The sequence below is a fragment of the Nocardioides sp. P4_G4 genome (assembly GCF_056401085.1).
Genome location: NZ_JBFUKA010000014.1, coordinates 1 through 57,015 on the forward strand (window position 1 = coordinate 1; position 57,015 = coordinate 57,015).

Here is a 57,015-nt window from a genome sequence, read left to right on the forward strand (position 1 = left end):
GTCGCGCACCACGACCGCGTGCAGGGTGCCGTCGACGTCCACGAGCTGCACCAGCAGCCGGTCGCCGAGGCGTGCGACCAGGTCGGCGTCCGTGACCGAGGTGGCCTGCCCGCCGGCACCCGGCGTGGCCGCCCAGGCCAGCCGGACGGTCCGCTCGTGCCGCGTCCGCTCCCGCAGCAGGGCCTGCACCTCGACCGGGTCGTCCTCCTCGTTGATGCGGTGGGAGAGACCGCGGATCGTGGCCAGCAGGGTGTCGATGGTCGGGTCCTGGGGCGCGGGGACCGGCTCGCTGAGCGAGGCGGCGCGGGCCCGGTCGCTCCACCGCACGAGGGCCCGGGGGCCCTGCGGCAGGGCGTGCCGAACCGCCATGGTCGCGAGGTCGGCGCTGTGGATCGCGGTGAGGGCCCGCAGCTCGGGGCTGCCGAGGCTCGCCCGGTGCTCGGCCAGGGCGTCGAGCCCGCGTCCGACCGCGTCGAGCACCCGCGGCCGACCCTGCACCTCGAGGTCGAGGGCCCGTGCGTGCCAGGCGACGCTCCGGCTCAAGGGGCTGCCCCGGTGCCGTCCCGAGGCCGCTCGTGAGAGGTACGACGACGCGGCCGCCGGGTCGGTCCGGGCGAGCTCGCGGCCGGCCAGCAGGTGGGCAAGGACGGCGTCCTCGGTGCCGTCGTCGGACAGCGAGTCGGCGAGGGCGACGGCCGCCCGGCGCGACCCGCGGCCGAGCTCGATGCGGGCCTGCAGGGCCACCAGGTCGGCCCGGACCGTCCACCACTCCCGGTCCTGGTGGGCGAACATCCGGCGGGCGGCGCGGGCGTCGGCGACGGCCAGGTCGGGCCGGCCCTGGCCGAGCCGCGCAGCGGCCCGCATCACCAGCAGCTCGGCCCGGGCGCGGGGGCGGCTCTGGGCCCAGCTGGGCGCGGACTCGATGACGTCGACCGCCTCATCGGCCAACCCGGCCACGAGCAGCACCCTGGCCCGGTCGAGGGTGAGCTCGAGGTGCGGGTCGCCCAGCTCGGCGTACGCGGAGGCGAGCTCCGTCATGGCGGCCATCGCCGCCGGGACATCACCCCGGAAGAAGCGGATGAGGGCCAGGTTGTGGCGGACGTCGAGCACCTCGAACTGCTGGTCGCCGGGCAGGAACAGGGCCTCTGCATCCCGCAGGTCGCGCGTGGCGTCGGCGAAGTCCCCACGCAGGATCTTCACGAACGCCCTCAGGTTGAGCGCCCGCGCCTCCCACAGCTGGTCCCCCGAGCGGCGGAAGCCGCGCACCGCGTCCTGGAGGTCCACCAACGCCCGGTCGTGGTGCCCGGCCATGGTCAGCACGTTGGCCCGGCGCATCTGGGCCTTGGGTCGGACGGCTCCGCGGGCCCGCGCCCCGGCGACCGCCGCGTCCAGCTCGCGCAGTCCTGCTGCGGTCCGTCCCCGCACCGCGAGCGTGCCACCCAGGGTCGCCCGCACGTCCGCGAGCCGGTCCCCGTCGCCGGTCCGCTCCGCAAGACCCCGCGCGATGCGGAGGTGGGTGAGGGCGAGGTCGACGTCGCCGCGCTCGCGCAGCACGATGCCGAGCGCCTGGTGGGCGTAGGAGAGTGCCGTGGCGTCGGTGTCGTCCGTGATGGCCGCGGTCGCGATCGACCAGGCCTCGTCGGGCTCGGCGATCGCCCGGGCCAGGAGGTCGTCACCGGACTGGGCCAGCACTCGTCCACCCTCCCGACCAGCTCGTCGAATCGCTACTCTCGGACGAGGTCTCGCCGGTCCCGGCGCGCCCGTCATCGGCCATCCAATCCCATGTGGGGGGACACACCGTGGATAGTTCGACAACCGCAGCGAGCGGCGCCGGCTCTGGCGAGGCCGAGGGCAAGCCCGAGCCCCAGGACATCGAGGAGCAGGAGCGCCTGCAGGAGGCCGTCCTGCGCGAGCAGGTCGCCTACCTCATCAAGGCCATGGGCGGCCCCGAGTACGCGGCCGCGGTCTGGTCCGAGGACGGCCGCCAGGTCGAGTACCTGTACCGCCCGGGATTCATCCTGGCTCGCGACGAGCACTGGCGCGACGTGGCTGAGCTCGTCGGTGCCGAGCGCCTCGACGACGAGCGGTCCCAGCGCCAACGGGGACTCACCGTCCTGCGGGTCACCACCGACGACAACACGTCGGTCCCGGACATCCTGACGCGGGTGGATGGCGAGCTCGGCGTCGGCAAGGCCACACCCGACCACATCATGTTCGTCACCGGCCCGGGCCGGTTGTGCCCGGCGGTCGAGCCGGAGGAGCCGGGCGCGGCCGCCGCGCCGTACCCCGGCATCACCAGCGACCTGGGCGCCGGGACCGAGGTGTTCGTCTCCGTGGTGGACACCGGGTGGTGGCCCCCCGCCGCCACGGACCCGGCGACGCCGTGGCTGGCGGGCGTGGACGGGGACCCCGAGACCATCGACGTGGACCACATCCACCCGTACGCCGGGCACGGGACCTTCATCGCCGGCGTCGTCCGCACCCAGGCCCCGGCCGCGCAGATCCGGGTGGAGGGCTTCCTGCCGACGGGGGGCGCCGCGTACGAGTCCGAGATGGTCGTGCAGCTCGGCGAGGCGCTCGAGCTGTCCCCGGACATCATCTCGCTCTCCGCCGGCTGTCCGACCCGCGGCGAGGTGCCGCTGCTGAGCTTCGAGGTGTTCTGGGAGCAGCGGCTGCGCCACCAGAAGGGCACCGTCCTCGTGGCCGCGGCGGGCAACGACGGGCACCGCCGGCCGTTCTGGCCGGCGGCCTTCCCCTGGACGGTGTCCGTCGGCGCCCTCGACGAGGGCGGGCGCCGGGCGCAATACTCCAACTTCGGCAGCTGGGTCGACGTCTATGCCCTCGGCTCCGGGCTGGTGAACGCCTACCCCACGGGGACGTTCTACTGCCACGAGCCCCCGAACGCCGGCGACAAGCGCGAGTTCGCCGGGATCGTCCGGTGGAGCGGCACGTCCTTCTCGACGCCGCTGGTGTCCGGGCTGATCGCGGCCCGGATGAGCCAGCACGGGATCAGTGCGAGGAAGGCCGCCGACCAGCTGCTCGCCGAGGCAGCGGTGGCCGGTCGCCGGGGTGTCGGCCCGATCCTCGAGCCGCTGCGCTGAGCGCCCTCAGGAGGTGACCCAGGGCGTCGTGCCGGAGAGGTCGCCCTCGACGCTGAAGCGGACCGGCCCGGGCAGTGACCCGGGCAGCTCGAACATGCCGTCCTCGTCGGTGTCGGCGCGCAGGCTCTCGCCCGCGGCGTTGGACATCACGACGGTGACGGCGGCCGCCGGCACGACGTGCCCGCGGACGACCCCGTCGTCGAGCTCCACCTCCAGGCTGCCGGAGGTCGTGGTGAAGGACAGTGCGCGTGGCTCGGCGCCGACCACGCCCCGTACGGCGACCGGGGCGTCGAGGGAGTCGTAGGTCAGCGCCATGAGCTCGGCGTCCACCGTGCGCCAGGTGAAGGCGGATCGGGCCGCGTCCCGGTGCCTCGGGTCGACGTCGCGCTGCGACGACATCGCCTCGGCGAGGTCGTCGAGGAGCTGCTGGTCGTCGGCATCGAGGACCGCGGGGTCCTCGGGGGGAAGGTCGTTCATCGGGTGCTCCCGTCCGTGGGGCTGGTCAGGCGCCGGATGGCGCGGGTGCGGCGCAGCTGTTGCAGGGCGCGGGCCCGGGTGGGCCCGATGCTCCCGACGGGGATGCCGGAGCGGCGGCTGATCTCGGCGTACGACAGGGGTGGGTCCTCGGTGAGCAGGAGCAGCAGGTCGCGGCGCTGGGCGGGGAGCTCCAGCAGGGCGTCCACCAGGGCGGTGTGCCGCTCGTCGTCGACCAGCTCCGCGAGCATGTCCGGGGAGTGGTCGGGCCGCTCGAAGGTCGCCGAGGTCTGGGGGTCTGTCGGGACCGTCCGGCCCCGGACGTGCTGGAGGCGGAAGCACTCGTGCCGGGTGACGGTGGCCAGCCACCCGGGCAGGGCCTGCGGCTCGTCGATCCGGTCGAGGTGCTCCACCAGGCGCAACCAGACGGTCTGGTTGACGTCGTCGGCGTCGGCCCCGGTCACGCGGTACCTCCGCATGAGGGACGTCACCAGGGGGAGGAAGCGCTCCACGAGCGAGTCCCACGCGGTCTGGCTTCCCCTGCGGGCCTCCTCGACCAGCGTGGCGATGTCCGCGTCCGTCCCCCCGGGCGGCCACGAGTCATCGCTGCGGACGCGCCGTTCGCTCTCCATGATGACGTCCCTCACGCTTGGTAGGAGTGGTTCCCCCAGTCCCTGATACACCCATCGTGGAGGTACGTCGATCTCTGCGCCATGCGGGGTCCAGTCCCTGAGGTAGGTGCGACCGGGGATCTGAGGTACCCGGCGTCCCCGGGATAGGCCGCGCGCCCGATGTCTCGCCCTACCTCAGCGACGGAGTCTCTTCTCGATGGTCCGGAAACCCGGACCACGGAGAGAGGGAGATCCACATGTTCATCACGGACAGCTTCGTCAACGCCGAGGTCAGCTACCGCGAGGAGAGGGCTCGCAAGGAGTGGGGCACGTTCGGGCGCCGCGCCGCGCGCCGTGCCGCCCGCGCCGAGCGATGAGCGGCGGCACGACAGTGTCGGTGGAGCACGCCACAATGAGCGACGTGCCCACCGCCCGCAGCGCCGACCTCGTCGGCCGTGATGCCGAGCTGGAGGATCTCACCTCCCGGCTCGGCATCCGTGCGCCCGGGGCCACCACGTCGTACGCCGTGCTGCTCTCCGGCGATGCGGGCGTCGGCAAGACCCGGTTGCTGACCGAGCTGCGCGACGTCGCGCTCGGCGAGGGCTGGCTGGTCCTTGCCGGGCACTGCCTCGACCTGGCCGACGGGTCCCTGCCCTACGTCGCCTTCTCCGAGATCCTCGGGCGCATCCTCGCGGAGCGGCCGGAGGTGGCTGCGAGTGTGACCGAGCGTCACCCCACCCTCGCCCGCCTCCAGCCGGGCCGACGGCTGCGCGCCACCGACGATCGTGACGAGGACCAGTCGCTCGATCGCGGCAACATCTTCGCCGCGTTCCACGACCTGCTCGAGAGCCTCGCCGAGGAGGGGCCGCTGCTGGTCGTCGTGGAGGACGCGCACTGGGCCGACCAGTCGACGCGCGACATGTTGAGCTTCCTGTTCTCCCGCCCGTTCGCGGGACCGGTGCGACTCGTCGTGTCCTACCGCTCCGACGACCTGCACCGTCGCCACCCCCTGCGACCGCAGGTGGCGGAGTGGGCCCGCCTGCGGGGGGTCGAGCGGCTGCAGGTCGAGCCACTCACCGACGCCGACGTGCGTCTCCTCGTCTACCTCATCCACAAGGACACGACGATCAGCGAGGCGAGCATCGCCGAGATCGTCGACCGGGCCGAGGGCAACGCGTTCTTCGTCGAGGAGCTCATCGGCGCCACGTGGGCCACCGGGGGACACGTGCCGGCCGAGCTCGCCGACGTGCTGCTGGTGCGCCTCGACCGGCTCGACGACCGCACCCGCGAGGTGGTGCGGGTGGCCAGCGTCGCCGGGCGTCACGTCTCCCACGAGCTGCTCGCGACGGTCACCGGGCTCGGGGCCACCGACCTCGAGGGGGCGTTGCGGAGCGCCGTCGAGTCCAACGTCCTCACCCAGGCCGGGGCCTCGTCCTACGCCTTCCGCCACGCGCTGCTGGGGGAGGCGGTCTACGACGACCTGCTGCCCGGCGAGCGCACCCGCCTGCACACCGCCTTCAGCGAGGCGCTCTCCTCGGGAGAGGCGGCCGGCACCGCGGCCGAGCTGGCCCTGCACGCGCGTCGGGCCGGTGACCGGCTCACCGCGGTGCGCGCCGGCATCGAGGCCGGCAACCAGGCCTTCGCGGTCGGCGGTCCCCACGAGGCGGCGATGCAGTTCCTCGAGGCGCTCGACCTGGTGGAGGGCCTCCCGGAGGTCCCCGACGACGTCGACGTGCACGCCCTCGTGAGCCGGTGCGCCGAGGCCTTCGTCGCCTCGGGACGGGTGGGCAGGGCCATCAAGGTCCTGCGGGCCCATCTCGCGGGGCTCCCGCCGGACGCCCCGGCCGTCGACCGCGGCCAGGTGCTCACCTCCATCGCTGCCGCCCTGCTCCTCACCGACACCACCGAGGATCCCGAGGCCATCGCCGCCGAGGCGGTCGACCTGCTGGTCGACGCCTCGCCGAGGCTGCGCGCCCGGGCACTGAGCGTCCACGCGCAGACGCTCGGCCGGTGGAACGAGGAGCGTGCCCGGTCCGTGGCCATGCAGGGACTGGACCTCGCCCAGCGGCACAACCTCACCGGCATCTCCGTGGAGATCGCCACCACCCTGACCAGCCTGGACGAGACCCTCGACCTCGACCGGCTCCGCACGACCTGGCTCGACACCGCCGATCGTGCCCGGGCCGCCGGGCACGTGGACGCCGAGCTCCGGGCGCTCTACTTCCTGGGGCGGCTCCACCACGACCTCGGCGACTTCGACGGAGCCCGGGAGGCCTACGGCCGAGTCGTCTCCCGCGGGGAGGAGGAGGGCCTGGCCTGGGCACCCTTCCCGGCGGAGTCACGCCAGATGGTCGCCAGCGTGCTGGTCGCCCAGGGTCGGCTCAAGGAGGCCTACGACCGGCTCGACGTCTCGGGTCTCAACCCGCCCGTCGTCTACGAGTGGCTCTACTACGCCCTCCAGATGCAGGTGCAGGTGCTGCGTGGCCACACCAAGCAGGACGCGTTCACGGCTCTGCGCGCCTATTGGCCGACCGACGGGCTCACCGCGATCACCGCAGCGACGGCCGAGCTGACCCGCGCCGAGCAGGAGGGCGACGCCGCGCACGGGGTCGAGGTCTACGACCTCGTCGTCGAGACCGTGCGTCCGATCTGGCACGAGTGGTTCCAGGCGCGGCTGCGTCTCTCGACGGTCGTCGTCGGGATGCTCGCCACCAGCGCCGCCCACCAGTCGGCGGCCGAGCGCGAGGCCGCCGCCCACGTCGTACGCCGGATGCTCGACGACGGCGAGCGGGTCATCGACTTCTACGCCGAGTTCGAGATCAGCCGCGGCCCGGAGTACCACGCGTGGGTCGCGCGCCGCACCGCCGAGGGGCTCCGCTGGCGGTGGCTGAGCCAGCTCGACCCACCCGACGCCGCCGACCTGGCAGCCGCCTGGCGGACTGCCGAGGAGGCTTTCGTCGCCTTCGGCCACGTCCCCGAGCTGGCCCGCACCCGGGCCCGGCTGGCCGAGGTGCTGCGCGCCACCGGCGACCCGGCCGGCGCGCGCGAGTCCGCCGACCTGGCGCGCGAGACGGCCCACCGGCTCGGGCTGCGGCCGCTCCTCGACGAGCTGACCGGCCTCGGCTCGAGCCCGGCGCCCCGCACGGCCACCACCACGACGCTCACCCCGCGGGAGACCGAGATCCTCGCCCTGGTCGCCGAGGGCCGCACCAACGGCGAGATCGGCAAGCAGCTCTTCATCGCCACCAAGACGGTGTCGGTCCACGTCTCCAACATCCTGGCCAAGCTCGACGCGGCCTCCCGCACCGAGGCGGCGGCGATCGCGCGGCGCAGCGGGCTGCTCTGACGGGACCGTCGGCCGGGCGTGGGTGCGGTCGCGACCGGGGGTGCACGGCAGACTGACTCCTGTGAACGACTTCCGCTGCTCCGTCTCCAGCCGGGACGACGGGGAGCCGATCGGCGGCACTGCCCCGACGGACGCCGAGTTCCTGCTCGTCGAGCACGCCGGGTCGTGGGGCCGCAAGGCCGTCGCCGAGAGCCGGCTGCCCGAGCGGGTGCGCACCCACCTCGCAGGCCTCGACGGCGTGCGCGTGCAGCTGGTCCGACGTCACGGCGGCGTCTCCGGGACCGGTGTGCGCGTCTTCCACGCTCGCGCCGCCGACGAGGGATTCGTCGTGCGCACTGCCCTGCTGCCCGACGCCGAGGCGCTGCTCGAGGCGGACCTCGAGCGCGACCTCACGACGTACGACGGTCCGCTCTGGCTGGTCTGCACCAACGGGCGGCGCGACCGCTGCTGCGCCGAGAACGGCCGGCCGGTCGCGGCAGCCCTGGCCGCGCGGTGGCCCGAGGCGACCTGGGAGACCACCCACCTGGGCGGCCACCGGTTCTCCGGCACCCTGCTCGCGCTGCCGTCCGGCCACACCCTCGGGCGCCTCGACCCCATGACTGCGGTGGAGGCGTGCGCTGCCCTCGAGCGGGGAGAGGTGCCGGTGCTGCTCTCCCGCGGCCGGGCCGGCCTCACGCCGCCCGAGCAGGTCCGCGAGCTCCACGTGCTGGCCGGTGGCGACCCGCACGTCGACGTGCTCGAGGTGCCTGGTCCACCGCGTCGCGCGAGCTGCGCCGACCTCGTCGAGAAGCCCACCACGCGCTGGGAGGTCCGGTCGGGCTGACCGGCCTACGATCGAGGGCATGACCCTCGTGAGGGACCTGCCGCAGGAGCTGCCGCACGACCCCGCCACGGCGGCGCTCACCCGCAAGCGCCTGAGCCGGATGCGACTGTCCGGGCGCCCCGGCCCGGAGATCGACCCCGACGTCCTGCCGCCGGGGCCGCGGTGGCCGTCCCTGCTCCAGAGCGTCGCGCTGCTGCGGTTCCGCCACCAGTTCGTGCCGTGGGCCCACCGGACCTACGGCGACGTCTTCACCGTCCGGCTGCTGCCGGGCGGCCGTCCGCTGGTGCTGTTCACCCGCCCCGAGCACGTGCGGGAGATCTTCGCCGCCGACCCGGCCACCTTCCAGGCCGGGAAGGCCAACGCCATCCTCGGGCCGATGATGGGCGAGCACTCGCTGCTCCTCCAGGACGGGGACGCGCACCGACGGGCCCGGACGCTGCTGATGCCGGCCTTCAACGGCCACGCGCTCCGCGAGTACGGCGCGCTGGTCACCGAGGTCGCCCGGGCCGACGTCGCCACCTGGCGCGACGGTGAGGAGCTGCGTGCCCTCGACCGGATGAACCGGCTCACCCTCGAGGTCATCCTGCGCGTGGTGTTCGGGGTTGCCGACGAGGGACGGCTCGCCCTCCTGCGGCCGCGCGTCAAGCGGGTCGTCGACATCAGCCCCGCCGTCCTGTTGGGCTCCTCGGTATCGAGGTTGCGACGGGTCGGGCCGTGGCGGGCCGCCCAGCAGAACGCCGAGGAGCTCGACCAGCTGATCCACGCCGAGATCCGCGAGCGGCGGGCCGCGCCCGGCCTCGCGACCCGCACCGACGTGCTCTCGCGGCTGATCCGGTCCGGCGCCGACGAGGGCGACACGCTCTCCGACGAGGAGCTGCGCGACCAGCTGGTGACCCTGCTCCTGGCCGGGCACGAGACCACCGCGACGGCGCTGGCCTGGGCGCTGCACGAGCTCGGACGCGACGAGGCGCTTCTCGCGCGCACGCTCACGGCGGTCGACGACGGTGACGACGGGTGGCTCGAGGCCGTGCTCAAGGAGTCCATGCGACGGCACCCGGTGATCCCGATGGTGGCGCGCACCCTCATCGCGCCGGCCACCATCGGCGGGCGCGACCTGCCGGCGGGGGTCACCGTGGGCCCGTCGATCCTGCTCGCGCACGCGAGCCCGGACCACTACGAGGCCCCCGACGACTTCCGCCCGGAGCGGTTCGTCGGGAGCAGTCCCGCACCGAACACGTGGATCCCCTTCGGCGGTGGGGTGCGCCGGTGCATCGGCGCCGGCTTCTCCCTCATGGAGGGCGTGGTGGTGCTGCGGGAGGTGCTCACGGCCTACACGGTCGAGGCGCTCACCGAGGACCGCCCCAAGGTCCGCAACATCACCAGCGTGCCCCGCGAGGGCGCCCGGATCCGGGTGACCGCCCGCTGAGTCGGCACGGGGGAATCCGGGTGCGCCGTGCCGTCGCGGCATGGGACGATCGCCCCTTGTGAGCTCCACCCCGTCCCTGCGCGAACGCCTCCGCCGTCTGCGGATGGACGTCACCCCGTTGCGCGAGTCGCGCGACTTCCGGCTGTTGTTCACCGCGGGGACGGTGTTCTACCTCGGCGGCATGGTCTCCTACGTCGCGATCCCGTTCCAGGTCTACGACCTGACGGGCAGCAACTTCCTGGTCGGTGCGGTCGGCCTCGTCGAGCTCCTTCCCCTCATCGTCTTCGGCCTGTACGGCGGCGCGCTCGCCGACCACGTCGACCGGCGCAAGCTGCTCATCGGCAGCGGTCTGGCCCAGCTGGTGCTGATGGCCGTGCTGGCGGCCAACTCCTTCCTCGCCGAGCCGAGCCTGCCGCTGATCTTCGGGGTCGCGGCGCTGCTGGCGGCCACGTCGTCGCTCCAGCGCCCGTCCCGCGAGGCGCTCGAGCCGCGTACCGTGCGGCACGACCAGATCACCGCCGCCAACGCGCTGTCGAGCTTCGGGATGCAGGTCGGCGTGCTGGTGGGCCCCGCGATCGGCGGCGTGCTCATCGCGTGGGTGGGGATCGGCTGGTGCTTCGTGGTCGACGTCGTCGCCCTGGCCGTGGCGTGCGCCCTGTACGCCGCCATGCGGCCCTATCCGCACCGAGGCGAGACGACGCCGCCCAGCCTGCGCGGGATCGCGGAGGGGTGGCGCTACGCGATCGGGCGGCGCGACCTRCTCGGCACCTACCTCGTGGACATCGCCGCCATGCTGCTCGCGATGCCGATCGTGCTCTTCCCGGCCCTGGCCGCCGAGGTGTTCGAGAAGCCCGAGATGCTCGGTCTGCTCTACTCCGCGGAGACCGTCGGCGCCCTCCTCGCGACGGCGTCGAGCGGCTGGACCTCGCACGTCCACCACCACGGCCGGGCCATCGTCATCGCGGCCACGGCGTACGGCGCGTGCATCGCCCTCGCGGGCCTCGCCCCGTCGTTCGGGGTGGCGCTGGTGTGCTTCGCGATGGCGGGTGCCGCCGACATGATCTCGGCGGTCTTCCGCGGGACGGTGTGGAACCAGACGATCCCGGAGCACATGCGCGGGCGGCTGGCCGGGATCGAGATGCTGTCGTACTCGGTCGGGCCGCTGGGCGGCCAGGTGCGCGCGGGCTTCGTGGCCGACGCCTGGTCGGTGCGCGGCTCGATCGTGTCGGGAGGTGTGGCGTGCGTGGGCGGGGTGCTGCTCACGGCGGCCCTGTTGCGGGACTTCTGGTCCTACGACAACCGCACCGACGAGCACGCCGTGGCCGAGCGCGAGCGCCGCGCCGCCGCTGCGACCTGAGTCACCGGGCGACTCAGGTCGGAGCGGGGCGGCTTGGTCCCGCGGGGGCGCGTCGCCCACAATGGCGGGCAGTCGYGCCCGCGACCGTCGTACCAGCGAGAGGAGCACCGTGTCCCGCAGCGAAGACCGTCCGGTCCTCACCGGACTGGTGGCCCTGGTCGCCGTGGCCGCCGTGGTCGGCCTCCTGTTCGGCATGGCCGCCCTGTTGGGCACGAAGGTGCTGGGTCTGGACGGCGGCAGCGTCGACACGTCGACCGACCCCTCGGCCGGCAGCGCGACCACGATGTACCTCCCCGAGCCGGAGCCGACCGAGACCACCGAGCCCTCGACCGGCGTCGAGACCCAGCCCGGCGAGGCGCCCTCCAGCAGCGAGTCCGCCCCGGCCAGGAAGATCTCCCTGTCGGCCGGCCAGCTGAGCGTCAGCCCGATGCAGCAGATCGACCTCACCGGCACCTACCCGCAGGGCGAGGGCGCGATCCTCCAGGTGCAGCGCTTCGAGGGCGGGTCGTGGTCCGACTTCCCGGTGACGGTCTCGGTCAGCAACCAGACCTTCGCCACCTACGTCCAGACCAGCCAGGCGGGCGTCAACAAGTTCCGGGTCAAGGACACCGACTCCGACATGACGTCCAACGAGGTCGAGGTCACGGTCGGCTGACGCCGGCGGCCTGCCGGTCCACCTGGCGGGTCCAGTAGCCCACCCACACGGTGCCGACGGCGGCGAGGGCGCCCATCACCACGCACGCCAACGCCAGCGGCGCGACCGCGACCAGCACGCTGACCAGGACCGGGGCGCCGGAGCCGCCGATGTCGCCGCACAGACGCCAGCCGCCGAGGTACTGCGCGCGGCCCTCGACCGGGGCGGTGTCGGCGCCGAGGGTCATCACGATCCCCGACCCGAGGCCGTTGCCGGCAGCGATGAGCACCATCACCGCGGCCACGCCCGCGGTCGTGGTGGCCAGCGGCAGCAGTAGGCAGGCGACCGCCGTCGACGCCACGACCGGTACGGCGACCACGAAGCGACCACGCTTGTCCATCAGCCAGCCGCCGGGCAGGAAGAAGGCGATGTCGATGCCCGCCGCGACCGCGAAGATGAGCGAGGTGGTGCTGGCGGAGAGGCCGACGTGGTCGGACCACAGCGGCAGCAGCACGACCCGCAGGGACCGGCTGGCGGCGATGATCACGACGGCCACGCCCAGGGTGAGCAGCACCCGCCGGTGGGCGTGCAGCACGGACAGGACGCTCGGGTGCTCGGTGACCTGCTGGCGGGTCTCGGAGCCGAGGTCGGGCATGGCCCGGGCGAGCAGCGCCGAGGTGAGCGACATCAGCGCGGCCAGCCAGAAGACCCACGTGAGACCCCCGAGCGCGATGAGTCCCGCTCCCAGCAGCGGGCCGACCAGCACGCCGATCCGCATGCTGCCGCCGAGCATCGACATGCCCCGCGCCCGGTAGGCGATCGGCACGGCGTCGATCATGAAGCCCTGCCGTGCCATCAGGAACGCCGTCCACGTCATCCCGCTGAACGTGACCGCCAGGCCCAGCGCCAGGACCGAGTCGGTCAGTGCGGCGGCCACCATCGCGACGGCGTCCAGGCAGCCCACCACGGTCAGCACCCGACGCTCGCCGAGCCGGGCGACCAGCGCGCCCGCTGGCAGGGAGGCGATGAGGCTGCCGACGCCCAGCAGCGCGACGACGACGGCGGCGGTGCTCACGTCGGCGCCGAGCTCGCGGGCCCGCAGCGCCAGGACCGGCATCACGGCCCCGTGCCCGACGGCGTTGACGACCGAGGGACCGTACGCCGCCAGGGCGATGTCGCGGAAGCGGAAGTCCCCCGTGGTCGTCACCGCTCCATCGTCGCAGCGACCAGCTCCCGCTCGGTCCGGGGTGCCTGCGGCGGACGGGGTGCCTGCGGCGGACGGGGTGCGACGTGCCTGCGGACGGTCCGCTGGCCCAGCACCACGCCGCCGAGCACCAGGGCCATGCCCAGGGCCTGGACCGGGCCGAAGGCCTCGGCGGCGAACGCCACGCCCAGCGCCGTCCCGACGACGGGGTTGACGAGCCCGATCAGGGAGACGGCCCCGGCCGACATGGCGCGCAGCCCGGTGAACCAGCAGACGTAGGCGATCCCGGAGCCCACCACGGCGATCCACGTGTAGCCGAGGGCGGCCCGGAGGTCGATCGCAGGCGGCGCGCCCTCGACGAGCAGCGCGACCGGCAGCAGCGCGAGGCCGCCGACGACCAGCTGCCAGGACACGAGCGTGATCATGTCGACGGGCGGGGTCCACCGCTTGACCAGGACGAAGCCGAGGGCGCTCACGGCCACCGACCCGAGGGCGCCGGCGAGGCCGAGGGCGGTCACGCCGTCGGGGTTGCGGAGCACCAGCAGGGTGACGCCCACGAGGCCGACGAGGGCTGCTGCGACCCGGATCCCGGCGGGGCGCTCGCCGATCATCGGCCAGGCCAGGGCCATCACGGCCAGCGGCAACGTCGCCTGGATCGTGGCCGCGAGCCCGCCCGGCAGGTGGTAGGCCGCCAGGAAGATCAGCGGGAAGAAGGCCCCGATGTTGAGCAGGCCGAGGACCACGGCCTTCCACCACCAGTCGCCGCGGGGAAGCTGCCGGCGCCAGGCCAGCAGCACCAGACCGACCGGGAGGGCCCGCACCAGCGCCGCGAAGAGCGGACGGTCGGGCGGAAGGAACTTCTCGGTGATGATGTACGTCGAGCCCCACGCGGCCGGGGCGACGGACGTCAGCAGGACCATGCCGAACCGGTGCCCGAGAATCTTGTCCACGAGAATATTTTCCACGGAAGAGACCTTATCTTCCGTGGAAGGTAACATCCACCGCGTGACTGATGACCTCGATCACGTCGGACGGCTGCAGGCCCAGTGGACTCGCGAGCGGCCGGACCTCGACACGTCCGCGATGGGCATCGTCGGTCGCCTCCACCGCCTCGCCGACGTGCTCCACGAGGAGCTGCGACCCGTGTTCGCGGCGGCGGGTCTCTCCGACGGCGACTTCGACGTGCTGGCCGCCCTGCGCCGGGCCGGCGAGCCCTTCGAGCTCACCCCGGGTGAGCTGTCGGCGACCACGATGGTCACCTCTGGGGCCGTCACCAAGCGGGTGGACCGGCTCGTCGCGGCCGGGTGGGTCACCCGCTCGGTGGGCGAGCACGACGCCCGCGTACGCCGCATCGCCCTCACCCCCTCCGGGCGGGCGCTCGTGGACCGGGTGGCGGAGCAGCACTTCGCCAACGAGGAGCGGCTGCTCGCGACTTTCTCCGACCTCGAGCGGACCCGGCTCACACACCTGCTCACGCAGTGGGCGAGGGCGCTCGGCGCCTGATCGGCGTACCCCGGCCGGGCGCACCACTCCGGGACCGGTGAGCCAGCCACCTTCTCGCCGCTCAGGAGGTGGCTGGCTGACCGCCACCTCGGCGCGTCATCCCCGACACGCGCGAGAGCGGTGGCTCAGCCACCTTCCAACGTCGAGGAATGTGGCTGGCTCACCGCTCCCGGGGCGCGAGAAAGCGACAGGCGCAGGCGTCAGCCGGGGATGTAGTCGAACGTGTCCGGGTTCGGGCCCATCCGCCCGGCCTCGCCCTGGTCGAGCTCGTCGAGCGCGCCGACCTGCTCGGCGGTCAGCTCGAAGTCGAAGATCGCGAAGTTCTCGCGCATCCGCTCGGCCTTCATCGACTTGGGGAAGATGATGTCGCCGCGCTGCACGTGCCAGCGCAGGGCGACCTGGGCCGGCGTACGGCCGACGAGCGAGGCGATCTCGCCGATGGTGTCGTCGTCGTTGACCTTGCCCTGCGCGATCGGCGACCACGCCTCGGTCAGCACGCCGTGGCGTGCGTTGGCCGCGCGCACGTCCTCGTTGGCGAAGAACGGGTGCACCTCGACCTGGTTGACGACCGGGACGACGCCGGTCTCGGCGACGATGCGGTCGAGGTGGGCGGGCTGGAAGTTGGAGACGCCGATGGAGCGCGTCTTCCCCGCCTCCTGGGCCTCGATCAGCGCCTTCCACGTCGAGACGAAGTCGCCGTCGTACTGCGTGGGCAGCGGCCAGTGGATGAGGAACAGGTCGGTCTGCTCGAGGCCGAGGCGCTCGAGGGACTCATCGATCGCCCGGCGGGCGTCGTCGGGACGGTGGAAGCCGTTGTTGAGCTTGGTGGTGATGTACAGGTCGTCGCGGGCGAGGTCGGACTCCTTGATCGCGGTGCCGACACCTGCCTCGTTCTCGTACATCTGCGCGGTGTCGATGTGGCGGTAGCCGGCCTCGAAGGCCTGGGTCACCGTGGCCGCGGTCTCCTCCGGCGGGACCTGGAAGACGCCGAAGCCGAGCTGGGGGATGGACGTGCCGTCGTGGAGCTTGATCTGGGGAACAGTCATACGAGGTCCTACACGGATCGGCCGATCGATATTCCGATCGACCACCCCGGCAGGGGGCCCGTCCCTCGTAGACACGCGGACAAAGGGCGCGTGACGCACCACTGCCCCGGCGTGGGCCGGGGCAGTGGCGGGAGTGGTGTCCGCGTGTCTACGACACGTCCGCCGTCAGCTGACGGAGACCGCCGTGTCGTCGAGGACGAAGCTCGTCTGCAGCGACGAGTCCTCGTTCATGAGGAACTTCACGGTCACCGACTTGCCCTTGTAGGCGAGCAGGCTGTGCGAGAACTGCGTGTACGTCGCGCTGGTGCCGACGTTGCTGAAGGTGCGCAGCGTCGTGGTCACGCCTCCGACGACGACCTGGACCTTGAACGTGTCGTACGCGGTGGTGCCGGTCTCGGCCGTGTCCGTGCGGATCCAGTAGGACAGGTCGGCCGCGGTGGCGGTCGCGGGGACCGTCACCGCCTGGGTGAGGGTCTCTGTCGACGTGGTGGCATTGCCGCCGAACCACGCCTTGTAGGAGCCGGTGCGGGCCGGGCGGCCCGTGTTGGTGGTGATGATGCCGGTGTTGCCGGCCCACGAGGCGGCACCGGACTCGAAGCCCGGGTTGGCCAGCAGGTTGCCGCCGGTGGGCGGGGGCGTGGTGGTGCCGCAGGTCGGGTCGGCGGTCTGGGCGGGCACGTTGACCGCGTCCCAGGCCGCCTTGACGGCGTTGAACTGGGCGCAGGTGCTGTCGAGGTTCTTGGCCGCGGTCAGCGTCCAGGTGCGGTACTTGAGGTAGGACGACGAGGTCGTCTTCATCAGCATCGCGTTGTACATGATCTTGCCGGCGTTCTGGATGCCGACGCCGGTGACCGACGTGCCGTCGCACTTGGAGACCCCGCCCTGCGAGAGCAGGTAGAAGAAGTGGTTGCCGGGGCCGGCAGCCGCGTGGACCTCCGTGCTCGGGGTCGAGCTGGTGTAGCAGACCGGGTCGCCCACGGCGGCCGGGTCGGCCATGTTGCGGATCGGGCCCTGGCCGACGAGGTTGATCTCCTCGCCCACGGTCCAGTCGGGGCCGTCGTACGACGCGGACTGGTTGTCGTAGTACTCGGTGAGCACGCCGAAGACGTCACCCACGAACTCCTGGGTGCCGGCCTGGGAGATGCCGCCGGGGGTCTTGTCGTCGACGCCGTGCCCGAACTCGTGGGCGATCACGTCGAGCGAGCCGATCCACTGGTTGCTCTGGTTGTGGCCGACCTGGACCTGGGTGCCGTCGTAGTAGGCGTTGATGTCGTTGAGCCCCACCCGGATGGGGACCCAGCCGCCGGAGCCGTTCATGCCGTTGCGGCCGAGCCACGACGACATCATCCCCTTCATCTGCTGGGCGCCGTAGAAGGCGTCGACGCAGCCGGTCTCCCGGTTGGTGGCGTTGCCGTTGCCCCACGCGTCGTCGGTGCCGCTGAACGTCACGTTGGTCGCAGCGTCCTGGCACTTGAGCGTGGTCGCGGTGGGGTCGGTCATGGTGAAGCTGCTGCCCGAGCCGCTGGTCGCGATCGAGAGCGGGTTGGGGCCGGAGTACGCCGCGGTCCCCGCGCCGTGGGCGATCTGCTCGCGGCTCTCGAGGACCGAGCCGTCCTTGGCGTCGACGTAGACGTACTGCCACGAGGGCTCGCCGGCGTCGGTGGTCCCGCGCACCTGGGTCTCCCAGGCGAGGGCGGTGCTGTCGCGCTGCCAGACCACGAGGCGGGGCTCGCTGATGTCCGCGACCTGGGCGACGYGGCCGCTGGCGACCTCGACGGCGCGGTCCTTGCCGACCGTGGGGGTGGTGCCGGCCAGGTCGACCGGCCGGTCCTGGGCGACCGACGTCGAGAGCACGGCGCCCGAGGCGTCCGTGAGCACGACGAAGTCGCCGCCGACGACCGGCAGGCCCTCGTGGGTGCGCTCGTAGGCGACCGCGAGGGTGTCGTTGCCGCCGGCCAGCGTGCCGGTGCGGACGAACGCGTCGCCGCGCGCCTCCTTGACCTTGCCCGGGTGCTTGTCGATCCACGACCGCGAGGCGTCCTGGGCGAGCTGGGTGCTGTCGCTCCGGGGGGCCGCGGCCTTCTGGGGGGCCGCTGAGCTGGCGGTCGTGATGGGTGCGGACGTCAGGACGGCGGCGATGGCCATCGTCCCGAGACCCGCGACAAGAGTTCGCTTCACGCGTTCGAACCTTTCGGAGGGCGGCCATGTCCGGCCGCTGGAGGCCCGCGGGGGTGGCGGGTACRTGCACAGAGTTGCGATCCGCGACCCCCGCGGCAATGAGTTGCGTGCTGCAGGTCTGTGCAATGCGTGAAGATGTAGCAATGGTGAGCGCGAACGACCTCCTCGAGGCCTATGACGAGCAGCTGCGACGCGAGGGCGAGGTGGGTCGCGCCGACGACGTCGTCGAGCTGGGACCGCTGATGCTGGCGACCTTCGAGCACGGCGGGTTCGTGACCTACCGGACCCTGGTGGGCCACGACGTCGACACCCTCGTCTCGGGGGCGATCGTGCACTTCCGCGACCGCACCGACGTGGAGTCCTTCGAGTGGAAGACCCGCGGCCACGACTGGCCGGCGGACCTGGGGGACCGGCTGGTCGCCCACGGGCTGGTCGCCGAGCCGGCCGAGACGGTGATGATCGGCGAGGCGTCGGCGCTCGCCGTACCGGTCGACGTGCCCGGCGTGACGGTGCGCCGCGTCGGCGACACCGGCGACGTGCGCCGCGACGTCCAGGCGATGCTCGCCCTGCAGGGGGCGGTCTTCGGCACCGGGCGCGGGCCGTCGCTGGAGTCCTCGCTGGCCGCGCTGGAGGCGGGGGACTCGGAGATGTGGCTGGCCGAGGTCGACGGCGCCGTCGTCTGCGCGGGGCGGCTCCAGGTCGTCCCGGGCACCGAGTTCGCCGGCATCTGGGGCGGTGCGACCGCTCCCGAGCACCGCGGCCGGGGGATCTACCGGGCGCTCGTCGCGGCCCGCGCCGGGTCGGCGATCGAGCGCGGCGTGCGGTACATCCACTCCGACTGTACCGAGATGTCGCGGCCGATCCTGCAGCGCTCCGGGTTGCTGCCGGTGACCACGACCACGCCGTACGTCTGGACCCGCTGAGGACGCGTCAGCGCACGAGCCCGAGCGCGGCCAGCCGGGCGGCGACCGCGTCGCCGAACTGCACGTGGCCCTCGGGCGTCAGGTGCAGCCGGTCCGACAGGTAGGGCAGCCGCAGGTCGCTCGTCGCGATGTACGGCACCCCGCTGGCCGCCGCGAGCCGGGCCAGCAGCCGGTCGACCCGGGGGACGGCGGCGGCGCGCGAGGGGGCCGCGGCGGGCCCCACGACGACGACCCTGCGTCCCTCGAGGGTCTGCATGAGCCGTACGAAGCCGAGGGTGATCGCGGTGCTTGAGCGGTCGTAGTCGTTGAGGCCGCCCTCCACGACGACCAGGCCGTGCGGCGCGACATCGGCGGCGCGGGTGCCGAACGACTCGTCGCCGCACGGGCTGGCGGTGCGGCTGAAGCCCGAGCCGGAGAAGCCCTGGACGGTGACCCGGCCGGGCAGGCGGGAGGGCCACGACCCGGCGAGGTGGTCGAGTCCCAGGCCCACCGACCACGAGTCGCCGACCACGGTGACGCGTGCGCCGGAGCCGCTCACGAGCGCGGCCCGCTGGGCGGACTGGACGGTGTGCCGCGCGCAGTACGACGTGCCGGCCCCGGCGCGCTCGACGAGCTGGACGGTGACCACCGTGGCCGCCAGGAGGAGCAGCAGCAGCGCCGGCACCGTGGAGCGCAGGTGGCGGCGGCGCAGGTCGAGCCGGGTGGTCACGGGTCCATGGTCCGGTCTGGACCATCTCCCGCGCAGGAGATTGCACCGAATTGACGCCAACTGGTGACGAGAGCGTGATCGGGGAACAAGGGCGGATGGGCGTGCGTTGTCACCCATGAACGAACTTGAGTTGATCCGACTCAACTTGTTTGTCAGACTCTCGGCAGGTCGGCATCATGACCTCACCGAGACACATCAAGCTCACCCCACAGCTCATTCAACAGCTCACCCAACAGAGCTCACACAGCGGAGGTAACACCCCATGGCACGTGCCGTCGGCATCGACCTTGGTACGACCAACAGCGTGGTCGCCGTACTCGAAGGTGGCGAGCCCACCGTCATCGCCAACGCAGAGGGCGCCCGCACCACCCCGTCGGTGGTCGCGTTCGCCAAGTCCGGTGAGGTCCTGGTCGGCGAGGTCGCCAAGCGCCAGGCCGTCACCAACGTCGATCGCACCATCCGGTCCGTCAAGCGCCACATGGGCGAGGACTGGAAGGTCGACATCGACGACAAGGCCTTCACTCCCCAGCAGATCAGCGCGTTCGTGCTGCAGAAGCTCAAGCGCGACGCCGAGGCCTACCTCGGCGAGCCGGTGACCGACGCCGTCATCACCGTGCCGGCGTACTTCTCCGACGCGCAGCGCCAGGCCACCAAGGAGGCCGGCGAGATCGCGGGCCTCAACGTGAGCCGCATCGTCAACGAGCCGACCGCCGCCGCGCTGGCCTACGGCCTCGACAAGGGCGACGACCAGACGATCCTCGTCTTCGACCTCGGTGGCGGCACGTTCGACGTGTCCCTGCTCGAGATCGGTGAGGGCGTCGTCGAGGTCAAGGCGACCTCCGGTGACAACCACCTCGGTGGTGACGACTGGGACAACGCCATCGTCGGCTGGATGGTCACCAAGTTCAAGAACGCGAACGGCGTCGACCTCGCGGCCGACAAGATCGCCAAGCAGCGCCTCCAGGAGGCGGCCGAGAAGGCGAAGATCGAGCTGTCGTCCAGCTCCGAGACCACGATCCACCTGCCGTACATCACCCACGGCGAGGGCGGCCCCCTCCACTTCGAGGAGAAGCTCACCCGCTCCGAGTTCCAGAAGATGACGGCCGACCTGCTGGCCCGCACCAAGGCGCCGTTCCAGAGCGTGCTCAAGGACGGCGGCGTCGAGGTCGCCAAGATCGACCACGTCGTCCTGGTCGGTGGCTCCACCCGGATGCCCGCCGTCAGCGACCTGGTCACCGAGCTCCTCGGCGGCAAGCAGCCCAACAAGGGCGTCAACCCCGACGAGGTCGTCGCCATCGGCGCAGCCCTGCAGGCCGGTGTCCTCAAGGGCGAGGTCAAGGACGTGCTCCTCCTCGACGTCACCCCGCTGTCGCTGGGCATCGAGACCAAGGGCGGCGTGATGACCTCCCTGATCGAGCGCAACACCACGATCCCGACCAAGCGCAGCGAGATCTTCACGACGGCCGACGACAACCAGCCGTCCGTCGAGATCAAGGTCGCCCAGGGCGAGCGCCCGATGTGGGGCGAGAACCAGCCCCTCGGCAACTTCGAGCTCACCGGCCTGCCGCCGGCTCCTCGTGGCATCCCGAAGATCGAGGTCACCTTCGACATCGACGCCAACGGCATCGTGCACGTCTCCGCCAAGGACCAGGCGTCCGGTCGCGAGCAGTCGATGACGATCTCCGGCGGCTCCGCGCTGTCCAAGGACGAGGTCGCCCGGATGGTCAAGGAGGCCGAGCAGTACGCCGAGGAGGACGCCAAGCGTCGCGAGGCCATCGAGGTCCGCAACCAGGCCGACTCGCTCGTCTACACGACCGAGAAGTTCCTCGCCGACAACGACGACAAGCTCCCCGAGGACGTCAAGACCGAGGTCAAGGCCGACGTCGACGCCCTCAAGGAGACCCTGGCCAAGGAGGACGCCACCCCCGAGGAGCTGACCGCCGGGGTCTCCAAGCTCGGTGAGTCCAGCCAGAAGATGGGTGCCGCGATGTACGCCGCCGCCGACGCCGACCAGGCGGCTGCGGGGGGCACCTCCGAGGCGACCGGCGAGTCCGACGACGACGTCGTCGACGCCGAGATCGTCGACGAGCCCACCGAGGGCACCGACGGCACCGACGGTGAGACCAAGTGACCTCTTCCCACGACTCCTTCGGGGACGCGGCGGGCGAGATGGCCAACGAGACCGAGGTCGAGGTGACGCCCCAGGGCGACACCTCGGCCTCGGCCGGCGCCTCCGGCCCGGCCCCGTCGGGGCCGGACACCAGCGGCGTCGACAACTGGGTCGAGGAGGGTGGCCCCCTCGAGCCCTCGGACATCGACGACGCCGCTGACGACGCCACCGGCGCGCCGGCCGCCGAGGCCGATCCGCTCACCCTGGCCGAGATGGCGCTCGCCGAGCGGACCCTGGACCTCCAGCGGCTGCAGGCCGAGTTCCTCAACTACAAGCGCCGCGTCGACAGGGACCGTGACCTGATCGCGGAGAACGCGACGTACAAGGTGCTGAGCCCGATCATCGAGGTGCTCGACACCATCGACCGGGCGCGCGAGCACGGCGAGCTGGACGGCGGCTTCAAGTCGGTGGCCGACCAGCTCGAGCGGATCGTGTCGGGGCTGGGGCTGACCAAGTTCGGGCAGCCGGGCGACGCCTTCGACCCCACGGTCCACGAGGCGCTGAGCCACATCGGCGAGGATCCGGACGTCGAGGTGACCACCGCCAAGGTGGTGGCCACGTCGGGCTACAAGATCGGTGACCGGGTCGTCCGGGCCGCGCAGGTCCTCGTGGTCGACCCGGCCGCACCGACCGCGTGACCCACGCCCGACGGCACCACCCGACGCACCACCCGAGCCACGAGAGGAGGGGACGGCATGGCTGACAACGACGGCTTCCGCAACGACTGGGCGACGAAGGACTTCTACGCCGTGCTGGGCGTGTCCAAGGACGCGTCCGCCGACGACGTGAAGAAGGCCTATCGCAAGCTGGCCCGGGCCAACCACCCCGACTCCAACCCCGGCGACACCGTCAAGCACGACCGCTTCAAGGCGGTCGCCGAGGCGTACGACGTGGTCGGCGACGCCGACAAGCGCACCAAGTACGACGAGTTCCGCCGGCTCCAGTCCAGCGGCGGGTTCGGCGGCTTCGGGGGTGGCGCCGGCGGCCAGCCCGGTGGTGGCTTCGGCGGCGGGTTCGACATCAACGACCTGCTGCGGGACCGCGCCGGCGGGGCCGCCGGGTCCGGGGGCCTCGGCGACATGTTCGGCGACATCTTCGGGGGCGGGTCCACCCGGGCCCGTCAGCCGCGGCCCCGCCGCGGCACCGACGTCGAGACCTCCGCCACGATCGGCTTCGTCGACGCCCTCGAGGGCGTCACGATCTCGCTGCGCCTCACCTCCGACGCGGCCTGCGCGACCTGCCAGGGCACCGGCGGCAAGCCCGGCACCCGGCCGCACATCTGTCCCGAGTGCGAGGGTGCCGGTTTCGTGGTGGCCAGTGCGGGCGGCGGGTTCTCGATGAACGAGACCTGCCCGGCCTGCGGCGGTCGCCAGCTCGTGTACGACGAGGCCTGCCCGACCTGCCACGGCTCGGGCCACGGCACCTCGGCCCGCACCATCGCGGCGCGCATCCCCGCGGGCGTCAAGGACGGCCAGCGGATCCGCCTCAAGGGCAAGGGCACTCCGGGCGAGAGCGGCGGACCGCCCGGCGACCTCTTCGTCGCGGTGAAGGTGTCCCCGCACCGCGTCTTCGGACGCAAGGGCGACAACCTCACCATCGAGGTGCCGGTCTCCTTCGACGAGGCGGCCCTGGGTGCCGAGGTCAAGGTCCCCACCCTGGGCGGCGCCCCGGTGACCCTCAAGCTGCCGGCCGGCACGCCCAACGGGCGCACGTTCCGGGTGCGCGGCAAGGGCGCGACCCGGTCGGACGGGACGAAGGGCGACCTGCTCGCCACCGTCGAGGTGCACGTCCCCGCCACCTTGGACACCGAGGCGCGGGAGGCGCTCGAGGCCTACCGCTCGGCGACGGCCGGCACCACGCCACTGCGCACCAACCTGTTCGAGGCGAGCTGACATGAGTCCGTCGCGGGGCATCCCGTTCGGCAGCCCGTCGCCGGACATGGCCGTCTACGTCATCAGCGTCGCGGCCGAGCTCACCGGGTTGCACCCGCAGACCCTGCGGGCCTACGAGCGGATGGGGCTGATCGCCCCCGGGCGCACCCCGGGCGGCGGTCGGCGCTACTCCCACCGCGACCTCGAGCTGCTGCGCGAGATCGCCGACCTGACGAGTGCGGGCATCGGCATCGAGGGCGTACGCCGCATCCTCGAGCTCGACCACCAGGTCAGTGCCCTGCGCTCGCGCAACGAGGAGCTCGCGGCCGAGCTCGTCGCCACCCGCGAGGCACTGCGCCAGGCCCTCGCCGCGGCGCGGGGCTCGGCCCCCAACAAGCTCCCGGTCCTCCGCGGACCCGACCCGGGCCAGTCGCTGATGGTCTGGCGCCGCTCGCCCTAGCGACCGGCGAGGAACTCCTCCACCTCGGCGACGGTCGGTGCGGTGGCCGGCCCGCGCCGGGTGACCTTGATGGCCGCCGCGGCGTTGGCCCGCCGGCAGGCCTGGACCCACCCGTGCCCGGCGGCGACGTCGGCGACGAGCGCCCCGGTGTGGGTGTCGCCGGCGCCGTTGGTGTCGACCGCCTTCTGCGGGAAGCCGGGCAGCAGGGTGGTCTCGCCACCCACCGTCACCGCGCACCCGGCGGGACCGTCGCGGACGATGGCCACGGCGTCGCCGCGCAGGAGCGGGGCGAGCGCCCGGGCGGGTGCGGCCATCGAGTCCGCGCCCTCGTCGAGCGGCCGGTCGAGGGCGGCCAGCAGGWCCGCGGCCTCCTCGGCGTTGCCCGACCAGACGTCGGTGTGCGCCAGCATCGGGTCGCGGACCTCGGCCGGCAGGTGCGCGAACGCGGCACCGGGATCGAGTACGACGACCACTCCCTCGTCGAGGGTCGGCAGCCACGCCAGCAGCGGGTCCCGGGTCTCGGCGAGGACCAGCGAGTAGCCGGTGACGCACACCAGGTCGCCGGCCACCGGGGCGGCGGTGGAGAGCGACTCGACGCTGATGTCGCGCTCGGCGCCCAGGGTGGTGACGAACGTCCGCTCGGCCGATGGCTCGACCAGCACGAGGCAGGTCGCGGTGTCCTTGGTGGTGATCGCCGGCGCGGACACCGTGACCTCCTCGGCGGCCAGCGAGGCCCGGACCAGGTCGCCGTTGGGACCGGTCCCGTGGGCTCCGGCGTGCACGCAGGCGGCACCGAAGCGGGCGGCGGCGACCAGGACGTTGACCGAGCCCCCGGCGTACCGCGTGCTGGAGCCGGCCATCACGTTCTGGCCGCGGCGGGGCAGCGCCGGCACCTCCACGACCACGTCCACGAGCGCCTGGCCGGTGTGGATCACGCGACTCACCCGAGGACCTCCGCGGTGGTGGCCAGGGTGATCTGCGGCGGGTAGAGCGCCATCACGTCGAGCGCGTTGCGGTGGTTCTCGGGGGTCGAGCCGGCACACGCGTCGGTGACCACGGTGAGGGTGGCCCCCGCGTCCGCGGCGGCCAGCGCGGTGGAGATCACGCAGCAGTCGGTCGCGACCCCGGCCACGACCAGGTGCGGGAGGTCGCCGGTGACCGCGGCCAGAGCAGGCCCCCACTTGCCGAAGGTCGTGGCGCTCACGACGGGTGCGTCGATGTCGCGCACCTCCTCGACCAGCTCGTAGAGGCGGTCGTCGGCGGGGACCCGGGCGAAGGGCCAGGCCTCGAGGTAGGGCCCCCAGCTGCCCGGCGCCGGGTCGGGCGCCACCCACCGGGTCAGGACCGTGCGACCGGCGTACCGCGCGGCCAGTCGGTGCACGGGGTCCAGGATCCCGGCGAACATCGGCGAGCCCCACGGGCTGTCGGGCGAGGCGAAGATGCGCTGCGGGTCGATCACGAGCAGCCAGGGTTCGGACATGCGCACACTCTGGCAGCCCACGGGCCGACGCGAGGAGTGGCCGCGGGTGTGGCGGCGTGGTGCTCCACGAAACGCCGGACCGGACCGCGACTCGTCCCTACGCTGTGGTGAGGCACGGGTCGCAGGGACCCGCCGCGGATCGGGGGTCCAGGGATGCGGAGAACGATGCGGAGACTGGCCCTGGTGCTCGTCCTGCCCCTGCTGGCGGTCCCGGCGCCGGCGCACGCCGGCCACAGGACGGTCGAGGACCCCGACGACTTCCAGGTCCCGTACGTCGCGATCGAGAGGGTGCATTTCGCCTACGGTCGGCGCGTCAGGGCCACCGTCGAGCTCACGTCGCTGACCGCCGTGGACGGCTACGGCTTCCAGGCGCGTGGGCCGCGGGGGCACACGTGGTCGGTGGGCTGGGCACGCGACGGCTCGCGCTACTTCACCCACTTCATGTGGCCGGGCGAGTCCGCCGACCGGATCCGCTGCCGGGCCCGCTGGAGCGAGGACGCGAGGGCGCGGACGGCGACCATGAGCTTCCCGTCCTCCTGCCTGCGGATCGCCGGCCGGCCCGTCCCGTGGCTGCGGATGACGATGACCGCCGAGGGTCACGGGGACGACGGGGGCTTCCTCATGGACAGCGCGCCGGGCGGCAGCTCGAGCGCCCCGTCCGCGGTGGCCTTCACGGGCCGCATCCGTCGGGGCTGAGCTCCTCCGTCAGGCCCAGTGGCCGGGACGCGCGAGACCTCCGGGCAGCCGCGTGGCGGCGTTGCCGCGCATCGCGTTGAGCTGGGACTGGGAGAGGAAGAGCGCGCGGGCCAGCGTCGCGTCGCGCACGTCGGCGTCGCGCACGTCCGCGCCGAGGAGGTCGGCCTCGCTGAGGTCGGCACCGCGGAGGTCGGCGGCGATGAGCAGGGCTCCCCGCAGCGCCGCGCCACGCAGGTCGGTGCCGCGCAGGTCGGTGCCGGCGAGGTCGTCGTGGGCCAGGTCGATGCGGCCCGCCCACCGAGACCGTGCGCGCGCGCTGGCACGCGCCAGGACGTCACCGACCTCGACGCGCAGGATGTCGACCTCGAGGGCCAGCACCTCCTCGGGAGTCCCGGCCACGTGCGCGGCGAGCCGGTCGCGGAGGTCGCCCGTCACGCCGGTCACGCGCTCCTCGGCCTCCGTCAGGTGCGCGAGCATCTCGTGCAGCTGACGCATCACCGACAGCACGGCGGCCATCTCCCCGAGGTTGCCCTGGTCGCGCCACGAGACGCCGCGGTAGGTGACCTGGGAGACCTGCTGCCCGGCGCCGAAGCAGTCGAAGACGGTGCACCCGGGCCAGCCGTCCTCGCGCAGGGTGGCGTGGATGCCGCAGCCGTCGTCGCTGCCCAGGTGGTGGCAGGGGGTGCCGCTCGCCTTGGTGGCGCCGAACCCCGCGTCGCGCGAGAAGGGGATCAGGACGCAGCACAGCCCGAAGCAGCTGGAGCAGTCCGCACGCAGGACGGGGAGGGTCACCTCGCCATCATGGCGGGTCGTCGCCGGCCCGGCGTCAGCGGTAGTAGCCGCCGGCGATCGCGTAGGCGTTGACGACGATGAGCACGGCGAAGGCCGCGCCGACGTACCGGTTGTCGCCGATGTGCTCCCCCAGCCACTTCATGTCGCCGACCGTGGCACCGGCGCCGGGCGGGTGTCGAGAGGGCGGGTCGGATCCCGTCACGGATTTACCCCATTCGGGGAGGGGTGGTCCGCACCTCGTCCCGGGCCCGGTGTGCGTGCACGGGCTGCCAGGCGTCGTGCAGCGTCGTGAGCAGGCTGAGGAGCAGCACGAAGAACAGGGCCGCGCTCTCGTCGATGTCCCGCAGGCCCAGGACCACGCGGGCGACCAGCACCAGCGCGACGTTCAGTGCGATGCGCACCCCGAAGGTCACCGCCAGCGACTCGAGGCTGAAGGAGCGCCGCGAGGCGGCCAGCACGATGGCGGCGTTGAGGACCACGAGCGTGGAGATCCCGACGAGCAGCTCGAGGTTGGATGCCCGCATGCCGGGCACCGTCTGGGCGAAGATGATCGAGAGGAGCCCGACCAGCACGACCTTCTCGAGCGTGACCCCCGAGCGCAGCCGCGAGGTGTCGGCCCGCCACGCCGCGCGCTCGGCGGCGGTCTCCATCTCCTCCGGGAGCGGGTCGGGGGCGATGCGCAGCGACCAGTCCGGCTCGGGCAGCCGCGGGCGCACCACGAACCACAGCACCGCAGCCAGGGTGGCGATCAGGCCGATGAGCAGGGGCCAGGCCCAGTCGTAGTCGGCCAGGGTGTCGGTCACGTCGAGCTGGGCGACGTGGATCCAGTACTCCTGGGGGAGCTTGATGAACACCCAGATCAGCCCGGCCACCACGATCCACCAGCGGCGTACGAACCGCAGCGGGTCCCACCGCGAGCGCACGGCCTCGTAGGCGATGAAGAAGTACTCGAAGGTGTTGGCGAAGATCAGCAGCAGAGCGCGTATCTGGAGGAGCTCGAAGGCGACCACGCCCACCAGGCGGTAGAAGTAGAGGAAGCGACCCACCTGGAAGGCCCCTGTGGAGGTCCAGTTGCGCAGCGTCGCGAGGTAGGCGATGGCGAGGTAGTAGACGTCCATCGCCTTGTCGTAGCTCTGGTAGCCGGGCGGGTCGTAGCCGAAGGCCTGGAAGACCGTCTGGTCGACCGCGTCCACCACCAGGCAGGCCACGATGGCCGGGAGCGGGTAGAGCGGGATCAGGAGCGGCAGCAGCAGCCGCACGCCGACCACCGTCACGAACAGCCACTCCATGGCCACGAGCATGGCGGCCACCGTCGCCCGTGTCACGAGGACCGGGCACCGGTCTGGTCGGGGTCACCGGCACACTGGCGCCATGACCGGCACCTTCGTCGTCGCCGCGGTTGCCTTCGTGCGCGACGGCCGCGTGCTCACCGTCCGCAAGCGCGGGACCAGCCGCTTCATGCTGCCGGGCGGCAAGCTGGAGCCGGGGGAGAGCGCGTACGCCGCGGCGGTCCGCGAGGTCCGTGAGGAGGTCGGCCTCGAGGTCGACGACCTGACGCTGCTGGGCGAGTTCACCGCCGACGCCGCGAACGAGCCGGGACACCTCGTCGAGTCCACGGTGTACGCCGCGTCGCTGCCCGGTGGGGTCGTGGAGCCGGCCGCCGCCGGCGAGATCGCCGAGCTCCGGTGGGTCGAGCTGGCCGGCGCCCACGACGACCTGGCGCCACTCCTGGTCGACCACGTGATGCCCCTGCTCCGACGGGGCTGAGGAGGCCCGGGTCAGGCCGGCGAGTCCATCCTGGGCTCCTTCAGGTCGTAGAAGGTGCGCTCGCCGACCGTGAGGGACTCCATCTCCTCCATCATCCTGCGCAGCTCCGCCGGGGGCTCCTGCTGCTCTCCGGCACGGGCCTCGGCCTCCGACCGGAACCAGATCCACATCGTCCATCCGCCGTCCCCGTGGTACGCCGAGAGGGTTCCGAGGATGTCCGGTCGGAACGCCTGCCAGTCCGTCGGATCCGAGGCCATCAGCTCGCGGCTCCGGTCGGGGTCGCTGGTCCGGCCCTGCATCACCTGCACGAAGCCGGCCTCGTCGGGGTCGCCGTAGGTGTCGGCCTCCACGGACGTGCTGTTGTGGAACACGGGCTCCGCGGTGAAGTTCGCGGCCATCCGCTCCCACCACGCGCCCTGCTCGGGCCGGTCGCCGTTGCGCTGCGCCGCCTCCTCGGACTCGAAGCGGGCCAGGGCGACGAGCGTGCCGTCCTCGGTCATGCCGCCCGTGCTGCCCAGCCAGCCCTCGGCGCCTGGGGCCAGGTCGCGCACCCACTCGTCCATGAGGCCGAGCACGTCGGCGCCCTCCCTCACCGGTCCCTTGAACACCTGCACGAACATGTCGTCCTCCCCAGCTCGACCGAACCCCCGCCCGGCTCTCGACGCTACGCCGGACCCTGCCTGCGCGGTATCGCGCAAACGGACCAACGTCGCCAGAGTTGAGGGGAATCGACTCAACTTCTGGCGCGTTGGGGCGAGTGGGACCACAGTGGTCCCAGGACGACCAGGAGGAGAGCCGCAGTTGAGCCAGTTCGGCGCCGAGAAGTTCACCACCCGCAGCCGTGAGGTCATCGAGGCTGCCCAGCTCGCCGCGACCACGGCGGGCAACACCCAGACAGAGCCCATCCACCTGCTGGTGGCGTTGCTGCGCCAGGAGGACGGCACGGCCCGCAACCTCGTCGGCAAGGCCGGCGTCGACGCGGCCGCACTGACCGCCCGGGCCGAGCAGACGATGCAGTCCCTGCCGCGGGCCAGCGGCTCCACGGTGCAGCAGCCCGCAGCGAGCGCGTCGCTCACCCGGGTGCTGGCCAGCGCCCTCGACCTCGCCTCCGGCATGAAGGACGACTACGTCGCCACCGAGCACCTGCTCATCGCGACCGCCACCGTCGACAGCCCGGCCCGCACGCTGCTCACCGACGCCGGACTGRCGGAGTCCGGGCTGCGTGAGGGGCTGACCGCCGTGCGCGGCAACCGCCGGGTCACCAGCCCGGAGGCCGAGTCGTCGTACGAGGCCCTGGAGAAGTACTCCGTCGACCTCACCCGCTCCGCCGAGGAGGGCCGCCTCGACCCCGTCATCGGTCGCGACTCCGAGATCCGCCGCGTGATCCAGGTGCTCAGCCGACGGACCAAGAACAACCCCGTGCTCATCGGCGAGCCCGGCGTCGGCAAGACCGCGGTGGTCGAGGGCCTGGCCCAGCGCGTCGTGGACGGCGACGTGCCCGACAGCCTCAAGGGCCGTCGGGTGCTCAGCCTCGACCTGGCCGCGATGGTGGCGGGCGCGAAGTACCGCGGCGAGTTCGAGGAGCGGCTCAAGGCCGTCCTCGAGGAGATCAAGGACGCCGGCGGGCAGGTCATCACCTTCATCGACGAGCTGCACACGGTCGTCGGCGCGGGCGCCGGCGGCGACTCCGCGATGGACGCCGGCAACATGCTCAAGCCGATGCTGGCGCGCGGAGAGCTGCACATGATCGGCGCGACCACCCTGGACGAGTACCGCGAGCGGATCGAGAAGGACCCCGCCCTGGAGCGACGCTTCCAGCAGGTCTTCGTCGGCGAGCCCAGCGTCGAGGACACCATCCAGATCCTGCGCGGCATCCAGGAGAAGTACGAGGCGCACCACGGCGTCCGGATCACCGACGCCGCGCTGGTCGCGGCGGCGACGCTCTCGGACCGCTACATCACCGGACGCCAGCTGCCCGACAAGGCGATCGACCTCATCGACGAGGCCAGCTCGCGGCTGCGGATGGAGCACGAGTCCAGTCCCGAGGAGATCGACCAGCTCCGTCGCCAGGTCGACCGGCTCAAGATGGAGGAGTTCGCGCTCGACAAGGAGACCGACGACGCCTCCCGCGAACGGCTCGCCGTGCTCAAGGCCGACCTCGCCGACAAGGAGGAGGAGCTGCGCGGTCTCGAGGCCCGCTGGGAGCGGGAGAAGTCGTCGCTCGAGGGCGAGGGCGAGCTGCGTCGCCAGCTCGACGCGCTCCGGGTCGAGGCCGACAAGCTGCTTCGCGAGGGCGACCTCGCCGGCGCGAGCAAGATCAACTACGAGTCGATCCCCGCGCTGGAGCGGCAGATCGCGACCGCGGAGACGACCGAGGAGCAGGTCACCGAGAAGCTCGTGGGCGACGAGGTCGGCGCCGAGCAGATCGCCGACGTCGTGGAGGCCTGGACCGGCATCCCGACGGGCCGGCTGCTCCAGGGCGAGACGGCCAAGCTGCTCGAGATGGAGTCGGTGATCGGCGCACGGCTGATCGGTCAGCGCGACGCGGTGACCGCGGTGAGCGACGCCGTACGCCGCTCGCGGGCCGGCATCGCCGACCCGAACCGACCCACCGGCTCGTTCCTCTTCCTGGGCCCGACCGGCACCGGCAAGACCGAGCTGGCCAAGTCCCTGGCCGACTTCCTCTTCGACGACGAGCGCGCGATCGTGCGCATCGACATGAGCGAGTACGGCGAGAAGCACTCGGTCTCGCGACTCGTCGGCGCCCCTCCCGGCTACGTCGGCTACGACGAGGGCGGCCAGCTCACCGAGGCCGTGCGCCGACGCCCCTACAGCGTCGTGCTGCTCGACGAGGTCGAGAAGGCGCACCCGGAGGTCTTCGACGTCCTCCTCCAGGTGCTCGACGACGGCCGGCTCACCGACGGCCAGGGCCGCACGGTCGACTTCCGCAACACCCTGCTCATCCTGACGAGCAACCTCGGCTCGGCGTACCTCGTCGACCCGACGATGGACCCGGTGGCCCGCAAGGAGTCGGTGATGGGCGTGGTGCGCTCGTCGTTCAAGCCGGAGTTCCTCAACCGGCTCGACGAGATCGTGCTCTTCGACGCGCTCACCAAGGACGACCTGGCGCACATCGTCGACCTGCAGCTGGCGCTGCTCGAGAAGCGGCTCGCCGTCCGCCGGATCACCATCCACGTGACCGACGCGGCGCGCGCCTGGCTGGCGGAGACCGGCTACGACCCGGCGTACGGCGCCCGGCCGCTGCGCCGGCTGATCCAGTCGGCCATCGGCGACCCGCTCGCGCGACGCCTCATCGGTGGCGAGGTCACCGAAGGCGGCTCGGTGACGGTCGACGTCAGCGCGGACGGGCTCGTCGTGGGCTGATCCGCGGGCGACGAGGTCGGCCAGCAAGTCGGCCCTCGCCGCGACCAGCCGCCCCGAGCATCCGTCCGTACGACGCCGCGCCGGCCGCCGTGATCCTCAGCCGATGATCAGGCCTCTGCGCGATGCTGTGTCCCGTGAGTGACGCGCCGACCACCGCAGCCCGCCCGTGGTGGCGGCTGCCGGACACCCCGGTCCCCGGCGGTGTGCCCGAGCTGGCCCGGGCGCTGCTGTGGTGCGAGCTGGCGATCGTGCTGCTCGTGTCGCTGGGGCGCTCGGCGCTCTACTCGGTCGTCAGCCTGCTGTCCGCGCTCACGGCGCCCGGACCGCTGTCCGCCCAGGCGGCGAACCTCAACAACACGCTCGCCCCCGACCGGCCGTGGCTGGACCTGACCTACCAGCTGCTGCGCATCGGCTTCGCCCTCGTGCCCGTCGCGCTGGCGGCGTACCTGCTGGTCCGCTCGGGCACGCGCGTCCGCGACGTCTGGGCGCGCGGTGGTCGCTGGTCGACGTGGGGTGACCTGGGGCGCGGCGCGTGGCTGGCGCTGGGTGTCGGCACGGTCGGCGTCGTGTTCTACGTCGCGACCTTCGCCCTGGGCACCAACCTGACGGTCGTCGCCCAGTCGCTGCCGGGCGAGTGGTGGCAGGTCCCGGTGCTGGTGCTCGCGGCCGCCGAGAACGCGGTGCTCGAGGAGTTCGTGGTGCTCGGGTTCGTGCAGGTGCGGCTGCGCCAGCTCGGCTTCGGCGACTCGGCGGCGATCGGTCTCGCGGCCCTGCTGCGAGGCAGCTACCACCTCTACCAGGGCCTCGGCGGCTTCGTCGGCAACCTCGCGATGGGCCTGCTGTTCGGCTGGCTCTTCCGTCGCTGGGGCCGCGTGATGCCGTTCGTGGTCGCGCACACGCTGCTCGACGTCGGCGCGTTCGTCGGGTACGCCGTCCTGGCCGGGCGGGTCGACTGGCTGCCGACCCTCTAGGCCGTCCGGTCAGTCGTCTGCACGACGTCGCGAGAGCCAGCCGCCGCCCCACAGTGCCCAGAGCACCAGGACCGGCTGGAAGAACAGCCGGACGAGGCGCGCCCGGTCGGTGTCGAGCCCGAAGGCGTCGACGCCCTCTACGTACTGCGCCACGTTGCCCGGGAAGATCGCGACGAAGAACGCCGCGAGCAGCCCGCCGACGAGCCGCTTGCGCTGCGGCAGGGCGACGAACGCTGCGCCCAGCCCGATCTCCACGACCCCGGACGCGATGACCGTGAAGTCCTCGTCGAGCGGGAACCAGGACGGCACCTGGGCCTGGAACTCCTCGCGCTGGGTGGTCAGGTGGAGCACGCCGGCGCCCACCATCGCCGTACCGAGCAGGAGACGGGCGGCGGTGCGTGCAGTGCTCATGACTCGCAGCCTAGGGGTTGACGGGTGGCGATCCGGACCCCATGCGGCGCAAGGACGGCCGGGTCACCTTGCTCACCCTCAACCCCGGGAGCCTCGACGACCTCGCGACCTGGGCGATGAGCACCCGATTGATGTGGTCGGGGCTGCTCGACCGCGTGGCCGCCTCCGTCGAGGAGCCCGCCGACCCCACCCGCACCAAGGAGTCCGACCGATGACCACGCTCTCGTTCACCCGCACCGTCGCCGTGCCGCCGAAGGTGGCCTACGAGGCCTGGGTCGATCCGCTACGCCGCCGTGTCGGGGTAGTCCGTGACGAAGGGACCCCGCATCCGACGTCGGAGGGGTCCGATCGTCACGGACTATCCCGGCAGGACGGGCGGTAGCGGGAGCACCGCACCCGGGTTCATCAGCCCGGCGGGGTCGAGGGCGTCCTTGACGGCGCGCATCAGCGAGACCTCGACGTCGCTCTTGTACGCCGCCGCCGCGGCCGCCTTGGACCGCCCGAGGCCGTGCTCGGCGCTGATGCTCCCGACCGACTCGGCGACCGACGCGTTGACGACGTCCGACAGCGCTGCCGCATGCGTCAGGAACTCCTCGGCGGACAGGTGCTCGGGACGCGAGAGGTTGTAGTGCAGGTTGCCGTCGCCCACGTGGCCGTAGACGAACAACCGTGTCCCGGGCAGGTGCGCCTCGACGGCGGGGCCGGTCCGCGCGACGAAGTCGGCCAGGCCGGTGATGGGCACCGACACGTCGTGCTTGACCGTCGGGCCGTGGACCTCCTGGGCCTCCGACACCCGCTCGCGCAGCGCCCACAGGCCGGCCCGCTGGGCGGGGGACCCGGCGATCGCGGCGTCGAGGACCAGCCCCGACCCGACCGCCTCGCCGAGAGCGGCCTCCAGCGCGGAGTCCACGTCGGCGCCGGCGGGACCGGCGAGCTCGGCCAGGCCGTACCACTCCGACGCGGTGGCCAACGGGTCCGCGAGCCCGGCTCCCACGACCAGGTCGCGGGCGGGTCGCGAGACCAGCTCCCAGGTGGTGAGCCGGTCGCCCCCGTGGTCGCGCAGCACCCCGAGCAGCTCCGCGGCGGCCGCGACGTCGCGGAGCGCCACCCAGGCGGTCGCCCGGGACGGGGTCGCCGGTTGCAGCGCGAGCACGGCGGCGGTCACCACCCCGAGCGTGCCCTCGGCGCCGATGAAGAGCTGCTTGAGGTCGTAGCCGGTGTTGTCCTTGCGCAGCGAGCGCAGGCCGTCCCACACCCGCCCGTCGGGCAGCACCACCTCGAGGCCCAGCACCTGGTTGCGCATCATCCCGTAGCGCAGCACCGCGGTACCGCCGGCGTTGGTCGAGATGTTGCCGCCGATCGTGCAGCTGCCCTGCGACCCGAGGGTCAGCGGGAACAGCCGGCCGACCGCGGCCGCCGCCTCCTGCACCGTCGCCAGCGCCGCGCCGGCCTCGACGGTGATCGTGCCGCCCACCGCGTCGACCGCCCGGACCGCCCGCATCCGCCCCAGCGACAGCACCACCTGCGAGCCGGAGTCGTCGGGGACCGCACCGCCGCTCATCCCGGTGTTGCCGCCCTGGGGGACGACCACCACCCCCGCGTCGTGCGTGAGGCGCAGGACGTCGGCGACCTCGGCGGTGCTCCCGGGGCGTACGACGGCCAGCGGGCGCCCGCTGTAGGCGCCGCGCCAGTCCGTGTCGTACGCCGCCAGGTCGGCCGGGTCGGTCAGCACGTGGGCGTCGCCCACCACGGAGCGGAGGGTGGCGAGGAGGTCGGTCATGGGGGGATTCTCCCGGGTTCGGCCGAGCTGGTCAGCCCAGCAGGACGGCGATGAGCAGGGCGACGGGCAGCGAGGCGAGGGTGGTCACGAGGATCGTCTCCCGTGCCACGTCCTCCCCGGTCCGGTAGCGGGTGGCGTGCAGGAAGATGTTCTGCGCGGTCGGCAGCGCGGCGGTGATGACCACCCCGAGCAGCACCCGGCCCTCCAGGCCCAGGGCGGTGCCGACGGACCAGGCCACGACCGGCATCACGCCGAGCTTGAGCACGCTCGCGACGAGCACCTCGCCGTTGTGGCCGGCCCTCCCCGGCCACGGGCTGAGCCGCAGCGCTGCGCCGTACGACAGCAGCATCGCGGGGATCGCGAGGCCGGCCAGCAGCTCGATCGGCGACATCACGATCCGGGGCAGCTCCCAGCCGGTGAGGGCCAGCACCAGACCGAGCAGGGCCGCCACGGTGAGCGGGTTGGTGGTGAGCCGTCGCAGGGCCGCGCGCACGCCGTCGCCGCGACCGGTCAGCCGGTCGAGGACGACCAGCGCGGCCGGCTGCACGAGCAGCATCTGCACCAGCAGCGTGGGGACCACGACGGTGGTGTCCCCGACGACGAAGGCCGCGACCGCGATGCCCAGGTTGCCCGCGTTGACGTACGACGACGAGAGCGAGCCGATGAGCACCGAGCCGACGTCGAGCCCGCGCCGCCACCGCGCCCACGCGGCGTACAGCAGGAAGCAGGTGGTCAGCGAGGCGGCGGACGCGGCGAGGTTGGCGACCGCGCCGCCGATCTCGACGTCGCTGATCACCACGATCATCAGCGCGGGCGAGGCGACGAAGAACGCCACCTCGCCCAGGGTCCGCTGGGAGCGCGCGTCGAGCACGCCGGCGTGCGCGAGCGCGGCGCCGCACGCGATGACGACGAGGATCGTCACGAAGCCGATCAGCAGGTCCACGAGTCCTCCCGGGTGCGCGCAGGGGGCATGACGCGATGCCGAGGGGGCAATGGACGCGCGCGACGGCGCCCGGGAAGGATGGCCGCGTGACCCAGCCCCGAGTCGTCCGTGTCGGCCCCCTGATGCCCTTCCTGGAGGAGGCGCTCGTGCGTGAGCACGACGCCCCCTCGCTCGCCGACGTCGGCGGTGTGACCGCAGGGATCGAGGTCGCCGTGGCCGGCGGTGGCACTCCGATCGGGGCGGCCGAGATGGATGCGCTGCCCGACCTGCGGGCGGTCGCGAACTTCGGGGTCGGCTACGACAACGTCGACGTCGCCGAGGCGACCCGTCGCGGCATCGTCGTCTCCAACACCCCCGACGTGCTGACCGACGCGGTGGCCGACCTGTCGGTCGCGCTGGTGCTCGGCGTGATGCGCCAGGTCGGCGCTGCCGAGCGTTGGCTGCGCCGCGGCGAGTGGGCGGCAGGCGGCCGGTTCCCGCTGACCCGCGACGTGCGCGGCTCGACGATCGGCATCCTCGGCCTGGGCCGCATCGGCCACGCGGTCGCGGAGCGGCTGGAGGTCTTCGGGGCCACCGTCGCCTACCACTCGCGCAGTGCCAAGGACGTCGCGTGGGCCTACCACGACAGCCCGGTCTCGCTGGCCCAGGCGAGCGACGTGCTGGTCGTGCTGACCCCCGGCGGGGCCGGCACCGAGCACCTGGTCGACGCCGCGGTCCTCGACGCGCTCGGTCCCGAGGGCTACCTGGTCAACGTGGCCCGCGGCTCGGTCGTGGACGAGAAGGAGCTCGTCGCCGCCCTGGAGGCCGGCCGGATCGCGGGTGCCGGGCTCGACGTCTTCGCCGACGAGCCGCACGTGCCGGCCGAGCTGCTGGAGCGCGAGGACGTCGTGCTGCTCCCGCACGTCGGCAGCGCCACCGTGCAGACCCGCGAGGCGATGGCCCGGTTGGTGCTCGACAACGTGGCGGCGTTCCTCGAGGACGGCGAGCTCGTCACGCCGGTCGGCTGACCTCACCGGGTCGGTCCCGCGACCGGTGCCGGCAGCGCCACGTGCCCGGGGTGGAGGTCCGCGACGGTCGGCGCACCCAGCAGCGCCATGGTGTGCGCGAGCTCGTCGGTGAGGAAGCCCAGCGCGGCGTCGACGCCGCGGCGCCCGCCCACCATGAGGCCGTAGAGGTAAGCACGTCCGACCATCACCGCGCTGGCGCCGAGGGCGACCGCCGCCGCGACGTCGGAGCCGGTGCGGATGCCGGAGTCGACCATCACCTCGGCGCGGTCGCCGATCGCCTCGACGACGTGGGGGAGCAGGTCGAGCGGCACCGGGGACCGGTCGAGCTGGCGCCCGCCGTGGTTGGAGAGCACCACCGCGGCGGCGCCCGCGTCGACGGCGGCCAGCGCATCCGCCACCGACAGCACTCCCTTGACCACGACCGGACCCTGCCACTGCTCGGTGAGCCAGGCGACGTCGGCCGGTCGCAGCGCCTGCTCGCGCAGGGTGTTGGACATCCCCCAGCGGGCGTGGTGCGAGCCCGGCGCGAAGGTCGCGAACCGCAGCGGCTCGGTGGTCAGGATGTCGCCCACCCACCGAGGGCGGCGGGCCATGTCGGCGAAGGTCCGCAGGGTCAGCGCCGGGGGGATCGAGAAGCCGTTGCGGCGGTCCTGCCACTTCGCGCCGCTGAGCGCGGTGTCGACGGTCAGCACCAACGCCTCGTACCCGTTCCGGCGGGCCTGCGCGAGGTGCTCGAGGCTCACGTCGCGATCCTTCATCAGGTAGAGCTGGAACCAGTTCCGCCCCTCCGGTGCCGCCGCGGCCACGTCCGGGATCGAGGTCGTGGCGTACGTCGAGAGGGTGTACGGCAGCCCGTGGGCCTGCGCCGAGGCGGCGACCGCGCACTCGCCGGAGTGGTGCGAGAGCCGGGTGTAGCCGGTCGGTGCGAGCCCGATCGGTGCGCTCGCCGGCCGGCCCAGGATGGTGGTCGAGGTGTCCGGCTCACCCACCGTCGCGAACGTGTCCGGTCGCAGCTCGAGGGCGTCGTACGCCGCGCGGTTGCGGCGCATCGTGCGCTCGGTCTCGGCGCCGGTCTCGACGTAGTCCATGACCGCGCGCGGCACCCGGCGGCGCGCCTCGCGGGCCAGGTCGTCGACGCATACGCAGCGCGCGAGTCGTCGTACGACCGGGTCCCGCGACCACGGCCGGGTGACGAGGAAGGGGGCCACGTCGGCCCACCTGGGGATCCGCCTGACGGTCGACATCTCTGGACAGCCCCTCACTCATCGGATAAGTTCTCAACTCATCATACAAGTTGGCCCACCGCGAAGGAACACCGATGCCCGACTCCATCCGCAGCCTGAAGCTGTCCCACGTCGTCCTGCCGATCGCCAACCCGGTGAGCGACGCCAAGGTGCTCACCGGCAAGCAGAAGCCGCTCACCGAGACGGTGCTTCTCTTCGTCGAGGTCACGACCGAGCAGGGCCTCACCGGCATGGGGTTCTCCTACTCCAAGCGCGCGGGCGGCAAGGCGCAGTTCGCCCACCTCAAGGAGGTCGCGGAGGTCGCCATCGGACAGGACCCCAGCGACATCGCCAAGATCTACGAGTCGCTCATGTGGGCCGGCGCCTCGGTCGGTCGCTCCGGCGTCGCGACCCAGGCGGTCGCCGCCCTCGACGTCGCGCTGTGGGACCTCAAGGCCCGCCGCGCCGACCTGCCGCTGGCCAAGCTGCTGGGTGCGCACCGCGACTCCTGCCGCGTCTACAACACCTCCGGCGGCTTCCTCCAGGCCTCGCTGGAGGAGATGAAGGAGAAGGCCAGCGCCTCGCTGGAGGCCGGCATCGCGGGCATCAAGATCAAGGTCGGCCAGCCCGACTGGCGCCTCGACCTCGAGCGGGTCGCGGCGATGCGCGAGCACCTCGGCGACGGGCCGTTCATGGTCGACGCCAACCAGCAGTGGGACCGCGCCCGCGCCCGCCGGATGTGCCGCGAGCTCGAGCAGCACGACCTCGTCTGGATCGAGGAGCCCCTCGACGCGTGGGACGCCGTCGGCCACGCCGACCTGTCGCACGAGTTCGACACCCCGATCGCCACCGGCGAGATGCTGACGTCGGTCGCCGAGCACATGGCGCTGCTCGACGCCGGCTACCGCGGGATCGTCCAGCCCGACGCCCCGCGCATCGGCGGCATCACGCCGTTCCTGAAGTTCGCCACCATCGCGGCGCACCGCGGCCTGGCGCTCGCGCCCCACTACGCCATGGAGATCCACCTGCACCTCGCCGCGGCGTACCCCACGGACCCGTGGGTCGAGCACTTCGAGTGGCTGGCGCCGCTCTTCGACGAGCAGATCGAGATCAGCGACGGGCAGATCTGGGTGCCGCAGCGCCCGGGCCTCGGCTTCACGCTGTCGGAGCAGATGCGGGCCCACACCGAGGACACGGTGACGTTCGGGGCATGATGCCGCCCATGAGGACCCGCCCCCAGCACGTCGTCGCGGGACTCAAGGACAAGATCCTGCGCGGCGAGCTGGCGCCCGGCGCCAAGCTGCCGTCGGAGGCCGAGCTGATCGACGAGTACGCCGTCTCCCGCACCGTCGTGCGGGAGGCGGTGTCCCGCCTCCAGGCGGAGGGGCTCGTCGAGACCTTCCAGGGGCGCGGGTCGTTCGTGCTCGCGGTGCCCGAGCCGTCGTCGTTCACGCTGGAGACCTCGGCGATCCGCAGCCACCACGACGTCCTGGCGATGGTCGACTTCCGGATCGGGGTCGAGACCGAGGCCGCCGGTCTGGCCGCCGGCCGGATCGGGCCGGCGGGCGCCGCGGCGATCACCGCCGCGCACGAGTCCTTCACGGCCGCCGGGCACGAGGGGGCGGTGGAGGCGGACTTCGCCTTCCACCGGGCCGTCGCCGCGGCCACCGACAACCGCTTCTACCTCGACCTGCTCGACTCGCTCGGCCCGATGATGATCATGCTCCCGCGCACCCGCCTCGGCGAGGAGTACACGATGACCGACGCCACCCACGTCGAGCGCGTGCAGCGCGAGCACGACAACATCGCCGCCGCGATCCTGGCCGGCGACGTCGAGACCGCCCGGGCCGCCATGCGGCTGCACCTCGGCAACACCCGCCGCCGCCTCACCCCCTGACGCCGAGCGGGCACTTCCTGGCGCGTCACATGTGCCGAGCGGGCACTTCCTGGCGCGTCACACGTGCCGAGCGGGCACTTCCTGGCGGTTCGAGGTCGGATCGCGGCGTCGGGGAACCGGATCGGCGTACGACGATGCCGCCGGGGCAGTCTCGTTCCCGGCCCCCAAGCGCAAGGAACTGCCCGGTCGGCGCCCTCCAAGCGCAAGGAACTGCCCGCTCACCTCACCAGCGCGAGGTGTTCACCTGGAAGTCCGGGTCGATGGTGCGCATGTAGACGGTGTCCTCGCGCCGGCGCACGCCGCAGGAGAGGTACTGCTCGTGGAGCAGCCCGAGCATGCCGCGGTCGAGCTCGACGCCGAGCCCCGGTCCGGTGGGGACGTCCAGCGCCCCGTCGGTGAACGACAGCACGCCCGGCTTGATCAGGTCCTGCGTCTTCCACGGGTAGTGCGTGTCGCAGGCGTACGTGAGCGTGGGCGACGCCGCGGCCAGGTGGGTCATCGCCGCCAGGGAGACGCCGAGGTGGGAGTTGCTGTGCATCGACAGCCCCAGGCCCCACGTCTCGGTGATCCCGGCCAGCAGCTGCGAGCGGCGCAGCCCGCCCCACAGGTGGTGGTCGGAGAGCACGATCTGCACGGCGTCGGACGCGATCGCGGGCGGCAGGTGCTCGAGGGCGATGACGCACATGTTGGTCGCGAGCGGCACGTCGGTCCCGGCCGACACCTGGGCCATCCCGTCGATGCCGGGAGTGGGGTCCTCGAGGTACTCGATGACCCCCTCGAGCCGCTTCGCCACCTCGAGCGAGGTGGACGGCGTCCACGCCCCGTTGGGGTCGAGCCTCAGTGGCAGGTCGGGGAAGGCGTCGCGCAGCGCCTCGACGGCTTCGCACTCCTGCTCCGGCGGCAGCACGCCGCCCTTGAGCTTGAGGGAGCCGAAGCCCCAGCCGTCGACCATCCGGTGCGCCTGCGCGACCAGTTGGTCGGGCGTGAGCGCCTCGCCCCACACGTCTTCAGGGGAGTCGGGGGTGCCTGGGGAGCCGGGGTGGCCGGCCCACTTGTAGAAGAGGTAGCCGCTGAAGGGCACTCGGTCGCGCACCCGGCCGCCGAGGACCTCGCTCACGGGCCGCGCGGTCTCGTGGCCCTGGAGGTCGATGCAGGCGACCTCGAAGGGGGAGTAGACCGTCTCGACGGCGGACGACACGTCGAGCATCCCGCCGAAGGACGCCCCGGCCCCGCCGGTCTCGCGACCCAGCACGTCCACGACGACCCGACGCACACCGGCGAGGTCGAACGGGTCGAGGCCGCCGAGCGCGGACGCGACCGCGGACAGCCGCGCGAGGTGGGCCTCGTCGGCGTACGTCTCGCCGAGCCCGAGCAGGCCGGAGTCGGTGTGCACCTCGACGATCGCGCGCAGCGCCCACGGCTGGTGGACGCCGACGACGTTCAGCAGCGGCGGGTCGGCGAAGGCGAYCGGGGTGACGACGACGCGTGAGATCCGCGACGAGGTCATCGGGCCGGCTTGACGGCCAGCACGGGCGTGTCGAGCTCGAGGAGCAGGCGCTGCGCGTCGCTGCCCATGACGAGCTTGCCCACCGGCGAGCGCCGGCGCAGGCCGATGATGACGAGCCGGGCACCGGTGCGCTCGATGGCCGTCGTGAAGGCCTCGACGATGTCCGCGCCGTGCCCGGCCTGGTCGATCGACGCGGTGACGCCGCGCTCGGCGGCCGCGGCGACGAGCCGGGCCTCGGCCTCGGGGCCGACCAGGTTGGCGTCGACGGTGCTGCCCCGGCGCGGGCTGTTGAGGATCACGGCGTCGTCGCCGTGGGCGGCCGCCTCCGCGAGCCCGGCCTCGAGGGCCGCCTCGCCGACGGGGGTGGGCACGTAGCCGATGAGGACGGTCATCGCACGCCTGCTTCCTGGTCGCTGCTGTCGCTGTGGTCGGTGGTGTCGGGAGTGGCCGGTCGGGTACGACGCCGCATCGCCAGCTTGACGAGGGGCAGCGCGATCACCAGCACGATGAAGGCGATGATCGCCCCGGAGATCGGCCGGGTGACGAAGCCCGACGGGTCGCCGTCGAAGATCAGCATCGAGCGGCGGAAGCTCGACTCCATGAGCGACCCGAGCACGAACGCCAGGACCATCGGGCCGGGCTCGAAGCCGGTCTTCTTCATGAGGTAGCCGATGATGCCGAAGGCGATCATCACGAAGATGTCGAAGACCGAGTTGTTGATCGTGTAGACGCCGAGGATCGTGATGAGCGCGGTGATCGGGGCCAGGATCGCCGGCYGCACCCGCAGGATCTTCACGAAGATGCCGACCAGCGGGATGCTCAGCACCAGCAGGATCAGGTTGCCGATGTACATCGAGTTGATGACGCCCCAGAAGAGGTCCGGGCGCTCCTCGATGAGCTGCGGTCCGGGGGTCACGCCGACGACGAGCAGGGCCGCGAAGAGCATCGCCATCGAGGCGTTGGCCGGGATGCCGATCGTCAGCAGCGGGATGAAGGAGGAGGTGGCGGCGGCGTTGTTGGCCGACTCGGGACCGGCGACGCCCTCGATGGCGCCGCGGCCGAAGCGTGACGGGTCCTTGGCGACCCGCTTCTCCGCCGCGTACGCCGCCAGCGAGGCCATCACGGCGCCGCCGCCCGGCAGCACGCCGAGGAAGAAGCCGATGAACGAGCCGCGGCCGATGGCGGGGGCGGCCTCCTTGAGGTCCTTGCGCGAGGGCCAGATGTTGGCGATCGCGGCCGGGACGTGCGGCTTGCCGTGCCGCTCCTCGAGGTTGTAGAGGATCTCGCCGACCCCGAACAGGCCCATGGCGACGACGACGAAGTCGATCCCGCTCTGGAGCTGGAGGGTGTCGAAGGTGAAGCGGTTGGCGCTGGTGAAGCTGTCGCTGCCGACGGTGGCCAGCAGCAGTYCGACCGCCGCGGCGACCAGGGCCTTGATCGTGTTGCCGTTGCCCACGGTGGCGACCAGCAGGACCCCGAGCAGGGCCAGTGCGGCGTACTCCGGCGGACCGAAGTCCAGGGCGTAGCTGGCCACGATCGGGCCGAGCAGCGTCAGCCCGATGATGGAGACGGTGGCGCCGAAGAAGGAGCCGATGGCGGCGATGCCGAGCGCGGTGCCGGCCTTGCCCTGCTTGGCCAGGGCGAAGCCGTCGAAGACGGTCACCACCGAGCTGGCCTCACCGGGGATGCGCAGCAGCACCGAGGTGATGGTGCCGCCGTACTGCGCGCCGTAGTAGATGCCGGCGAGCATGATGATCGCCGAGACGGGGTCGTTCGCGTTGTACGCGATGGGCAGCAGGATGGCCATCGTGGCGGCGGGGCCGAGGCCCGGCAGCACGCCGATGAGCATGCCGATCATGACGCCGATGAGGCAGTAGAGCAGGTTGGTCGGTTGCGTCACGACCACGAAGCCGTCGAGGAAGGCGTTCCAGTCCATCGGGGTCTCCTCTCTCGATCAGAAGGCGAGCAGGTGGGGCAGCGGGATCTTCAGGCCGTACAGGAACAGCAGGTAGAACGCTGCCGTCGTGGCGATCGAGATGACGATCGTGCTGCGCCAGGTCTCGCCGCCGAGGAACCGCAGCCAGACGATGCCGAGCAGGAGTGCGGGGATCTCGAAGCCGATCGAGGGCAGCAGGAAGCCGAACGCGACGAACGTCGCGCCGCCCGCCAGGACCAGCAGGCTGGCCCGGGTGAACTTCTCCGCGTCGTCCAGGTGGCGGCCGACCACGAGCAGCATCACCGCGAGCACCGCGATGAGCACGGACACCGCGAAGGGCCACAGGCCCGGGCCGGGCCGCCGGAGCGACCCGAGCCCGTAGCCGTAGGAGAGGTACGCCGCCCCGAGTCCGAGCGCGAGGACCACGAGCGCCGCGACGACCTGGTACGCCGGTCCGCCGGCGGGCGGCCGCTCGTCGGCCAGGTCGCGGGCGACCTCGGCCTGGAGCTCGGCCAGGATGTCCGGCTCGTCCGCCTGGCGCGTGTCACGCTCGCTCATGGTCATCTCGTCTCGTCGTGGGGGTGGCGGGTGGGGGACCCGGGTCAGCTCGCGTCGCCGAGGTCGATGCCGTACTCCTCGACCAGGTCGGCGTACCGCTCCTTGTCCTTCTCGAGCTGCGCGACGACCTCGTCACCGGAGATCTCCATGGGGGTGAGGTTGTTCTGCTCGTTGAAGGCCTTGTACTCGTCGGTCGCGAACGTCGCCTGCATGGCCTCCGCGATGGCGTCCTGGACGTCCTGCGGGGTGCCCTTGGGGACGGTCATGAAACGGTACTGCGCGACCTCGACGTCGAGGCCCTGCTCCTGCGCGGTGGGCACGTCGGGGAGGAAGTCGACCCGCTCGGGGCCGAAGACGGTGAGCGGCACGATCTTGCCCGCCTCGATGTTCTCGACGGCCTCGCCGACCTGCAGGCAGGCGGTGTCGACCTGGTTGCCGAGGAGGGCGGTGAGCGCCGGGGCGCCGCCGTCGAAGGGGATCGCCTCGGCGGGGGTGTCGTTGACGTTGAAGGTCAGCGCGCAGGCGAGCTGCGCGCCGGTGCCGACGCCGGTGGTGCCGTAGGTGATCTTCTTGGTCGCGCCGGCGAGGTCGTCGACCGAGGTGAAGCCGCTGCCCTTGCTGGCGACGAGCACGTAGTCGTCGCGTGAGACGCCCTGGACGACGTCGAAGTCGTCGATGCTGGTGACCTCGTCCTCGCTGACGGCCAGCGGGGTGATCGCGAAGAGCGACGCGTTCTGCACCGAGATGGTGGAGCCGTCGGGCTCGGCCTTGGCGACCTCGGCCGCCGCCAGCGCGCCGTTGGCGCCCTCGCGGTTGATGACCGGGAACGAGCCGCCGAGCTCGTCGGACAGGCCCTGCGAGACCTGGCGGCTGATCAGGTCGGAGGACCCGCCGGCGGAGGCCCCGACCGGCATCTCGACGGCGCCCGAGGGGTAGTCGCCGCTGTCGCTGCCGCCGCCCGCGGTGTTCTGGACGCCGCCGCAGGCGGTGAGGGCCACGACGGCGACGGTCGCGACCGCTCCGAGGCTGAGGTGCTTGCGCATGCTGTGCTCCTTGGAATGTGGTGTGACCGCCGACACTAGAGACGCGCGATGATGCACGTCCAAGCCCGATTCGGCATGGAATGATATGCGCCGCGCATCGTGGACTACCCTGACCGGGTGATCACCCTCGACCAGGTGCGGTCCTTCGTCGCGGTCGCCGAGGAGCTCCACTTCGGCCGCGCCGCCGAGCGGCTGCAGATGACCCAGCCCCCGCTGTCGCGCCAGATCCAGAAGCTGGAGAAGGCGGTGGGCGCCCAGCTGCTCGAGCGGGACAACCGCCGGGTGGAGCTCACCGGGGCGGGCGCGGCCTTCCTCGACGAGGCCTACCGGCTGCTCAACCTGGTGGAGGGCGCGGGGGACCTGGCCCGTCGGGTGGACGCCGGCGCTGCGGGCGTCGTACGCCTCGGCTTCACCGCCGTCTCCGCGATCTCCATCCTCGGCCCGCTGCTGCGCCGGCTGACCGCCGCGCTGCCCGACGTGGAGGTGCTGCTCTCCGAGCGCGTGACCCTCGCGCAGGTCGACGGCATCCGCCGTGGCGAGCTCGACATCGGTCTCGCGCGGCCGCCGTTCGACACCTCGTTGCTGTCCTCGAAGGTCGTCCTGCGCGAGCCGCTGATGGCCGTGGTCCCGGCGGACCACCCGCTCGCGTCACTCGACCGGCCGCTGACGCCGCACGACTTCGAGGGCCAGCCGGTCATCGGCTACCACCCGCAGCAGTCGCGCTACTTCCACGAGCTGTCGGTGCGCTTCCTGGCCAACGCGCACCCGCGCATCGAGCAACGCGTCCACCAGGTGCTCACCGCGATGCTGCTCGTCGCCGCCGACCGCGGACTCGCCCTCGCGCCCGCTTCGGCGACGTCCCTGCAGGTCGACGGCGTCGTCTTCAAGGACCTCGCGCACGGAGGCGGTGACCTCCGGCTCGACGCCGATCCCGAGCGCCCCGTCGAGCTGTACGCCGTGTGGTCGCGCCAGTCCGTGACCCCGGTCGTACGCCGCGTGCTCGACGTGGTCACCCAGGTCGCGGAGTAGCGCTCCTCAGTCGAGGAACCAGGCCATCAGCGCGCGCCCCAGCGGCGAGAACAGCCAGGCCAGCGTGCCGACCGAGATCGCCGCGGCCGCGAGGGCGGGCGCGGTCTGGCGCAGGTCGCTGGCGGCGATGCCCTGGGCGGTGCGCAGCGCGGCCCAGGCCACGACGCCGAGCGCGACCGCGGGGCCCAGGTAGTAGGTGATCGTCCCGCCGAGAAGGAACACCGGTCCCGCGGGGCCGTCGGCGACGCGCAGGTCGTAGGCCCAGCCCACGACCGCCTGCAGTGGCGGGTCCCCGAGGCCCTCGGCGTAGTACGGCAGCGCGAGGAACAGGACGTAGGACCCCGCGCACCCCAGCGCGACCAGCAACGGCGGCCACCCGCGGCGCCACCACGCCGCTCGGGCGGTCGACGTGACCGACACGTCGATGGGGAGCCGAGCGGCAGGGGAGGTCACCCTGCCGATGCTCCCGGTCGCCGGGTGTGCGCCGAGCTGTTCGTGGAGGCGAATCCCCACAAAGGATGAGCGGCGTGGCTCAGGCCGTGATCGCGTCCCCGTGGAGACGGGTGCTGAGCAGGTGGTCGCGCAGCGCCACCAGCTCGCTCACCGCGTCGACGAAGCGGGTCGTGCTGTCCCCGACCGCGATGTCGTCGAAGTAGAAGTGCCGCATCGAAAGCCGGGACAGGTGGTGCTCGTCGTGGTCGAGCCGGGAGGCGATGAGGGAGGCCAGGTCGGCGACGTTCGACTCGTCGATCACGTCGGCGCAGCGGCTGACCGGCACCTCCTGGCGGAACCGCTCGGTGTCCTGGTGCCGGTCGGTGATGAGGATCGGCGCCTCGGTGCGGAGGTAGAGCCAGTCGAGGCCGACCGAGGAGACGTCGGTGATCATCGCGTCGCAGTCGGGCACGACGGCCAGGATGTCCCCGCGCAGCACGCAGGTGTGGCCGGCGTCGGGCTCGCGGTCGGCGGCGTCGGCCACCATCTGGAGGATCGCGAGGTGCGCCTCCTGGACGGCGGGCGTCAGGCTGGTCGTGATCTTGGGGTGCGGCTTGTAGACGAGGCGCACGTCGGGGACGGCCAGGACCGCGCGCACGATGCGGGTGCCGATGGTGTCCAGCGAGGTGTAGTCGTTGTAGTCCGCATCGCCCTCCCAGGTGGGCGCGTAGAGGACGGTACGACGCGTGGTCGGCTCCAGCAGCGGCGCCGGGCGCAGGTCGAGCTGCGGGCGTCCGATGCGGACGAGACGGCGGGTGTCGAAGGCGAGCAGGCCCTCGACGTGGCGCTGCACGGCCGCCTCGCCGGCCACGAAGACCCGGTCGTAGGCCTTGGCATTGTTGCTCGCCATCGACTGCTTGTCGCTCTCGCCGTGGTTGATGTGGGCGTGGAGCATCCGGCCGTCGATGAGCGACTGGAAGTTGAGCATCGAGTTGTTGCAGTACAGCGCGACCTTGGCGTCGAGCTCGTCGTACAGACCGGTCAGCTCGGGGAAGGTCGGCGCGGTGAAGAGGGGGAGCGTCGTCCGCTCCCGGAGCAACGACGCGACGTCGGCATCGCGGACCACGACGCCCACCGGGTGGTGGGCGTGCAGGGTCTCGAGGACCTCCAGCCACTGGATCAGCTGGTAGCTCCGCGTGGGGTCGTCCGCGTAGTACGCGAGGACATGGACGTCGTTCACGTACAGATCCTAGGCAACGCGCCCAGCGGGGGAGGGCGTTTCGTCGCCCCCGACGGGACTGTCATGGACTGCTTGACACGTTAGGGGCCGCAGCGTCCCGCTTCTCACTATGCTGTGCCGTCCACGGGCATCGGGGTCCCGGGGGATCGACACAGGACGGGGGACGGAGTGGCGCAGTCTCGGGCGCGCGGTGCCGACGTCGCGCAGTCCTGGTCGGACGCCCCGACCCGGGCCTCGCTGCGGGTGCTCGCCGAGGGGGTGGCCGCGCTGGCGGGCTTCGGGCAGTCGGCGATCAGCGTGCGTCGCGGCGACGGGCTGGTGGTCGTGGCGACCTCCGGGCCCGAGCTCGCCGACCTGCACGGGACCTGGCTCCCCGTCGAGGTGCTGGAGACGGAGCTGGCCAAGGCCGACGTGTGGGGTGACCTGCGGTTCGTCCCGCACGAGCGGGTGGGCGACGAGGTGCTCGCCTACAGCCACGTGCCCGACCTCGAGCCGGTGGACGGCCCGGACGGCTGGCACCCGCTCGACCTGCTCGCGGCCCCCCTGTACGACGACGCGGGTCTGCTCCGCGGCCTGCTCACCGTCGACGCGCCCACCGACGGGCTCCGCCCCGGGCCCCTCCAGCGCGAGGTGCTGGCCAAGTACGCCGGTGTCGCCCGCAGCTCGGTCCTGCTCGCCCTCGAGCGCGAGGAGCTCGCCGAGCGCGTGCGGATGGCGACCGAGGCCCGGCAGATGGTGCGCCGGGCCATGGGCGAGCCGTCGCTGGACCTGGTCGTCGCCGCGTGCCGCGAAGCAGTGGTCTCGTCCTTCGACGCCGTGGGGATGTGGCTCTCCGCGTTCCACGCCGACGGTGGCCGGTCGAGCACGTGGTTCGCCGAGGGCGGCCATCCCCAGCCGGTGCTGGACGACCTCGACGAGATCCTGGTGCGGCTCGCGCACCTCTACTGGGCCGAGCAGTACGTCGCCGCCTTCTCCGCGGGGCGCACCGACCACCCGGGCATGAGGGCCGAGGAGGCCACCCGCCTGCTGGACTTCCTGGACAGCATCCGCATCGGCTCGGTGCTCTTCGTGCCCCTCGGCGCCGGGGTGGAGTGCCTCGGCTTCCTGATCCTCTCGCGCATCTCCGACCACCTGCCGTGGACGGAGATGCAGTGCCAGGCCGCCCTCGACATCGGTCGCGACCTCGGTCGCGCCGTCGCCAACGCCCGACAGCTCGACACCGAGCGCGCGCTCGTCCACCGGCTGCGCGACCTCGACGGCTATCGCACCGAGCTGGTCAACACCGTCGCCCACGAGCTGCGCAACCCGCTGACGTCGGTGGTGGGCAACCTGGAGCTGCTCGAGGACGAGGGCCTCACCGACCACGGCCGCCACTCCGTGGAGTCCGCGATCCGAGGCGCCAGACGGATCGAGGGCGTCATCGACGACCTCCTCACGATGGCCCACGTGTCGGACCCCGACGCCGTCTTCGAGCCCGAGTCGGTCGACCTGCGCAAGGTCGTGCGCGATGTCGAGGACGAGTGCGCCCACGCCGCGGCCGCGCGCTCGATCACCATCTCGATGGTGCTGCCGCAGGGACCGGTCGTCGTGCCGGGCCGTCCCGACGAGCTGCACCGGATGCTCGCCAACCTGCTGAGCAACGCCTTGAAGTACTCCGAGGACGGGGCCACGGTCGCGATCGGCCTCGACGCCGACGGCGAGCACGTCGCGCTGAGCGTCGTCGACCACGGGCTGGGCATCTCCGAGGAGGACCAGCGCGACCTGTTCCGCGAGTTCTTCCGCTCCCACAACCCCGAGGCGCTCTCCCGGCCCGGCACCGGCCTCGGGCTGGTCATCGTCGACCGGATCGTGCGTCGGCACGGCGGCGGCATCGCCGTCGAGTCCGTGCTCGGGCAGGGCACCACCGTCACGGTCCGCCTGCCGGCCTGACTCGGGTCGCACGGGTCGGTCCCGCCGCTGGGAGCTGAGTCACGGGATGACTCAGCTCCCACTGGTCGCCCCGACCGTCAACGCACCCCGGCGTAGCCCTCGCGATGGCTCGGCCTCGTCGGCACCCACCCCGTCGCGCGCAACCGGGCGTTGGAGAGCCGCTTGCCGTGCCCGAGCGCCGGGTCGGCGGCCGGGGGTGCGGGTGCCCCGAGGAGCCGCTCGGCGAGGTACGCCGCGACGTCACCCAGCTGGGCCGGCTCGTCGTCCGTGCCGAGGTAGAGCCGGTCGGGCTCCTCCGGTCGGGTCAGGAGGTGGACGACCGCGTCGGCGGCGTCCTCGCGATGGATGCGGTTGGTCCACCGGTGCGGGTCCTCGACGCGGCCCTCGCGGACCATGTCGAGCAGGCGCGTGCTGCCCCCGCCGTACAGCCCCGAGAGCCGCAGCACCGTGCCGCCGGGCACCCGCTCGAGGAAGAGCTCCTCGGCGGCCACCAGCATCCGGCCCGGGCCGTCGGACGGCTGCGGGGGAGTGGTCTCGTCGTCGAGGGGCGGCCGTTCCCGACTCCCGTGCACGGCGGTGGAGGAGACAATCACGGCACGCTCCGGCATCGTCCCCGTCATGGCCACGGCGTCGAGCGCACGCCGCATCCCCTCGACGTACGTCGAGCGGTAGGACTCCTCGGTGCGCGGCCGCGCGGTGAGCGCCACGACCAGGTAGCGGGCTCGAAGGTCGGGCAGGGCCGGGGTCTCGCTCGTCAGGTCGACGGAGAGGCCGCGCAGCGGAGCGGGCACGCGGTCGGCGTTGCGCCGCAGCGCGAGCACGTCGTGCCCCTGCCCGGCGAGGCGCAGGCCGACCGCCGATCCGAGGTCTCCGCAGCCGACGAGCAGCACGTCCGAGGTCACGTCCGAACCGTACGCGGCCCACCGTGGACGGCGCGCGCCGCGAGTGTCACCGTGGGCCCATGACCCGCACGCTGCACGTCGACTACCTGGTGGTGGGGGCCGGCGCGGCCGGGATGGCCTTCACGGACTCCCTCATCGACCACGCCGACGTACGCGTGGCGCTCGTCGACCGTCGCCACGGCGTCGGGGGGCACTGGCTGGAGGCGTATCCGTTCGTCCGGCTGCACCAGTCCTCGGCCTTCTACGGCGTCGCCTCCACCCTGCTCGGCGGCGGCCAGCTCCAGCAGGGCGGACCCGAGGCGGGCCTGCAGGAGCGGGCGTCGCAGCCGGAGATCGTCAGCTACTACGCACGGGTGCTCGACCGGATGCTGGGGACGGGCCGGGTGGAGTTCTTCCCCACCAGCGACTTCGACGGCGACCGCACCGTCGTCTCGCGCATCTCGGGGGAGGCGTTCACGGTCCCCGAGTCGTGCCGGATCGTCGACGCCCGCTACCTGGCGCCCCGCATCCCGGCGGAGACGCCGCCCCCGTTCGCCGTCGGCCGCGGGGCCGACGTGCGCCCCGTCAACGACCTGGTCCGGCTGGAGGAGGCGCCGAGCCAGTACGTCGTCGTCGGCTCGGGCAAGACGGCGACCGACGCGTGCGTGTGGCTCCTCGCCGGGGGCGTGGACCCCGGCGCGATCTGCTGGGTGCGCCCGCGCGACCCGTGGATGTACGACCGGGCGCTGATCCAGCCCGACCCCGAGATCTTCACCGGCTTCGTCGCCGACCTCATGCAGGCGGCCTCCGGGGCGGACTCCCTGGAGCACCTGTTCCTCCGGCTGGAGGACGCCGGGACCGTGATGCGCATCGACCGCTCGGTGACGCCCACGATGGCCAGGACCCCCACGCTGGGTGCGTGGGAGCTCGCACAGCTGCGCACGATCGAGGACGTCGTACGTCGCGGGCACCTCGTGGCCGTGGAGCCCGGCCGGTTGGTCCTCGCCGACGGCGAGGTCGGGATCGCCGACGACGCGGTGGTCGTGCACTGTGCGGCGGAGGGCCTGAGGAACCCGCCCCTCGTCCCCGTGTGGGGGCCCGGGACCATCACGCTCCAGCCGATCCGGGCCGGCTTCCCCAGCTTCGGCGCGGCGCTGACCGGGTACGTCGAGGCGACCCGCGACGAGGACGCCGAGAAGAACCGGCTCTGCCCGCCCTCGCCCTACGGCAACTCGAGGGCCGACTGGGCCCGGATGATCGTGCGGGGCACCCGGGCGGCGATGTCCTTCTCGGCGGAGCCGGACATCCGCGAGTGGGCGAACGGGGTGGCGCTCAACCCGGCGCGGGTCCCGGCCGGGCACCCCGGGTCACCGGAGCTGGACGATGCCCGCGCCCGGTTGGCCACCGTCACCGCGCCGGCCCTCGCGAGGCTCACGGACCTGATGGGCGGGTAGGCCACCCGGCGGGAGGGCGGCTACTACAGGTCCCTGCGCATCAGGTGGTTGGTGTGACCCGGCGGGAAGTCGGTCTCCCGGCCGTAGACGAGGTAGCCACAGCGGGCGTAGAAGTCCGGCGCCTGGAACTCCCACGTGTTGAGCTTGGACCATCGACAGCCGCGCTCGCGGGCCTGCTCCTCGACCGCCTCGAGGAGCCGACGACCGAGACCGTCGCCACGGTGGCCCGGGTGCACCCACATCAGGTCGATCGTCAGCCAGTGCCAGACATCCACGGTGGAGCCGACGCAGCCGCCGAGCAGCTCGCCGGTGTCACCGACCGCGTACGCCGCGACAGGTCTCGCGGGGAGGTTGTCGGGCTCGAACCGTCGACGGATGGCCGCCGACGCCTGCTGGTTGTGCTCGACGAGGCGTTCGGTGGTCTCGTCCTCCCAGCGCTGGTCCGGACCGAGCTCGATGCGCCACGTCACGGGCCGAAGATCTCGCGGCGCCGCCGGGTCGGTCAACCGGATTACGCGACCAGACGGCGGTCACGGCGCGACGGTCGACCTCAGGGGAAGGCGCACCCGGACCACGGTGTCCCCGGGACGCGAGTCGATGTCGATCTCCCCGCCGTGCCGCTCGGTGACGATGCGCCGGGAGATGTCGAGACCGAGGCCGGTCCCCCTGCCCACCTCCTTGGTGGTGAAGAACGGCTCGAACGCGTGGGCGGCGACCTCGTCGGTGAGGCCGGGTCCGGTGTCGCAGACCTCGACCACGACGGCGTGCTCGTCGGCGTACGTCCGGACCGTCAGGGTCCCCGAGTCCCCCATGGCGTCGACCGCGTTGTCGATGAGGTTCGTCCACACCTGGTTGAGCTCGCCGGGTGCGGCCTGCACGACGGGGAGGTCGTCGGCGTAGTCGCGGTGGACCGCCACCCCGGCGTCGCGGAGCTTGTGGCCCAGCATCATCAGCGTGCTCTCGAGCCCGTCGGTGACCCGGACATCCTGGACGGCCGCGCGGTCCAGCTGGGAGTAGGACTTCACGGCCGAGACGAGGTCGGAGATGCGTCGCGTCGCGTCCTGCGCCTCGGCGATCAGCGAGGTGACGGTGACGGCGCTCGCCACCCACTCCAGCCCGGCCTGGAGGGCGGGACCCTGCAGCGCCGTGGCGGCCCGCTCGCACCAGGCGAGGTCGGCGCCGGCACCGGCGAGCGCAGGAGCGATCACCCAGTCGCGGTCGATGTCGTGATCGCCCATCCAGGTCGACAGCTCGTCCTCGCGGTCCGCCAGGGCGACACCGGTCGGCGCCGCGGCCTGCTCGACCGAGCGGCGCAGCTCGTCGAGGGCGACGAACTGGGTCGCAGTGATCGCGTGCGCCGCGAGCTGGCCCAGCGAGTCGAGGAGGTGGTCGGTGCTCTCCTGGAGGGCGCCCACGGAGCGGACCGCAGCGGAGGCCGGGTTGTTGATCTCGTGCGCCAGGCCGGCCGCCAGGGTGCCGAGCGCCACGAGGGCCTCACGCTGGCGCGCGTTGTGCTCGATGCGTCGCGCCGTCCCGATCAGGCCGCGCAACAGGTGCACGGCGAAGGGGAACCATGCCTCGCCGTGCGCGCCGAGCTGGTCGGCCCGGAGCCGGAAGACCCGGGTCGGCTCCACGACCCGAGCGCTGCCCATGTAGATCCYGTGCTCGTCCCAGGCCCGGAAGCCGCCGGCCCACTGGCCCGGCACGGTCATCGAGGCCATCACCGCCTCCTCGTGGCCGATGCGCCGCACGAGGTCGATCCGCCCCTCGAGGAGCACCCACCAGTCGTCGGCCGGTCGGCCCTCGTCGAAGAGGTGCTCGCCGGCCGCGAGGGTGACCTCGGCGCCGGACGCCGCCAGCTCGCCGACCTGCTGGTCGGTGAACCCGTCGAGGAGGTGCAGGGCTCGCAGCTCGTCGTACAGCATCAGGTGCTCGCGAGGTAGCGGTGCACGAGGTGGACGGACATGGCGCCCTCGCCGACGGCGGACGCGACCCTCTTCATGCTGTCGAGGCGTACGTCGCCGGCGGCGAACACGCCGGGCACGCTCGTCTCGAGCGCGTAAGGGGTGCGGTCGAGCGACCACCCGATGCCGGCCCCCGCCGGCAGGTCGGGACCGGTGAGCACGAAGCCGCGGCCGTCGCGTGCCACGGTGTCGCCGAGCCAGCCCGTGCGCGGCGCGGCGCCGATGAAGACGAAGACCCAGCTGGTCTCGACCTCCTCCTCGGCGCCGGTCCCGCGGTCGGCCAGGACGATCGCCTCGAGGTGCCCGTCGCCGCGCGCCCCCACGACCTCGGTCCGGAGTCGTACGTCGACGTTGGGCGCGGTGTCGATGCGGCTGACGAGGTACTGCGACATCGATGCCTCGAGGGTCTCGCCCCGGACGACGAGGACGACCCGGCGGGCGAAGCGGGCGAAGTTGAGCGCGGCCTGGCCGGCGGAGTTGGCCGCCCCCACGACGTACACGTCCTCACCGGTGGTCTGGCTCGCCTCGCTCGCGGTGGCGCCGTAGTAGACGCCCCGCCCGACGGCGTCGTCGACGCCGGGCGCCTCGAGGCGGCGGTAGGAGACGCCGCTCGCCACGAGCACCGCGCGGGCCTCGATGTCGGTCGAGCCGTCGAGCAGCACGGCCCGGACCGGTCCCCGCGTCTCGAAGCCCACCACGTCACGCGCCAGCACCATCTCGGCGCCGAAGCGTGACGCCTGGGCGACGGCGCGGTGCGTCAGGTCGGCGCCGGAGAGGCCCTTGGGGAAGCCGAGGTAGTTCTCGATCGAGGCGCTCTGTCCCGCCTGGCCGCCCGGTGCGTCGCGCTCCACGACCACGGTCTGGAGCCCCTCCGACGCGGCGTACACGGCGGCGGCGAGCCCGGCCGGTCCGGCGCCCACGATGCACAGGTCGTAGAGCTCCCGCTCCGCGCGCGTGCGGAGCCCGAGCGCGTCGGCCAGGGCGACGGCGGTCGGTGCGCGCAGGGCGGTCCCGTCGGGCAGCACCACCACCGGGAGGTCGTCGACCCCGGCCTCCGCGRGGTCGAGTAGGCGGGTGACCTCGTCGCTCTGGCCGACCTCGAGCCAGCGGTAGGGCACGTGGTTGTGGGCCAGGAAGGACTTCACGTCGTGGGTGTGCTCGGACCAGCGGTGGCCCACCACCCGGACCTCCGACTCCCGGTCCGGGTGTGCGTTCGTCCAGTCCTGCAGCAGCTCGTCGAGCACCGGGTAGAGCCGGTCCTGCGGCGGGTCCCACGGCTTCATCAGGTAGTAGTCGAGGGCGATGTCGTTGATCGCCCGGATGGCCACGTCGGTGTCGGCGTACGCCGTGAGCAGCACCAGCTTGGAGTCCGGCGACTGCTGCCGCACCTCGCGGAGGACCTCGATCCCGCTCATGCCGGGCATCCGCTGGTCGGTCACCACGGCCGCGACCGGCCGGTCCTTGAGCACCAGGTCCGTCAGGAGCTCCAGGGCCTCGCGACCCGAGGTCGCCCGCATCACGCGGTAGCCCTCGCCGTAGCGGGCCCGGAGGTCCCTCGCGACGGCCGCGACCACGGCTGGGTCGTCGTCGACCGCGAGGATGGCTGGCTTGGCCATCGACGCCTCAGGCTGCGGCGAGTGCCTTGGCCTTCACCTGGTCGAACTCGGACTGGGTGATCGTCCCGTCGTCGAGCAGCTTCTTGGCCGAGGCGATCTGGTCGACGCTCGAACCGCCCGCGCCGGCGACCGACCGCACGTAGTCGGCCTGCTGCTGCTGGAGCTGCTGCTGCTGCTCGATGGTGCGCTTCGTCATGCCGTTGCCACGGGCGATGAGGTAGCTGAAGACACCGATGAGGGGCAGCACGATGACGAACAGGCACCAGACCGTCTTGCCCAACCCGCCCAGGTCGTGGCTGCGGAAGATGTCCGCGAAGATGTAGAAGAGGCACATGATCCAGGCGAAGAAGATGAAGAACTCGAACATTGCGAGCAGGAACGAACCGTTGTCGTCGAACATGTGACTGCCTTCCCAGGTGAATGAGTGTTGCTGACCAGAGGGGTCAACGGGCACATGTGTGTGTGCCCCCTCATTCGAGCGCTTCCGGGCCCCTCGACGCCTCATCCGACCCGGATGACTGCTGCGTGGGGCATCCCCGGAGAGTGGATGCACGCGAAGCATCATCGAATACAAATTCGGGCTTGGACAGGCATCGTCGCAGCGCCCTAGCGTGAAGCGACCGGCGAGCAGCCGGTGCCTCCGCGACGACGAGAAGGACGCCTCGTGACCGAGTACAGCCCGACCGACCTGGCCACCCAGCTGAAGGGCGGCCTGCTGTCGTTCCCGGTGACCCACTTCGCCGACGACCTCTCGTTCGACGAGGAGGGCTACCGCAAGCACCTCGCGTGGCTCGCGCAGTACCCGGTCGCGGGACTCTTCGCCGCGGGCGGCACGGGGGAGGGCTTCTCGCTGACCCTGGAGGAGACCGACAAGGTCGTCCGCACCGCCGTCCAGGAGGTGGCGGGCGCCGTGCCCGTGCTCGCCCCGGCCACCGGCAGCACCGTCAACGCGGTCGCCCAGGCGAAGGCGGCCGAGGCGGCCGGCGCCGACGGCCTCCTGCTGATGCCTCCCTACCTCACCGAGGCCAGCCAGGCCGGACTCGTCGAGCACGTGAGCGAGGTCTGCCGGGCCACCGGTCTCGGCGTCATCGTCTACAGCCGCGCCAACGCCGTCCTCCGCGACGAGGCCGTCGCGGTGCTCGCCGACCGCAACCCGACGCTCGTCGGCTTCAAGGACGGCGTCGGCTCCATCGAGCAGATGACGCGCACCTACGCCCGCGTCGGCGACCGCCTCATGTA

54 protein-coding genes are annotated in these 57,015 nt (G+C 72.5%); 24 read left to right on the forward strand and 30 right to left on the reverse strand.

All coding sequences use genetic code 11. The annotated features are described in order from the left end of the window. The coding region (locus tag AC1DQF_RS04975; protein ID WP_477524097.1) for an ATP-binding protein at positions 1–1,692 on the reverse strand (1,692 nt) is incomplete at its 3' end. Between the two features lie 107 nt (positions 1,693–1,799). Between AC1DQF_RS04975 and AC1DQF_RS04980 the strand changes: the two genes are divergently transcribed. Then, positions 1,800–3,101 (forward strand): S8 family peptidase, encoded by a 1,302-nt coding sequence (locus AC1DQF_RS04980; RefSeq protein ID WP_477524098.1) that lies wholly within the window; start codon positions 1,800–1,802, stop codon positions 3,099–3,101. A 6-nt stretch (positions 3,102–3,107) separates the two neighbouring features. On the opposite strand, the gene AC1DQF_RS04985 is transcribed toward AC1DQF_RS04980, so the two are convergent. Together AC1DQF_RS04985 and AC1DQF_RS04990 are read right to left on the reverse strand one after the other, a co-directional pair. Continuing rightward, positions 3,108–3,578 carry a hypothetical protein gene (locus AC1DQF_RS04985; RefSeq protein WP_477524099.1) on the reverse strand — a complete coding sequence of 157 codons (471 nt, stop codon included), beginning with the start codon at positions 3,576–3,578 and terminating at the stop codon, positions 3,108–3,110. Beyond that, positions 3,575–4,207: an RNA polymerase sigma factor gene (locus AC1DQF_RS04990; protein ID WP_477524100.1), complete on the reverse strand. Its 633-nt coding sequence runs from the start codon at positions 4,205–4,207 to the stop codon at positions 3,575–3,577. The genes AC1DQF_RS04985 and AC1DQF_RS04990 overlap by 4 nt, the downstream gene beginning before the upstream one ends. Positions 4,208–4,598: 391 nt before the next feature. Here AC1DQF_RS04990 and AC1DQF_RS04995 point away from each other — a divergent pair, with 391 nt between their 5' ends. From AC1DQF_RS04995 to AC1DQF_RS05015, 5 genes are all read left to right on the forward strand, one after another. Then, positions 4,599–7,532, forward strand: a complete 2,934-nt coding sequence (locus AC1DQF_RS04995) for a helix-turn-helix transcriptional regulator (RefSeq protein WP_477524101.1) — start codon at positions 4,599–4,601, stop codon at positions 7,530–7,532. A gap of 61 nt (positions 7,533–7,593) precedes the next feature. Next, positions 7,594–8,355, forward strand: a complete 762-nt coding sequence (locus tag AC1DQF_RS05000; protein ID WP_477524102.1) for a sucrase ferredoxin — start codon at positions 7,594–7,596, stop codon at positions 8,353–8,355. 19 nt (positions 8,356–8,374) lie between these two features. After that, positions 8,375–9,781 carry a cytochrome P450 gene (locus tag AC1DQF_RS05005; RefSeq protein ID WP_477524103.1) on the forward strand — a complete coding sequence of 469 codons (1,407 nt, stop codon included), beginning with the start codon at positions 8,375–8,377 and terminating at the stop codon, positions 9,779–9,781. A 58-nt stretch (positions 9,782–9,839) separates the two neighbouring features. Further along, positions 9,840–11,138 carry an MFS transporter gene (locus AC1DQF_RS05010; protein WP_477524104.1) on the forward strand — a complete coding sequence of 433 codons (1,299 nt, stop codon included), beginning with the start codon at positions 9,840–9,842 and terminating at the stop codon, positions 11,136–11,138. 109 nt (positions 11,139–11,247) lie between these two features. Then, on the forward strand, positions 11,248–11,793 hold the full coding sequence (locus AC1DQF_RS05015; protein WP_477524105.1) for a hypothetical protein: 546 nt from the start codon (positions 11,248–11,250) through the stop codon (positions 11,791–11,793). Here AC1DQF_RS05015 and AC1DQF_RS05020 read toward each other — a convergent pair. Continuing rightward, positions 11,780–12,979: an MFS transporter gene (locus AC1DQF_RS05020; protein ID WP_477524106.1), complete on the reverse strand. Its 1,200-nt coding sequence runs from the start codon at positions 12,977–12,979 to the stop codon at positions 11,780–11,782. The genes AC1DQF_RS05015 and AC1DQF_RS05020 overlap by 14 nt on opposite strands. Then, entirely contained in the window at positions 12,976–13,926 is a 951-nt protein-coding gene (locus tag AC1DQF_RS05025) for a DMT family transporter (RefSeq protein ID WP_477524107.1), read from the reverse strand. Before AC1DQF_RS05025 ends, AC1DQF_RS05020 begins: the two co-directional genes overlap by 4 nt. A gap of 55 nt (positions 13,927–13,981) precedes the next feature. Here AC1DQF_RS05025 and AC1DQF_RS05030 point away from each other — a divergent pair, with 55 nt between their 5' ends. After that, positions 13,982–14,479 (forward strand): MarR family winged helix-turn-helix transcriptional regulator, encoded by a 498-nt coding sequence (locus AC1DQF_RS05030; RefSeq protein WP_477524108.1) that lies wholly within the window; start codon positions 13,982–13,984, stop codon positions 14,477–14,479. A gap of 200 nt (positions 14,480–14,679) precedes the next feature. Here AC1DQF_RS05030 and AC1DQF_RS05035 read toward each other — a convergent pair whose 3' ends face one another. Continuing rightward, positions 14,680–15,525 (reverse strand): aldo/keto reductase, encoded by an 846-nt coding sequence (locus AC1DQF_RS05035; RefSeq protein WP_477524109.1) that lies wholly within the window; start codon positions 15,523–15,525, stop codon positions 14,680–14,682. A 165-nt stretch (positions 15,526–15,690) separates the two neighbouring features. Next, on the reverse strand, positions 15,691–17,703 hold the full coding sequence (locus AC1DQF_RS05040; RefSeq protein WP_477524110.1) for a M4 family metallopeptidase: 2,013 nt from the start codon (positions 17,701–17,703) through the stop codon (positions 15,691–15,693). Between the two features lie 143 nt (positions 17,704–17,846). Here AC1DQF_RS05040 and AC1DQF_RS05045 point away from each other — a divergent pair, with 143 nt between their 5' ends. Next, the gene (locus AC1DQF_RS05045; protein WP_477524111.1) at positions 17,847–18,626 is read left to right on the forward strand and encodes a GNAT family N-acetyltransferase; all 780 of its coding nucleotides are present in this window, start codon (positions 17,847–17,849) and stop codon (positions 18,624–18,626) included. Between the two features lie 7 nt (positions 18,627–18,633). On the opposite strand, the gene AC1DQF_RS05050 is transcribed toward AC1DQF_RS05045, so the two are convergent. Further along, on the reverse strand, positions 18,634–19,335 hold the full coding sequence (locus tag AC1DQF_RS05050) for an SGNH/GDSL hydrolase family protein (RefSeq protein ID WP_477524112.1): 702 nt from the start codon (positions 19,333–19,335) through the stop codon (positions 18,634–18,636). Between the two features lie 262 nt (positions 19,336–19,597). Between AC1DQF_RS05050 and dnaK the strand changes: the two genes are divergently transcribed. Genes dnaK through AC1DQF_RS05070 form a run of 4 tightly spaced genes read left to right on the forward strand, consistent with a single transcriptional unit; the run spans position 19,598 to position 23,836 of the window. After that, a complete protein-coding gene (dnaK, locus tag AC1DQF_RS05055; RefSeq protein WP_477524113.1) occupies positions 19,598–21,466 on the forward strand; it encodes a molecular chaperone DnaK in 1,869 nt (622 codons plus the stop codon). Continuing rightward, positions 21,463–22,143 (forward strand): nucleotide exchange factor GrpE, encoded by a 681-nt coding sequence (grpE, locus tag AC1DQF_RS05060; RefSeq protein WP_477524114.1) that lies wholly within the window; start codon positions 21,463–21,465, stop codon positions 22,141–22,143. Before dnaK ends, grpE begins: the two co-directional genes overlap by 4 nt. Before the next feature lie 57 nt (positions 22,144–22,200). Then, the gene (dnaJ, locus tag AC1DQF_RS05065) at positions 22,201–23,397 is read left to right on the forward strand and encodes a molecular chaperone DnaJ (protein WP_477524115.1); all 1,197 of its coding nucleotides are present in this window, start codon (positions 22,201–22,203) and stop codon (positions 23,395–23,397) included. Position 23,398: 1 nt separating this feature from the next. Beyond that, on the forward strand, positions 23,399–23,836 hold the full coding sequence (locus tag AC1DQF_RS05070) for a heat shock protein transcriptional repressor HspR (protein ID WP_477524116.1): 438 nt from the start codon (positions 23,399–23,401) through the stop codon (positions 23,834–23,836). On the opposite strand, the gene AC1DQF_RS05075 is transcribed toward AC1DQF_RS05070, so the two are convergent. Continuing rightward, the gene (locus tag AC1DQF_RS05075; RefSeq protein WP_477524117.1) at positions 23,833–24,780 is read right to left on the reverse strand and encodes a PfkB family carbohydrate kinase; all 948 of its coding nucleotides are present in this window, start codon (positions 24,778–24,780) and stop codon (positions 23,833–23,835) included. The two genes, AC1DQF_RS05070 and AC1DQF_RS05075, sit on opposite strands and share 4 nt — an antisense overlap. Next, positions 24,777–25,316: a cysteine hydrolase family protein gene (locus AC1DQF_RS05080; RefSeq protein ID WP_477524118.1), complete on the reverse strand. Its 540-nt coding sequence runs from the start codon at positions 25,314–25,316 to the stop codon at positions 24,777–24,779. Before AC1DQF_RS05080 ends, AC1DQF_RS05075 begins: the two co-directional genes overlap by 4 nt. 183 nt (positions 25,317–25,499) lie before the next feature. On the opposite strand from AC1DQF_RS05080, the gene AC1DQF_RS05085 reads away from it, so the two are divergent. After that, the gene (locus AC1DQF_RS05085) at positions 25,500–26,012 is read left to right on the forward strand and encodes a hypothetical protein (RefSeq protein WP_477524119.1); all 513 of its coding nucleotides are present in this window, start codon (positions 25,500–25,502) and stop codon (positions 26,010–26,012) included. A 9-nt stretch (positions 26,013–26,021) separates the two neighbouring features. On the opposite strand, the gene AC1DQF_RS05090 is transcribed toward AC1DQF_RS05085, so the two are convergent. The 3 genes from AC1DQF_RS05090 to AC1DQF_RS05100 are packed head-to-tail and all read right to left on the reverse strand — an operon-like array spanning position 26,022 to position 28,114. Then, positions 26,022–26,804, reverse strand: coding sequence for a pentapeptide repeat-containing protein (locus tag AC1DQF_RS05090; RefSeq protein ID WP_477524120.1), 783 nt, complete (start codon positions 26,802–26,804; stop codon positions 26,022–26,024). A gap of 34 nt (positions 26,805–26,838) precedes the next feature. Then, positions 26,839–27,006 carry a hypothetical protein gene (locus AC1DQF_RS05095; protein WP_477524121.1) on the reverse strand — a complete coding sequence of 56 codons (168 nt, stop codon included), beginning with the start codon at positions 27,004–27,006 and terminating at the stop codon, positions 26,839–26,841. A 4-nt stretch (positions 27,007–27,010) separates the two neighbouring features. After that, positions 27,011–28,114 (reverse strand): hypothetical protein, encoded by a 1,104-nt coding sequence (locus tag AC1DQF_RS05100; RefSeq protein WP_477524122.1) that lies wholly within the window; start codon positions 28,112–28,114, stop codon positions 27,011–27,013. A gap of 61 nt (positions 28,115–28,175) precedes the next feature. On the opposite strand from AC1DQF_RS05100, the gene AC1DQF_RS05105 reads away from it, so the two are divergent. After that, entirely contained in the window at positions 28,176–28,571 is a 396-nt protein-coding gene (locus AC1DQF_RS05105) for an NUDIX hydrolase (RefSeq protein WP_477524123.1), read from the forward strand. Between the two features lie 11 nt (positions 28,572–28,582). Here the strand turns inward: AC1DQF_RS05105 and AC1DQF_RS05110 are convergent, their stop codons facing one another. Beyond that, positions 28,583–29,191 (reverse strand): hypothetical protein, encoded by a 609-nt coding sequence (locus AC1DQF_RS05110; protein WP_477524124.1) that lies wholly within the window; start codon positions 29,189–29,191, stop codon positions 28,583–28,585. Between the two features lie 181 nt (positions 29,192–29,372). Here AC1DQF_RS05110 and clpB point away from each other — a divergent pair, with 181 nt between their 5' ends. Then, entirely contained in the window at positions 29,373–31,955 is a 2,583-nt protein-coding gene (gene clpB / locus AC1DQF_RS05115) for an ATP-dependent chaperone ClpB (protein ID WP_477524125.1), read from the forward strand. Between the two features lie 134 nt (positions 31,956–32,089). Then, on the forward strand, positions 32,090–32,926 hold the full coding sequence (locus AC1DQF_RS05120) for a CPBP family intramembrane glutamic endopeptidase (protein ID WP_477524126.1): 837 nt from the start codon (positions 32,090–32,092) through the stop codon (positions 32,924–32,926). 9 nt (positions 32,927–32,935) lie between these two features. On the opposite strand, the gene AC1DQF_RS05125 is transcribed toward AC1DQF_RS05120, so the two are convergent. Further along, positions 32,936–33,337, reverse strand: a complete 402-nt coding sequence (locus tag AC1DQF_RS05125) for a DoxX family protein (protein ID WP_477524127.1) — start codon at positions 33,335–33,337, stop codon at positions 32,936–32,938. A gap of 41 nt (positions 33,338–33,378) precedes the next feature. On the opposite strand from AC1DQF_RS05125, the gene AC1DQF_RS05130 reads away from it, so the two are divergent. After that, positions 33,379–33,552 carry a hypothetical protein gene (locus AC1DQF_RS05130; RefSeq protein ID WP_477524128.1) on the forward strand — a complete coding sequence of 58 codons (174 nt, stop codon included), beginning with the start codon at positions 33,379–33,381 and terminating at the stop codon, positions 33,550–33,552. Between the two features lie 143 nt (positions 33,553–33,695). Here AC1DQF_RS05130 and AC1DQF_RS05135 read toward each other — a convergent pair whose 3' ends face one another. Further along, the gene (locus AC1DQF_RS05135) at positions 33,696–35,117 is read right to left on the reverse strand and encodes an FAD-binding oxidoreductase (RefSeq protein ID WP_477524129.1); all 1,422 of its coding nucleotides are present in this window, start codon (positions 35,115–35,117) and stop codon (positions 33,696–33,698) included. Positions 35,118–35,148: 31 nt separating this feature from the next. Next, entirely contained in the window at positions 35,149–36,060 is a 912-nt protein-coding gene (locus AC1DQF_RS05140) for an AEC family transporter (protein WP_477524130.1), read from the reverse strand. An 86-nt stretch (positions 36,061–36,146) separates the two neighbouring features. On the opposite strand from AC1DQF_RS05140, the gene AC1DQF_RS05145 reads away from it, so the two are divergent. Then, positions 36,147–37,067 carry a 2-hydroxyacid dehydrogenase gene (locus AC1DQF_RS05145; protein WP_477524131.1) on the forward strand — a complete coding sequence of 307 codons (921 nt, stop codon included), beginning with the start codon at positions 36,147–36,149 and terminating at the stop codon, positions 37,065–37,067. Between the two features lie 2 nt (positions 37,068–37,069). Here AC1DQF_RS05145 and AC1DQF_RS05150 read toward each other — a convergent pair whose 3' ends face one another. Next, positions 37,070–38,275: an alpha-hydroxy acid oxidase gene (locus AC1DQF_RS05150; RefSeq protein ID WP_477524132.1), complete on the reverse strand. Its 1,206-nt coding sequence runs from the start codon at positions 38,273–38,275 to the stop codon at positions 37,070–37,072. A 110-nt stretch (positions 38,276–38,385) separates the two neighbouring features. On the opposite strand from AC1DQF_RS05150, the gene AC1DQF_RS05155 reads away from it, so the two are divergent. After that, positions 38,386–39,504: an L-talarate/galactarate dehydratase gene (locus tag AC1DQF_RS05155; RefSeq protein ID WP_477524133.1), complete on the forward strand. Its 1,119-nt coding sequence runs from the start codon at positions 38,386–38,388 to the stop codon at positions 39,502–39,504. 8 nt (positions 39,505–39,512) lie between these two features. Then, entirely contained in the window at positions 39,513–40,187 is a 675-nt protein-coding gene (locus AC1DQF_RS05160) for a FadR/GntR family transcriptional regulator (RefSeq protein ID WP_477524134.1), read from the forward strand. A 223-nt stretch (positions 40,188–40,410) separates the two neighbouring features. Here the strand turns inward: AC1DQF_RS05160 and AC1DQF_RS05165 are convergent, their stop codons facing one another. From AC1DQF_RS05165 to AC1DQF_RS05185, 5 genes are read right to left on the reverse strand one after another with little or no spacing between them, the layout of a single operon-like run. Then, positions 40,411–41,694 carry a glucarate dehydratase family protein gene (locus AC1DQF_RS05165; RefSeq protein ID WP_477524135.1) on the reverse strand — a complete coding sequence of 428 codons (1,284 nt, stop codon included), beginning with the start codon at positions 41,692–41,694 and terminating at the stop codon, positions 40,411–40,413. After that, positions 41,691–42,086, reverse strand: a complete 396-nt coding sequence (locus AC1DQF_RS05170) for a universal stress protein (RefSeq protein ID WP_477524136.1) — start codon at positions 42,084–42,086, stop codon at positions 41,691–41,693. The genes AC1DQF_RS05165 and AC1DQF_RS05170 overlap by 4 nt, the downstream gene beginning before the upstream one ends. Continuing rightward, positions 42,083–43,630: a tripartite tricarboxylate transporter permease gene (locus tag AC1DQF_RS05175; protein WP_477524137.1), complete on the reverse strand. Its 1,548-nt coding sequence runs from the start codon at positions 43,628–43,630 to the stop codon at positions 42,083–42,085. The genes AC1DQF_RS05170 and AC1DQF_RS05175 overlap by 4 nt, the downstream gene beginning before the upstream one ends. Before the next feature lie 18 nt (positions 43,631–43,648). Further along, positions 43,649–44,188 carry a tripartite tricarboxylate transporter TctB family protein gene (locus tag AC1DQF_RS05180; RefSeq protein ID WP_477524138.1) on the reverse strand — a complete coding sequence of 180 codons (540 nt, stop codon included), beginning with the start codon at positions 44,186–44,188 and terminating at the stop codon, positions 43,649–43,651. Between the two features lie 44 nt (positions 44,189–44,232). Next, the gene (locus AC1DQF_RS05185) at positions 44,233–45,231 is read right to left on the reverse strand and encodes a Bug family tripartite tricarboxylate transporter substrate binding protein (RefSeq protein ID WP_477524139.1); all 999 of its coding nucleotides are present in this window, start codon (positions 45,229–45,231) and stop codon (positions 44,233–44,235) included. Positions 45,232–45,348: 117 nt separating this feature from the next. On the opposite strand from AC1DQF_RS05185, the gene AC1DQF_RS05190 reads away from it, so the two are divergent. Further along, positions 45,349–46,260, forward strand: a complete 912-nt coding sequence (locus tag AC1DQF_RS05190; RefSeq protein WP_477524140.1) for a LysR substrate-binding domain-containing protein — start codon at positions 45,349–45,351, stop codon at positions 46,258–46,260. 6 nt (positions 46,261–46,266) lie between these two features. Here the strand turns inward: AC1DQF_RS05190 and AC1DQF_RS05195 are convergent, their stop codons facing one another. Together AC1DQF_RS05195 and AC1DQF_RS05200 are read right to left on the reverse strand one after the other, a co-directional pair. Continuing rightward, positions 46,267–46,713, reverse strand: a complete 447-nt coding sequence (locus tag AC1DQF_RS05195) for a hypothetical protein (protein ID WP_477524141.1) — start codon at positions 46,711–46,713, stop codon at positions 46,267–46,269. Between the two features lie 79 nt (positions 46,714–46,792). Beyond that, positions 46,793–47,932 carry a CDP-glycerol glycerophosphotransferase family protein gene (locus AC1DQF_RS05200; protein ID WP_477524142.1) on the reverse strand — a complete coding sequence of 380 codons (1,140 nt, stop codon included), beginning with the start codon at positions 47,930–47,932 and terminating at the stop codon, positions 46,793–46,795. A 168-nt stretch (positions 47,933–48,100) separates the two neighbouring features. Here AC1DQF_RS05200 and AC1DQF_RS05205 point away from each other — a divergent pair, with 168 nt between their 5' ends. Then, a complete protein-coding gene (locus tag AC1DQF_RS05205) occupies positions 48,101–49,861 on the forward strand; it encodes a sensor histidine kinase (RefSeq protein ID WP_477524143.1) in 1,761 nt (586 codons plus the stop codon). Positions 49,862–49,938: 77 nt separating this feature from the next. Here AC1DQF_RS05205 and AC1DQF_RS05210 read toward each other — a convergent pair whose 3' ends face one another. Beyond that, positions 49,939–50,763: an NAD-dependent epimerase/dehydratase family protein gene (locus tag AC1DQF_RS05210; RefSeq protein WP_477524144.1), complete on the reverse strand. Its 825-nt coding sequence runs from the start codon at positions 50,761–50,763 to the stop codon at positions 49,939–49,941. Positions 50,764–50,822: 59 nt separating this feature from the next. Between AC1DQF_RS05210 and AC1DQF_RS05215 the strand changes: the two genes are divergently transcribed. Continuing rightward, complete coding sequence (locus AC1DQF_RS05215) at positions 50,823–52,196, forward strand: NAD(P)-binding protein (protein WP_477524145.1); 1,374 nt, start codon at positions 50,823–50,825, stop codon at positions 52,194–52,196. A gap of 23 nt (positions 52,197–52,219) precedes the next feature. Here the strand turns inward: AC1DQF_RS05215 and AC1DQF_RS05220 are convergent, their stop codons facing one another. From AC1DQF_RS05220 to AC1DQF_RS05235, 4 genes are read right to left on the reverse strand one after another with little or no spacing between them, the layout of a single operon-like run. Beyond that, positions 52,220–52,666, reverse strand: a complete 447-nt coding sequence (locus tag AC1DQF_RS05220) for a GNAT family N-acetyltransferase (RefSeq protein ID WP_477524146.1) — start codon at positions 52,664–52,666, stop codon at positions 52,220–52,222. Between the two features lie 60 nt (positions 52,667–52,726). Then, the gene (locus tag AC1DQF_RS05225) at positions 52,727–54,121 is read right to left on the reverse strand and encodes a sensor histidine kinase (RefSeq protein WP_477524147.1); all 1,395 of its coding nucleotides are present in this window, start codon (positions 54,119–54,121) and stop codon (positions 52,727–52,729) included. Next, positions 54,121–55,776 (reverse strand): NAD(P)/FAD-dependent oxidoreductase, encoded by a 1,656-nt coding sequence (locus AC1DQF_RS05230; protein WP_477524148.1) that lies wholly within the window; start codon positions 55,774–55,776, stop codon positions 54,121–54,123. Before AC1DQF_RS05230 ends, AC1DQF_RS05225 begins: the two co-directional genes overlap by 1 nt. Before the next feature lie 7 nt (positions 55,777–55,783). Beyond that, positions 55,784–56,176, reverse strand: coding sequence for an SHOCT domain-containing protein (locus AC1DQF_RS05235; protein ID WP_477524149.1), 393 nt, complete (start codon positions 56,174–56,176; stop codon positions 55,784–55,786). 264 nt (positions 56,177–56,440) lie between these two features. Between AC1DQF_RS05235 and AC1DQF_RS05240 the strand changes: the two genes are divergently transcribed. Beyond that, positions 56,441–57,015: dihydrodipicolinate synthase family protein (locus AC1DQF_RS05240; protein WP_477524150.1), on the forward strand; the 575-nt coding region annotated here is incomplete at its 3' end.

Excerpts from the sequence above, each read along its gene's own strand:
- AC1DQF_RS04985 (WP_477524099.1), bottom strand. The coding sequence starts at position 3,578 with ATGAACGACCTTCCCCCCGAGGACCCCGCGGTCCTCGATGCCGACGAC.
- AC1DQF_RS04990 (WP_477524100.1), bottom strand. The coding sequence starts at position 4,207 with ATGGAGAGCGAACGGCGCGTCCGCAGCGATGACTCGTGGCCGCCCGGG.
- AC1DQF_RS04995 (WP_477524101.1), top strand. The coding sequence starts at position 4,599 with ATGAGCGACGTGCCCACCGCCCGCAGCGCCGACCTCGTCGGCCGTGAT.
- AC1DQF_RS05005 (WP_477524103.1), top strand. The coding sequence starts at position 8,375 with ATGACCCTCGTGAGGGACCTGCCGCAGGAGCTGCCGCACGACCCCGCC.
- AC1DQF_RS05035 (WP_477524109.1), bottom strand. The coding sequence starts at position 15,525 with ATGACTGTTCCCCAGATCAAGCTCCACGACGGCACGTCCATCCCCCAG.
- AC1DQF_RS05045 (WP_477524111.1), top strand. The coding sequence starts at position 17,847 with ATGGTGAGCGCGAACGACCTCCTCGAGGCCTATGACGAGCAGCTGCGA.
- dnaK (WP_477524113.1), top strand. The coding sequence starts at position 19,598 with ATGGCACGTGCCGTCGGCATCGACCTTGGTACGACCAACAGCGTGGTC.
- dnaJ (WP_477524115.1), top strand. The coding sequence starts at position 22,201 with ATGGCTGACAACGACGGCTTCCGCAACGACTGGGCGACGAAGGACTTC.
- AC1DQF_RS05070 (WP_477524116.1), top strand. The coding sequence starts at position 23,399 with ATGAGTCCGTCGCGGGGCATCCCGTTCGGCAGCCCGTCGCCGGACATG.
- AC1DQF_RS05080 (WP_477524118.1), bottom strand. The coding sequence starts at position 25,316 with ATGTCCGAACCCTGGCTGCTCGTGATCGACCCGCAGCGCATCTTCGCC.
- AC1DQF_RS05105 (WP_477524123.1), top strand. The coding sequence starts at position 28,176 with ATGACCGGCACCTTCGTCGTCGCCGCGGTTGCCTTCGTGCGCGACGGC.
- AC1DQF_RS05110 (WP_477524124.1), bottom strand. The coding sequence starts at position 29,191 with ATGTTCGTGCAGGTGTTCAAGGGACCGGTGAGGGAGGGCGCCGACGTG.
- AC1DQF_RS05125 (WP_477524127.1), bottom strand. The coding sequence starts at position 33,337 with ATGAGCACTGCACGCACCGCCGCCCGTCTCCTGCTCGGTACGGCGATG.
- AC1DQF_RS05130 (WP_477524128.1), top strand. The coding sequence starts at position 33,379 with ATGCGGCGCAAGGACGGCCGGGTCACCTTGCTCACCCTCAACCCCGGG.
- AC1DQF_RS05135 (WP_477524129.1), bottom strand. The coding sequence starts at position 35,117 with ATGACCGACCTCCTCGCCACCCTCCGCTCCGTGGTGGGCGACGCCCAC.
- AC1DQF_RS05155 (WP_477524133.1), top strand. The coding sequence starts at position 38,386 with ATGCCCGACTCCATCCGCAGCCTGAAGCTGTCCCACGTCGTCCTGCCG.
- AC1DQF_RS05160 (WP_477524134.1), top strand. The coding sequence starts at position 39,513 with ATGAGGACCCGCCCCCAGCACGTCGTCGCGGGACTCAAGGACAAGATC.
- AC1DQF_RS05170 (WP_477524136.1), bottom strand. The coding sequence starts at position 42,086 with ATGACCGTCCTCATCGGCTACGTGCCCACCCCCGTCGGCGAGGCGGCC.
- AC1DQF_RS05180 (WP_477524138.1), bottom strand. The coding sequence starts at position 44,188 with ATGAGCGAGCGTGACACGCGCCAGGCGGACGAGCCGGACATCCTGGCC.
- AC1DQF_RS05185 (WP_477524139.1), bottom strand. The coding sequence starts at position 45,231 with ATGCGCAAGCACCTCAGCCTCGGAGCGGTCGCGACCGTCGCCGTCGTG.
- AC1DQF_RS05215 (WP_477524145.1), top strand. The coding sequence starts at position 50,823 with ATGACCCGCACGCTGCACGTCGACTACCTGGTGGTGGGGGCCGGCGCG.
- AC1DQF_RS05235 (WP_477524149.1), bottom strand. The coding sequence starts at position 56,176 with ATGTTCGACGACAACGGTTCGTTCCTGCTCGCAATGTTCGAGTTCTTC.